The organism is Epilithonimonas hungarica (assembly GCF_900102265.1).
Lineage (GTDB): Bacteria > Bacteroidota > Bacteroidia > Flavobacteriales > Weeksellaceae > Epilithonimonas > Epilithonimonas hungarica.
The window spans coordinates 115,344-173,014 of the sequence record NZ_FNBH01000005.1; the positions used below are offsets into that span (position 1 = coordinate 115,344).

Annotated in this window: 57 protein-coding genes and 1 tRNA gene (2 of these 58 cut by a window edge); 30 read left to right on the plus strand and 28 right to left on the minus strand. The window is 35.0% G+C overall.

Annotation, left to right across the window (positions count from 1 at the left end):
- The 4 genes from BLT30_RS17100 to recG form a co-directional block, all read left to right on the plus strand.
- Nucleotides 1–17: the end of a peptide MFS transporter gene (locus BLT30_RS17100; RefSeq protein WP_089874900.1), read on the plus strand. It extends 1,699 nt beyond the left edge of the window; only the last 17 of its 1,716 coding nucleotides appear in the window; its start codon lies off the left edge, out of view; it ends in the stop codon at nucleotides 15–17.
- 178 nt (nucleotides 18–195) lie between these two features.
- Nucleotides 196–1,707, plus strand: a complete 1,512-nt coding sequence (locus tag BLT30_RS17105; protein ID WP_089874902.1) for a peptide MFS transporter — start codon at nucleotides 196–198, stop codon at nucleotides 1,705–1,707.
- Nucleotides 1,708–1,769: 62 nt separating this feature from the next.
- The gene (locus BLT30_RS17110; RefSeq protein ID WP_089874904.1) at nucleotides 1,770–2,303 is read left to right on the plus strand and encodes a thioredoxin family protein; all 534 of its coding nucleotides are present in this window, start codon (nucleotides 1,770–1,772) and stop codon (nucleotides 2,301–2,303) included.
- A gap of 130 nt (nucleotides 2,304–2,433) precedes the next feature.
- Nucleotides 2,434–4,524 (plus strand): ATP-dependent DNA helicase RecG, encoded by a 2,091-nt coding sequence (gene recG / locus BLT30_RS17115; protein WP_089875110.1) that lies wholly within the window; start codon nucleotides 2,434–2,436, stop codon nucleotides 4,522–4,524.
- Nucleotides 4,525–4,983: 459 nt separating this feature from the next.
- Here the strand turns inward: recG and BLT30_RS17120 are convergent, their stop codons facing one another.
- The 6 genes from BLT30_RS17120 to BLT30_RS17145 all read right to left on the minus strand — a co-directional run bounded on the left by BLT30_RS17120 (nucleotide 4,984) and on the right by BLT30_RS17145 (nucleotide 10,782).
- A complete protein-coding gene (locus tag BLT30_RS17120; protein ID WP_317040543.1) occupies nucleotides 4,984–5,472 on the minus strand; it encodes a GNAT family N-acetyltransferase in 489 nt (162 codons plus the stop codon).
- A gap of 5 nt (nucleotides 5,473–5,477) precedes the next feature.
- The gene (recO, locus tag BLT30_RS17125; RefSeq protein WP_089874908.1) at nucleotides 5,478–6,155 is read right to left on the minus strand and encodes a DNA repair protein RecO; all 678 of its coding nucleotides are present in this window, start codon (nucleotides 6,153–6,155) and stop codon (nucleotides 5,478–5,480) included.
- Between the two features lie 4 nt (nucleotides 6,156–6,159).
- On the minus strand, nucleotides 6,160–8,436 hold the full coding sequence (gene porZ, locus BLT30_RS17130) for a type IX secretion system anionic LPS delivery protein PorZ (RefSeq protein ID WP_089874910.1): 2,277 nt from the start codon (nucleotides 8,434–8,436) through the stop codon (nucleotides 6,160–6,162).
- Nucleotides 8,433–9,389, minus strand: a complete 957-nt coding sequence (locus tag BLT30_RS17135; RefSeq protein ID WP_089874912.1) for a bifunctional metallophosphatase/5'-nucleotidase — start codon at nucleotides 9,387–9,389, stop codon at nucleotides 8,433–8,435. The genes porZ and BLT30_RS17135 overlap by 4 nt, the downstream gene beginning before the upstream one ends.
- Nucleotides 9,389–10,153, minus strand: a complete 765-nt coding sequence (locus BLT30_RS17140) for a 5'-nucleotidase C-terminal domain-containing protein (protein ID WP_089874914.1) — start codon at nucleotides 10,151–10,153, stop codon at nucleotides 9,389–9,391. The genes BLT30_RS17135 and BLT30_RS17140 overlap by 1 nt, the downstream gene beginning before the upstream one ends.
- 86 nt (nucleotides 10,154–10,239) lie before the next feature.
- Complete coding sequence (locus BLT30_RS17145) at nucleotides 10,240–10,782, minus strand: class I SAM-dependent methyltransferase (protein ID WP_245707206.1); 543 nt, start codon at nucleotides 10,780–10,782, stop codon at nucleotides 10,240–10,242.
- 301 nt (nucleotides 10,783–11,083) lie between these two features.
- Between BLT30_RS17145 and dapA the strand changes: the two genes are divergently transcribed.
- Nucleotides 11,084–11,959 carry a 4-hydroxy-tetrahydrodipicolinate synthase gene (gene dapA / locus BLT30_RS17150; protein ID WP_089874918.1) on the plus strand — a complete coding sequence of 292 codons (876 nt, stop codon included), beginning with the start codon at nucleotides 11,084–11,086 and terminating at the stop codon, nucleotides 11,957–11,959.
- A 37-nt stretch (nucleotides 11,960–11,996) separates the two neighbouring features.
- Here the strand turns inward: dapA and BLT30_RS17155 are convergent, their stop codons facing one another.
- Both BLT30_RS17155 and mqo read right to left on the minus strand, forming a co-directional pair.
- The gene (locus tag BLT30_RS17155) at nucleotides 11,997–12,392 is read right to left on the minus strand and encodes a hypothetical protein (RefSeq protein ID WP_089874921.1); all 396 of its coding nucleotides are present in this window, start codon (nucleotides 12,390–12,392) and stop codon (nucleotides 11,997–11,999) included.
- A gap of 19 nt (nucleotides 12,393–12,411) precedes the next feature.
- A complete protein-coding gene (mqo, locus tag BLT30_RS17160; RefSeq protein WP_089874924.1) occupies nucleotides 12,412–13,893 on the minus strand; it encodes a malate dehydrogenase (quinone) in 1,482 nt (493 codons plus the stop codon).
- A gap of 170 nt (nucleotides 13,894–14,063) precedes the next feature.
- Between mqo and BLT30_RS17165 the strand changes: the two genes are divergently transcribed.
- Both BLT30_RS17165 and BLT30_RS17170 read left to right on the plus strand, forming a co-directional pair.
- A complete protein-coding gene (locus tag BLT30_RS17165) occupies nucleotides 14,064–15,752 on the plus strand; it encodes an ABC transporter ATP-binding protein (protein WP_089874926.1) in 1,689 nt (562 codons plus the stop codon).
- Between the two features lie 137 nt (nucleotides 15,753–15,889).
- Nucleotides 15,890–16,225: a DUF3276 family protein gene (locus BLT30_RS17170; RefSeq protein ID WP_027383662.1), complete on the plus strand. Its 336-nt coding sequence runs from the start codon at nucleotides 15,890–15,892 to the stop codon at nucleotides 16,223–16,225.
- 101 nt (nucleotides 16,226–16,326) lie between these two features.
- Here the strand turns inward: BLT30_RS17170 and BLT30_RS17175 are convergent.
- From BLT30_RS17175 to leuS, 9 genes are all read right to left on the minus strand, one after another.
- Nucleotides 16,327–16,403 (minus strand) — tRNA-His (locus BLT30_RS17175).
- Nucleotides 16,404–16,437: 34 nt separating this feature from the next.
- Nucleotides 16,438–17,160 (minus strand): bacillithiol biosynthesis deacetylase BshB1, encoded by a 723-nt coding sequence (gene bshB1, locus BLT30_RS17180; protein WP_089874928.1) that lies wholly within the window; start codon nucleotides 17,158–17,160, stop codon nucleotides 16,438–16,440.
- Nucleotides 17,161–17,245: 85 nt separating this feature from the next.
- Complete coding sequence (locus tag BLT30_RS17185; RefSeq protein ID WP_245707207.1) at nucleotides 17,246–18,880, minus strand: tetratricopeptide repeat protein; 1,635 nt, start codon at nucleotides 18,878–18,880, stop codon at nucleotides 17,246–17,248.
- A 117-nt stretch (nucleotides 18,881–18,997) separates the two neighbouring features.
- The gene (locus tag BLT30_RS17190; RefSeq protein WP_089874931.1) at nucleotides 18,998–19,864 is read right to left on the minus strand and encodes a PstS family phosphate ABC transporter substrate-binding protein; all 867 of its coding nucleotides are present in this window, start codon (nucleotides 19,862–19,864) and stop codon (nucleotides 18,998–19,000) included.
- 255 nt (nucleotides 19,865–20,119) lie between these two features.
- A complete protein-coding gene (locus BLT30_RS17200; protein ID WP_027383668.1) occupies nucleotides 20,120–20,944 on the minus strand; it encodes an energy transducer TonB in 825 nt (274 codons plus the stop codon).
- Between the two features lie 36 nt (nucleotides 20,945–20,980).
- Nucleotides 20,981–21,520, minus strand: a complete 540-nt coding sequence (locus tag BLT30_RS17205; protein WP_027383669.1) for an ExbD/TolR family protein — start codon at nucleotides 21,518–21,520, stop codon at nucleotides 20,981–20,983.
- An 11-nt stretch (nucleotides 21,521–21,531) separates the two neighbouring features.
- Nucleotides 21,532–22,140, minus strand: coding sequence for an ExbD/TolR family protein (locus BLT30_RS17210; protein ID WP_027383670.1), 609 nt, complete (start codon nucleotides 22,138–22,140; stop codon nucleotides 21,532–21,534).
- Between the two features lie 71 nt (nucleotides 22,141–22,211).
- Nucleotides 22,212–23,075, minus strand: a complete 864-nt coding sequence (locus BLT30_RS17215; protein ID WP_027383671.1) for a MotA/TolQ/ExbB proton channel family protein — start codon at nucleotides 23,073–23,075, stop codon at nucleotides 22,212–22,214.
- Nucleotides 23,076–23,361: 286 nt separating this feature from the next.
- On the minus strand, nucleotides 23,362–26,172 hold the full coding sequence (gene leuS / locus BLT30_RS17220; RefSeq protein WP_089874933.1) for a leucine--tRNA ligase: 2,811 nt from the start codon (nucleotides 26,170–26,172) through the stop codon (nucleotides 23,362–23,364).
- A gap of 444 nt (nucleotides 26,173–26,616) precedes the next feature.
- Here leuS and BLT30_RS17225 point away from each other — a divergent pair, with 444 nt between their 5' ends.
- Complete coding sequence (locus tag BLT30_RS17225) at nucleotides 26,617–27,369, plus strand: glycosyltransferase family 2 protein (RefSeq protein WP_089874935.1); 753 nt, start codon at nucleotides 26,617–26,619, stop codon at nucleotides 27,367–27,369.
- A complete protein-coding gene (locus BLT30_RS17230; protein ID WP_089874937.1) occupies nucleotides 27,369–27,995 on the plus strand; it encodes a deoxyuridine 5'-triphosphate nucleotidohydrolase in 627 nt (208 codons plus the stop codon). Before BLT30_RS17225 ends, BLT30_RS17230 begins: the two co-directional genes overlap by 1 nt.
- Before the next feature lie 90 nt (nucleotides 27,996–28,085).
- Here BLT30_RS17230 and BLT30_RS17235 read toward each other — a convergent pair whose 3' ends face one another.
- Nucleotides 28,086–29,342, minus strand: coding sequence for a 3-deoxy-D-manno-octulosonic acid transferase (locus BLT30_RS17235; protein WP_089874939.1), 1,257 nt, complete (start codon nucleotides 29,340–29,342; stop codon nucleotides 28,086–28,088).
- A 3-nt stretch (nucleotides 29,343–29,345) separates the two neighbouring features.
- Complete coding sequence (locus tag BLT30_RS17240; protein WP_089874941.1) at nucleotides 29,346–29,690, minus strand: cupin domain-containing protein; 345 nt, start codon at nucleotides 29,688–29,690, stop codon at nucleotides 29,346–29,348.
- Nucleotides 29,691–30,180: 490 nt separating this feature from the next.
- Between BLT30_RS17240 and rpmH the strand changes: the two genes are divergently transcribed.
- Together rpmH and BLT30_RS17250 are read left to right on the plus strand one after the other, a co-directional pair.
- A complete protein-coding gene (rpmH, locus tag BLT30_RS17245; RefSeq protein ID WP_007843334.1) occupies nucleotides 30,181–30,339 on the plus strand; it encodes a 50S ribosomal protein L34 in 159 nt (52 codons plus the stop codon).
- Nucleotides 30,340–30,476: 137 nt separating this feature from the next.
- On the plus strand, nucleotides 30,477–31,187 hold the full coding sequence (locus BLT30_RS17250; RefSeq protein ID WP_089874943.1) for a cell division ATP-binding protein FtsE: 711 nt from the start codon (nucleotides 30,477–30,479) through the stop codon (nucleotides 31,185–31,187).
- An 81-nt stretch (nucleotides 31,188–31,268) separates the two neighbouring features.
- On the opposite strand, the gene BLT30_RS18245 is transcribed toward BLT30_RS17250, so the two are convergent.
- The 3 genes from BLT30_RS18245 to BLT30_RS17260 are packed head-to-tail and all read right to left on the minus strand — an operon-like array spanning nucleotide 31,269 to nucleotide 34,014.
- The gene (locus BLT30_RS18245) at nucleotides 31,269–31,973 is read right to left on the minus strand and encodes a tRNA1(Val) (adenine(37)-N6)-methyltransferase (RefSeq protein ID WP_175487227.1); all 705 of its coding nucleotides are present in this window, start codon (nucleotides 31,971–31,973) and stop codon (nucleotides 31,269–31,271) included.
- The gene (locus BLT30_RS17255) at nucleotides 31,974–33,428 is read right to left on the minus strand and encodes a sensor histidine kinase (protein WP_175487228.1); all 1,455 of its coding nucleotides are present in this window, start codon (nucleotides 33,426–33,428) and stop codon (nucleotides 31,974–31,976) included.
- Entirely contained in the window at nucleotides 33,418–34,014 is a 597-nt protein-coding gene (locus BLT30_RS17260; RefSeq protein ID WP_089874945.1) for a riboflavin synthase, read from the minus strand. Before BLT30_RS17260 ends, BLT30_RS17255 begins: the two co-directional genes overlap by 11 nt.
- A 218-nt stretch (nucleotides 34,015–34,232) precedes the next feature.
- Between BLT30_RS17260 and pdxA the strand changes: the two genes are divergently transcribed.
- The 14 genes from pdxA (at nucleotide 34,233) to BLT30_RS17330 (ending at nucleotide 48,113) form a co-directional block, all read left to right on the plus strand.
- Nucleotides 34,233–35,321: a 4-hydroxythreonine-4-phosphate dehydrogenase PdxA gene (pdxA, locus tag BLT30_RS17265; RefSeq protein ID WP_089874948.1), complete on the plus strand. Its 1,089-nt coding sequence runs from the start codon at nucleotides 34,233–34,235 to the stop codon at nucleotides 35,319–35,321.
- Between the two features lie 103 nt (nucleotides 35,322–35,424).
- Entirely contained in the window at nucleotides 35,425–35,952 is a 528-nt protein-coding gene (locus BLT30_RS17270) for a YceD family protein (RefSeq protein WP_089874950.1), read from the plus strand.
- Between the two features lie 48 nt (nucleotides 35,953–36,000).
- On the plus strand, nucleotides 36,001–36,204 hold the full coding sequence (gene rpmF / locus BLT30_RS17275; protein WP_027383684.1) for a 50S ribosomal protein L32: 204 nt from the start codon (nucleotides 36,001–36,003) through the stop codon (nucleotides 36,202–36,204).
- Between the two features lie 105 nt (nucleotides 36,205–36,309).
- Complete coding sequence (gene accB, locus BLT30_RS17280) at nucleotides 36,310–36,786, plus strand: acetyl-CoA carboxylase biotin carboxyl carrier protein (protein ID WP_089874952.1); 477 nt, start codon at nucleotides 36,310–36,312, stop codon at nucleotides 36,784–36,786.
- 104 nt (nucleotides 36,787–36,890) lie between these two features.
- The gene (gene accC / locus BLT30_RS17285) at nucleotides 36,891–38,249 is read left to right on the plus strand and encodes an acetyl-CoA carboxylase biotin carboxylase subunit (protein ID WP_089874954.1); all 1,359 of its coding nucleotides are present in this window, start codon (nucleotides 36,891–36,893) and stop codon (nucleotides 38,247–38,249) included.
- A gap of 102 nt (nucleotides 38,250–38,351) precedes the next feature.
- Complete coding sequence (gene rocD / locus BLT30_RS17290; protein WP_089875112.1) at nucleotides 38,352–39,602, plus strand: ornithine--oxo-acid transaminase; 1,251 nt, start codon at nucleotides 38,352–38,354, stop codon at nucleotides 39,600–39,602.
- Nucleotides 39,603–39,633: 31 nt separating this feature from the next.
- Complete coding sequence (locus tag BLT30_RS17295; protein WP_175487229.1) at nucleotides 39,634–40,608, plus strand: glycosyltransferase family 9 protein; 975 nt, start codon at nucleotides 39,634–39,636, stop codon at nucleotides 40,606–40,608.
- A gap of 14 nt (nucleotides 40,609–40,622) precedes the next feature.
- Complete coding sequence (locus BLT30_RS17300) at nucleotides 40,623–41,579, plus strand: WaaS/CpsH family glycosyltransferase (RefSeq protein WP_089874957.1); 957 nt, start codon at nucleotides 40,623–40,625, stop codon at nucleotides 41,577–41,579.
- 87 nt (nucleotides 41,580–41,666) lie between these two features.
- Nucleotides 41,667–42,653, plus strand: coding sequence for a hypothetical protein (locus BLT30_RS17305; RefSeq protein ID WP_089874959.1), 987 nt, complete (start codon nucleotides 41,667–41,669; stop codon nucleotides 42,651–42,653).
- Nucleotides 42,654–42,662: 9 nt separating this feature from the next.
- Nucleotides 42,663–43,946 carry a glycosyltransferase family 4 protein gene (locus BLT30_RS17310; protein ID WP_089874960.1) on the plus strand — a complete coding sequence of 428 codons (1,284 nt, stop codon included), beginning with the start codon at nucleotides 42,663–42,665 and terminating at the stop codon, nucleotides 43,944–43,946.
- Between the two features lie 26 nt (nucleotides 43,947–43,972).
- Nucleotides 43,973–45,220 carry a glycosyltransferase family 4 protein gene (locus tag BLT30_RS17315; protein ID WP_089874962.1) on the plus strand — a complete coding sequence of 416 codons (1,248 nt, stop codon included), beginning with the start codon at nucleotides 43,973–43,975 and terminating at the stop codon, nucleotides 45,218–45,220.
- A complete protein-coding gene (locus BLT30_RS17320) occupies nucleotides 45,217–46,359 on the plus strand; it encodes a glycosyltransferase (RefSeq protein ID WP_089874964.1) in 1,143 nt (380 codons plus the stop codon). Before BLT30_RS17315 ends, BLT30_RS17320 begins: the two co-directional genes overlap by 4 nt.
- Nucleotides 46,352–47,236 carry a glycosyltransferase family 2 protein gene (locus BLT30_RS17325; RefSeq protein ID WP_089874967.1) on the plus strand — a complete coding sequence of 295 codons (885 nt, stop codon included), beginning with the start codon at nucleotides 46,352–46,354 and terminating at the stop codon, nucleotides 47,234–47,236. Before BLT30_RS17320 ends, BLT30_RS17325 begins: the two co-directional genes overlap by 8 nt.
- Nucleotides 47,229–48,113 (plus strand): hypothetical protein, encoded by an 885-nt coding sequence (locus BLT30_RS17330; RefSeq protein WP_089874969.1) that lies wholly within the window; start codon nucleotides 47,229–47,231, stop codon nucleotides 48,111–48,113. Before BLT30_RS17325 ends, BLT30_RS17330 begins: the two co-directional genes overlap by 8 nt.
- A 90-nt stretch (nucleotides 48,114–48,203) precedes the next feature.
- Here BLT30_RS17330 and BLT30_RS17335 read toward each other — a convergent pair whose 3' ends face one another.
- Both BLT30_RS17335 and BLT30_RS17340 read right to left on the minus strand, forming a co-directional pair.
- Nucleotides 48,204–48,959 (minus strand): hypothetical protein, encoded by a 756-nt coding sequence (locus tag BLT30_RS17335; protein WP_089874972.1) that lies wholly within the window; start codon nucleotides 48,957–48,959, stop codon nucleotides 48,204–48,206.
- A gap of 70 nt (nucleotides 48,960–49,029) precedes the next feature.
- Nucleotides 49,030–49,374: a phosphomannose isomerase type II C-terminal cupin domain gene (locus BLT30_RS17340; protein WP_089874974.1), complete on the minus strand. Its 345-nt coding sequence runs from the start codon at nucleotides 49,372–49,374 to the stop codon at nucleotides 49,030–49,032.
- A 136-nt stretch (nucleotides 49,375–49,510) separates the two neighbouring features.
- Here BLT30_RS17340 and gltX point away from each other — a divergent pair, with 136 nt between their 5' ends.
- Both gltX and BLT30_RS17350 read left to right on the plus strand, forming a co-directional pair.
- Complete coding sequence (gene gltX, locus BLT30_RS17345; RefSeq protein ID WP_089874977.1) at nucleotides 49,511–51,019, plus strand: glutamate--tRNA ligase; 1,509 nt, start codon at nucleotides 49,511–49,513, stop codon at nucleotides 51,017–51,019.
- 98 nt (nucleotides 51,020–51,117) lie between these two features.
- On the plus strand, nucleotides 51,118–52,074 hold the full coding sequence (locus BLT30_RS17350) for an acetyl-CoA carboxylase carboxyltransferase subunit alpha (RefSeq protein WP_089874979.1): 957 nt from the start codon (nucleotides 51,118–51,120) through the stop codon (nucleotides 52,072–52,074).
- A gap of 300 nt (nucleotides 52,075–52,374) precedes the next feature.
- Here the strand turns inward: BLT30_RS17350 and rpsB are convergent, their stop codons facing one another.
- The 3 genes from rpsB to rplM form a co-directional block, all read right to left on the minus strand.
- Nucleotides 52,375–53,136 carry a 30S ribosomal protein S2 gene (rpsB, locus tag BLT30_RS17355; RefSeq protein ID WP_089874981.1) on the minus strand — a complete coding sequence of 254 codons (762 nt, stop codon included), beginning with the start codon at nucleotides 53,134–53,136 and terminating at the stop codon, nucleotides 52,375–52,377.
- A 173-nt stretch (nucleotides 53,137–53,309) separates the two neighbouring features.
- The gene (gene rpsI, locus BLT30_RS17360; protein ID WP_089874983.1) at nucleotides 53,310–53,696 is read right to left on the minus strand and encodes a 30S ribosomal protein S9; all 387 of its coding nucleotides are present in this window, start codon (nucleotides 53,694–53,696) and stop codon (nucleotides 53,310–53,312) included.
- Between the two features lie 5 nt (nucleotides 53,697–53,701).
- Complete coding sequence (gene rplM, locus BLT30_RS17365) at nucleotides 53,702–54,157, minus strand: 50S ribosomal protein L13 (RefSeq protein ID WP_027383699.1); 456 nt, start codon at nucleotides 54,155–54,157, stop codon at nucleotides 53,702–53,704.
- Nucleotides 54,158–54,374: 217 nt separating this feature from the next.
- On the opposite strand from rplM, the gene BLT30_RS17370 reads away from it, so the two are divergent.
- Nucleotides 54,375–55,472: a DUF3667 domain-containing protein gene (locus BLT30_RS17370; RefSeq protein ID WP_089874985.1), complete on the plus strand. Its 1,098-nt coding sequence runs from the start codon at nucleotides 54,375–54,377 to the stop codon at nucleotides 55,470–55,472.
- Nucleotides 55,473–55,525: 53 nt separating this feature from the next.
- On the opposite strand, the gene BLT30_RS17375 is transcribed toward BLT30_RS17370, so the two are convergent.
- Nucleotides 55,526–55,858, minus strand: a complete 333-nt coding sequence (locus BLT30_RS17375) for a hypothetical protein (RefSeq protein ID WP_089874987.1) — start codon at nucleotides 55,856–55,858, stop codon at nucleotides 55,526–55,528.
- 130 nt (nucleotides 55,859–55,988) lie between these two features.
- Between BLT30_RS17375 and pncB the strand changes: the two genes are divergently transcribed.
- Both pncB and BLT30_RS17385 read left to right on the plus strand, forming a co-directional pair.
- Nucleotides 55,989–57,164, plus strand: a complete 1,176-nt coding sequence (pncB, locus tag BLT30_RS17380; RefSeq protein ID WP_089874989.1) for a nicotinate phosphoribosyltransferase — start codon at nucleotides 55,989–55,991, stop codon at nucleotides 57,162–57,164.
- 278 nt (nucleotides 57,165–57,442) lie between these two features.
- Nucleotides 57,443–57,671, plus strand: partial view of a BON domain-containing protein gene (locus BLT30_RS17385; protein WP_089874991.1) — the 5' portion only. It continues 251 nt past the right edge of the window; the window shows 229 of its 480 coding nt (coding positions 1–229); its start codon is at nucleotides 57,443–57,445; its stop codon lies off the right edge, out of view.

Below are 57,671 nucleotides of genomic sequence, written 5' to 3' on the forward strand. Positions count from 1 at the left end.
TGCATGGTGTGAAGTAAAAACCGTTCACATTTATTTATAAATTCAAACCACCGGATATTCGGTGGTTTTTTGTTAAATTCGTATGTCAGAATCCAATTGTTGACGTAGTGTGTCAGCAATTGGATTAGAATAATTTTAATCAAAACAAATTTGTGACTCACTGCGTCACGAATTGAATTATTTATCAATTATATTATGAATCTTACACTTGAAGAAATCCAGAGTTTCAAAGGAAAATATCCTAAACAAATTTGGTCTTTATTTTTCTCAGAAATGTGGGAGCGTTTCTGCTTCTATGGGATGCGGGGGATGCTCGTTTTCTTTATGATCTCTCAATTAAAATTTGGCGATGAACAAGCTAATCTCCAATATGGCGCAACACAGGCATTTGTTTACGCATTTACTTTTGTGGGCGGTTTGTTTGCAGATAAGATTCTAGGATTCAGAAGATCTCTTTTTTGGGGCGGAATTTTGATGATCATCGGTAGCCTTATTCTCGCTGCCAATCCTCACGATTATTTCTTTTTGGGAATCTCGTTCACTGTTGTGGGAACAGGATTTTTCAAACCGAATATCTCCACAATGGTTGGAAAATTATACAAACCTAACGATACAAGAACCGATGCTGGATTCTCTTTGTTCTATGCAGGAATCAATTTGGGAGCACTTTTAGGCGGTTATCTTTGTATCGCTATTGGAAAAGGCGAGATGTTTTCTCATCTAATCCCTGAAAGTAAAAGATGGAATGTTGCTTTTGGATTAGCTGCAATTGTAATGGTTGTCAGTTTGATCAATTTCATTTTCACACAAAGAAGTTTGGGGCCAATTGGACTTGCTCCTCAAAAAATTAATAAAGATGGTTCTTTTTCTCCACTAGAAAAATGGAAAGAATATGGCGTTTACATTCTTTCATTGATCTTCATCCCGTTGATCATGATAATGGTCTCCGTTCCACAGTACACTGATTATTTTATGTGGACTGTCGGGCCATTGACACTACTCTACCTTTTTTATGAGATGACGAAGGTTACTGCACCTGAACGTAAAAAACTTTGGGCAGCCTTGATCTTCATTATTTTCTCAATTCTATTCTGGGGAATCTACGAACAAAGCGGTGGTTCACTAAGTATTTTCGCAGCGAATAACCTCAACAAAGACCTTTTCGGATTAGACCCAAATGGCGTTAACAATTCCGGAGGTGCTTTCTTTATTATTTTCCTGGCACCGTTGGTTGGGCTACTTTGGATCTGGTTAAGCAAAAAGAAACTGGAGCCGAATACCATCAACAAATTCGGGTTAGGATTTATATTCCTGGGACTTGGTTATTATATTCTTTTCGGAACCAAATTTTTCGCTAATCTGCAAGGAATCACTTCTCTTAATATTTTCACGATCGCATTACTGGTAATTACTTTTGGTGAGTTATGCTTATCTCCCATCGGGCTTTCCATTATGACAAAACTATCCACAGAAAAACTACAGGGAATGATGATGGGAATGTGGTTCTTAGCCTCTGCTTATGGGCAATATGTTGCAGGACAAATTGGAGCAGGATTAGCAAAAGTAAAATCCGGAGCCACCAATCACGATGCTCTTATCACTTATACCGATGGATATAAACAATTGGGATTATATGCATTGATTGCCGGAGTAATATTAATTTTGATATCACCATTCGTAAAAAAACTGATGCAGGGTGTAAAGTAAAACAGGTAATTGAAACGTCTAAAACCATAAGAATGTAATTAAAAGAATAAAAAAAAACACAAATGAAAAAACTAATACTAATATTTCTTTTAACAACAGGATTCTTTGGAATGGCCCAAGTCCGATGGATAACACTTTCGCAGGCTTTGGAGGCTCAGAAAAAAGAACCGAGAAAAATCCTTATCGATTTTTATGCAGATTGGTGTGCCCCGTGCAGGGAGATGGAGAAGTACACGTTCAATCATCCGGAAATTGCAAAGATCATCAATCAATATTATTATGCTGTCAAGTTTGAGAGCGATGGAAACGAATCCGTAACTTTTGCAGGGCATAAATTCACAAATCCCGACTACAAAAGCAAAAAGGGCAAGAATGGGCTACATCAGTTCTCAAAATATATGAACATCAACATCATCCCGACAATGATCTTTCTGGATGAAAATACCGACCCGATCACAAGCCTGTCTGGTGCTCTCAAAGCGAAAGAAGTGGAACCATATTTCACAATGATCGCCAAAAATGAGTATAAAAACATCAAGACCCGAAAAGAATGGGAAAGCTATCAAAGAAAATTCAAGTCGAAGATAAAAGAGTGATCTTTTAGACTACAAAAGCCACAAAGCATTATTCTAATTCTCTAGATAAAATAAGTTTTTTCATTTTCCCTGTGTGACTTTTGTGGTTATATTTTATTTCCCGAAATTCGTCGTAACAAATTTTCTTTTCTTGACTTTAGAAACTTCCATAGAATTTCTCAAAAACATCGGAACCGAACGCGCAAAACTCATCAGAAACGTGCTGGGAATCTCGACTGTGGAAGACTTATTGACCTTCTACCCAATCCGCTATATTGATAAGAGTAAAATTTACAAAATTGGAAATCTCACGAAAGAACCGGATGCAGATATTCAACTGAGAGGAAAAATAACGGATATTCAGGAATTGGTTTACGAAAAGGGGAAAAAACGGCTTTCAGCCAAATTCCGTGATGATACTGGAACGATGGATCTGGTTTGGTTTCGATATACGAATTGGATGAAAGATGCAATTCCTCTCAACAAGGAGATTTTTATTTTCGGAAAGGTAAGTTTCTTCAACGGCAATTTTTCTATGTCCCATCCTGAGATTGAAGCCGATGAAAAAAAAGCCTTGTATGGAACTTTGTTACCAATTTATCCCGGAAGTGAAAAACTCAGCAAACGGGGAATTAATAACAAGTTCTTTCAAAATGTCATCTTCAGTCTTCTGAAAGATCTACCAAATTTAGTTTCGGAAAATTTACCCAATTATTTGATGAAATCTTTGAAATTGATGGATAGAATTAATGCTTATTATGATATCCATTTTCCAAAAAATTTCAGACAATTCGAAGAAGCTGACAGACGATTGAAATTCGAAGAAGCATTTTTCTTTCAGTTGGGTTATGGACTCAAAAAACTTCATCAGAAAACCAAATCATTCGGAAATCCGTTCCCGATTGTAGGTGATTATTTCAATCAATTCTATGAACATCATCTTCCTTTCGAATTAACCAACGCACAAAAACGCGTTCTGAAAGAAATCCGAACCGACATGAAGCGTTCGACCCAAATGAACCGGCTTTTGCAGGGAGATGTTGGTTCAGGAAAAACGATGGTTGCATTATTAACAATGCTGATTGCGATGGACAACGGTTTCCAATCATGTATGATGGCTCCGACGGAAATCCTGGCGCAGCAGCATTTTAACTCAATTCAGGAATTATTACATAAAACAGGCATTAAGGTGAGACTTTTGACAGGCTCATCCAAAACTTCTGAAAGAAAAATCATACACGAAGAACTGGAAAACGGTGAACTTTCTATTCTGATCGGAACGCACGCCATTTTGGAAGACAAAGTAAAATTCAAGAATCTTGGCTTGGCAATTATCGATGAACAACATAGATTCGGGGTGGCACAGCGGGCAAAACTTTGGGCAAAGAATAATATTCCGCCTCATATTTTGGTAATGACTGCAACACCGATTCCAAGAACGCTTGCGATGAGTTTTTATTCGGATCTGGATGTTTCTGTGATCGATGAATTGCCAATTGGGAGAAAACCAATTATTACCGCTCACAGACGGGAAAAAGACCGATTATCGGTTTATAATTTCTGCCGAGAAGAAATAGAGAAAGGCCGCCAAATCTATTTCGTTTATCCACTTATCGAGGAGTCGGAGACCTTGGATTATAAAAATCTGATGGAAGGTTTGGAAAATGTGATGAATTTCTTCAAAAGTTATAATGTAACAATGGTTCATGGGCGAATGAAACCTGCAGAGAAAGATGTCAATATGCAATTTTTCGCTTCAGGACAAGCACAGATAATGGTTGCAACGACCGTAATAGAAGTTGGTGTCAACGTTCCGAATGCTTCTGTAATGGTCATAGAAAGTTCGGAAAGATTTGGACTGTCTCAGCTTCACCAGTTGCGTGGACGCGTTGGAAGAGGCGCGGAACAAAGTTATTGCATTCTGATGTCTGACGACAAACTGAGCAAGGAGAGCCGAACAAGAATTAAAACAATGGTTCAGACAAATGACGGTTTCAAAATCTCAGAAGTTGATATGGAATTGCGTGGCCCTGGCGACATTCTTGGGACTCAACAAAGCGGTGTTATAGATTTTAAGAAATTAAGCCTTATAGAAGATTCAGCTATTATCAAAGCTTCGAAACTAGCCGTAGAAAAGATTCTGGAACAAGATTCTCTTCTTAATCATCCGGATAATCAAATGATGAAACAATATTATATCAGGCAATATAAAGGGAAGAATAAGTGGTCGCAGATCAGTTAATCATTAGCTATTATTAATAAAAAGCCAACTATAAATAGCTGGCTTTCTAAATTTAAAAAATAGTATATGAAGAAAAATTACTATCAGGTGTGTGTTTGATTTCGTTCTGAAACAAAACTAAAATTATACGTGAAATATAATTTTAATGTATCATTATGCATTTATTAAAATTTGATAAGAATTAATTCAATTAATGATCATTAAAAATTAACATTTAATCTATATATATTAAAAAAACAGAATTATCAAAATATACGAAATAAATTAAATATTTAAAAATCAAACAAATAATCATATTTCTTAAGAAATTACAATTATTAAAGGCAAAATACAGCTCTATTTAACATTTATATTTTTAACAATTTATTCAAAATAAAACTTAAGTTTTATCAAAAAGAAAAACACAAAAAAGCACTTGCAAACAAACAAATGCTTTTTTGTCTTGTTTTTAAATTCTTTCTAAAGTATAAATTCCATCAGATAATCATCCATCACATAACCATTCCCGATATCAAAAGTCCCTTCATTATAAACTTGAAAACCCTGAGATTCGTAGAAACTTTTAGCCTGATTATTTTTGTTAACAGCCAGAGTAATTCTTTTATCACCAATTTTTCTTACTTCATCTTTTATAAAATCTAAAGCTTTTTTTCCCAATCCTTTTCCTTGAGCTTCTTTTAGAAAATAGATCCGATGAAGTTTGGCAGTACCCATTTCCTGATGGAACTCAAAACCGATGAAACCAAGATATTCATCATTTTCCTTGATCAGATAATACTGGAAATTTGAATCTTCTAAATGAATCCTAATTGCATGATCAGAATACATCAGATCCAACATATAATCAATTTGCTCTTGTTTCAAGATATCCGCATAAGCAACATTCCAAGATCTTTTGGCTAAATTTTGAATGGTTGGAATATCTTCTATCTCTGCTTTTATAATCATAATTTTTAAAAAATCTCTTTAATGATCTCTAAAGACCTCGGTTCTCGAAAATCTGTAAAATGGTAGTGAAAATAAACCAGAATAGAATCCAGGAAGTTTTGTTTTCCTATCCTGCTTAGTTTTATATCGTATGGATCCTGGGAAATAATCAATTTTTTCCAAATTGAGGAAATAGCCTTATCGAAAAAGTGGTGCGTTTCTCGTTCTTCAAAATTTCCAGATTCCGGATTTAAGAAATCATTATCCGAAAATAGAGGCTGCAAACCCTGTTGTTTCAAAAGTCTAAAAATGAATATCAGATGAGATTGAAAATTATCCATTTGCAACTGATCCAGGAAAATAGAAATCTCTGAATAAATATTCTGATTCTGATTCTCGTTTCTCAAAACCTGGTTCAAGAGGTCGGAAATAAAGAACAGAATCGAGTTTTTCCGAATGTCTGATGTGAAAAGCTCAGAATGTTTCTGTTCTATTTTGGTAACATTCCGAATATTTTTTTTTTGGTCCGATGTGTAAAGCACCAATTCATTTAATGGAAAAAGAAAGGCTTTCTTCTTATTTTTTGGTGCATAGATTCCTTTTGCGAAAAAACTTTCGAACCCGTTTTTTTTACAAAAACAATGGAGAACAGCATCGTGATCTCCATATTTTGTATAAGACAATAAGAAAACTTCTTGTGTCATTTCATTAGTTTACAACCGCAATTTTAGCCGTTGCAGTATCTGTACCGTCTTCATTGGTCATTAGAACATAATAGATACCGGACGCTACTCTTACGCCTCTTTTATTGTTGAGATTCCATTCGAAATAACCACCATTTGCAACCGCAGAATGTACAAGGTTACCTGCCGCATCTGTAATTCTGATGTTGGTTTTTTGTGCTAATCCTCTTATTCTCACATTACCTTTGTATTGGGCATAAACTACCGGATTAGGATATACCAGAACATTTCCAAAATTAGAGGTCACCTCCGTAACATCGCCTTGATAAACCATTATACCATCTATGGTGGCAAAATATACCTTTCCGGTTTTTTCATCAATTTGGATATCCGTTACACTATCATTGGGCAATGGAGAGTTGGATTTGGTAAAATGATAAATGGTTTTGTCTCCATTGGAGCTCATATAAAAAACACCCCCTCCGTCTACAGAGACCCATTTTTGATTACCAGAATCTACTGTAATTTGTAATATTTCCGCATCTCTAAATAATTCTTCCCCCAAACCATTTTCTTCTATTATGATATTATCTGTTTGCGGATTATCTTCTAATATTGCCGATTTTGGATTTGAAAGAACCCTGAGTCCTATCGCCGTGCCGATCCAAAGATCATCATTTTTATCAATAGCAGTAGACACAACCCCTCCTTCTGGAATATTATTTTGATTAGTAAGCACCTTAAATTTATCATCTGAAGTATTGCTGATCGTATTATTATAATCATACATGATAAGACCCGTAATCCTTGGAATAGGAATATATAAAACCCCATCTTTCACTAATGGTTTTTGTGCTCCATTGGATACATTGAGGTTTTTCATTATTAATTTATCAGTAGCTCTATCCAGATAATAATATCCTGTCCCTAATCCGCCATCTATCATAGTTACCGTACAAATCAGGTTATTTCCGCTATCAAAAACACACCCTATAGGTCGATTTTGATATATATTTGCAGAGGGTATATCATATGACTTTACAAAATTATCATTTGACATTTTATAAATTCCCTTAAAAGAATGATATTGTGGAAAAGTATAATAATTTACAAAAAAAACTTCTGTCGGATCAGAAGGATTAGGAACAACATCTAAGACGTTATAATATATACTGGTATCTTGCTTAAATAAATCTGGATAAATCCAGGAATTACCATCAAAATGATAATATCCTACACGCTTAGGAATCGATGTATCATACTCCGATCTAGCACCTGTAGAAACCCATATCTGATTATTTAATAACGATAACTTATAAGATGTATTATTAAATGGGCCATCTGGTTTCAAACTATTTTTTTGTTCATTATATATACCGGAAATCTGTGTCCCTGTGAACAAGCCATTATTGTAAATCAAAGCTGTATTTATGTTCTCTCCAGCATCAAAAGTTTTTTGTTGGATGCCGTTAGTTCCATATATATATACTTGAGATTTATCGGTAACTATAATTTGGGTGTCGGTAACTCTTACGTCCTGGACATCTACAAACTGTTTATTAATTGTAGAAAAGCTATTACCCGTTCTATATTTTACTTGAAAATAAAATGTATTTGCATCAATCTTTATTTTCTTCGCAAAAGCGATTGTATTTATAGCATCAATTTTAGTAAACTCAGCATTTATATCAGTTTCTATAATATTGGAGGCCAAGTTCCATTCAGAATAAAGTGCAAAAGTTGCATTAATCTCATGAAATTTGATCCCTTTATTAGTAGCAACATATACTATGTTATCTTTAATTACTGCAGAATTTACAGCTTCATAGGTTGTTCCTATTGAGAAAAAAGCCGTATCTCCAAATTCTCTTTTAGATATATTAAAAATAGAAACCCCATACCCGGTAGATATAATTGCTTTGTCACCATTGATAGATATGTGATTAATTCTTTTGTTAATATTGGATGATATAGGAATATCTACAATCAAAAATATACCATTGGGTGTAATAACATCCATAAATCCATTTTCATAACCAATAATACCTGTTTGTGAAGTGGCATTATAATCAAACGCCGATATTTTCACCTCATGTAAACCATTGGCTTTTGATAATTTTTTGATTTCTCCCGTACCTGGATAATAATAGAAAATACCATTCTCAGTTGCTGCAATAAGACGATTTCCATCTTCTCTTATCACTTTCACGTTATTATAAGAGAAAAGATCGCTCCACTTACTAGACTGAGCCTGAGAAATAAGAGTTATAAAAACTAATATAATTAATAAAATTTTCTTCATGTTAAACTTATTATGTTTTCATCTATTAACTGATTATTCCACGAAATATTTTTCACATTCTTATTTTTGTCGAAATAAAAATCCAATCTTCCCAATAAAATCCCAGCCCAACCTACTTGATTCACAATCACATTTTTACCATTTTTATTTTGAAAACTAAGCGGTTCTGGTAAAAAAGTGTGTGTGTGTCCCCCTAAAATCAAATCTATTCCAGAAGTCTTTGCTGCCAAATGTTTGTCTGAGATCTTCTTTGGGTCATCTTTATAATCAAAACCTATGTGTGAAAGACAGATGATCAGATCACATTTTTTCTCGCTTCTTAAAAAATCAGAATAATGTTGTGCTATCTCTATGGGATCATGATAAACTGTTTCTCCATAATTTTTTTTCCCAACAAGACCATTAAGTTCTATTCCGACCGCAAAAATCCCGACTTTGATCCCATTTTTGTTGAATATTTTATAGGATTCTGTCTTCCCATCTAAAATCGTATTTTTAAAATCATAATTTGAGCAGATGAATGGAAATTTCGCATTAGGTAATACTTTCAAAAATCCCTCCAGTCCATTATCGAAATCATGATTCCCCATTGTAGATGCATCATATTGCATCATGCTCATTAATTTAAATTCCAATTCGCCTCCGAAAAAATTGAAATAAGGTGTTCCCTGGAAAATATCCCCCGAATCCAAAAGCAAGACATTTTTTTCCTCACTCCTTATTTTTTTGATCAGGGATGCTCTTCTCGCAAATCCGCCCTGATTGGGATTGCTTTTAAACGAATCGGCAAAAGGTTCAATCCTGCTGTGCTGATCATTGGTATGCAAAATTGTCAGCTTGTGTGCAGATTCTTTTTTCAATATGTCAAATTGTTCCGCTAACAAAAGATTAGGTGTTAATGTCAAAGCGAGACTCCCACCTCCTATACACTTTAGAAATTCTTTTCTTTTCATTATTCCTGCACTTTTTTATTTCTGAAGATCAGTCTTACATCATCAGGCACAGAAACTTCTGGGTTCTGTTTAAATTTTTCCAGAAATAGGTCACGCATCTTGATACCTGTAGGAATCATTTCGCCTTTGCTGAAGAAAAACATATTATCTCCTCCCAAAGCTAAATAATCCGATGTTGCAATATAATACGTTTTGTTTTCATCAATTGTTTTGCCGTTGATAAGCTTTTTCGATATCATATCTCCTCCGTCTGTTTCTATTATCATATGAGAAACCGGGTTATTTTGCTGCGTTTTTAAATAATATTGGAACATACCATCAATAACCTTTCCGGACATTTTTACAATTACAATTTCATTATTGAAGGGCATCACTTCATAAATATTTTTCAGGGTAATGTCTCCTTTCGGAATTATATTTCTAATTCCGCCAATGTTGATTACAGCAGCATCAATAGGAGGTATATTGTTATTTTTTGCCCATGCATCCGCACCTTCAAAAGTATAATCCGCCAAAAGGTTTCCGAGATTGCTATTATCTCCGGATTTATTAAGCTCTACATTGGTATGGGAGATTTTGGTGTTCATCTTACCTTCCAGCTCGTGTTTATAAGGTTGGATAACGGCATCCATCGCCTTGTCGTCTTGTAATTGACTGGTAATGTAAATGTTTTTTTCGGTATGGATGTCTGCAATATTGAGCGGCGTTTTACATCCGATCAAAAGCAATCCAATGATTCCGAATACAAGGAATTTATTCTTCATTTTTTATTTAGAAAATAGGAATACAAATCTAATGATTTTAAGGCTTGTAAACCAACTAATTAATTATTGGTCAATGAAATGGGTTGTTAATTTTTCTTCAAAAGTAAAATGGTATCTTTTTTCGAGGAACCTAAATCGTTATCTTGATCAAAAGTTTTGATGGTTACGATAAAACCTGCCTTTTCCAACCTTTCTGCCAAACCTTTTACAGAATAAAGCCTAACGTGGTCTGCCTGTCCGAAATACTTCAATCTATCCTCATCTGTCTTTGCTTCAGGAACTTCATATATATCACCTTCCTTGAAGGGCGTTTGCACGAATACCTTTCCATCGTTTTTCAGAACTCTGTACAGTTCGGCCATTGCCTTTGCATCATCCTCTATGTGCTCCAAAATATGATAGCAGAAAATATAATCGAAAAAGCCCTCTTCCACAGGAATGTTGGTAATATCATACTGATATTCTGCTATGAAATCCGTAGAAAGATCGGTTGGGAAATATTGGATGTTCCTGGATTTTTTAAGTCTTCTATACAATGACCTGGAAGGGGAAAAATCCAATAATTTAATAATATCATTACCAGAGTATTCTTTTTTGAATTCTGCAAAAAGGCGTCTGTCTCTGGGCATACTTCCACAGCTTGGACATAATTTTTCCCCGCGTTGATTCAGTAGAAATTTCCGGAATGATTTATCACAAATCGGACAGTGATAAGAATTACCAATATAGTAGAGATAAATTATTTTTCTTAAAAAGGTTTCATTCTTTATTAAAAAATCTTTAGGTAATATTCTTTTTATTGTATTATACGGCATTCTCTAATTTTCTGAAATAAGTGTATTAGGCTTGGAAGACTAAATAATGACAAATATAATATTTGTGAATTTATTAAAATAAATTAAATTTGATAAATTTAATTTTAAAATAAAAATGAGTCAGCTAAAAGGCGTAGGTGTAGCTTTGGTAACACCTTTCAACGAAGATCTCTCTGTGGATTTTGATTCTCTTACCAAATTAATCGATTACAATATAGACAACGGAACCAATTTCCTCGTTGTTCTGGGAACTACGGCGGAAGCTGCAACACTTTCCAAGGAAGAAAAGGAAAAGGTGATCGCACACATCACTAAAATCAACAACAACAGACTACCATTGGTTTTAGGGATTGGAGGAAATAACACTTCCGAGGTCGTACAACAGATCAAAGAAACTGATTTGTCAGATTTTGATGCGGTACTATCCGTTTCACCTTATTATAACAAACCCAATCAGGAAGGACTTTACCAGCACTATAAAGCTTTGGCTGAAACTGGCGAAAAAATCATCATTTATAATGTTCCGGGAAGAACCGGACAAAACGTGGAAGCTTCTACAACCCTAAGATTGGCAAACGAATATCCAAATCTTTTTATGGTAAAGGAAGCCGCTCCCAACATCCTTCAATACTTTGACATCTTGAGACAAAAACCCGAGAATTTTTCCTTGATGTCTGGTGATGATGAATATACTTTGCCGGTAACTCTGGCTGGTGGGGACGGTGTAATTTCTGTGATTGGTCAAGCTTATCCAAAAGAATTTTCAACAATGGTAAAGCTGGCTCTGAAAAGAGAAGTTGATGAAGCTTATAAGATCCACAATTCTTTGGTAGAGATCACCAGACTGATTTTTGCAGAAGGCAATCCTTGTGGTGTAAAAACTATTCTTGCAGAAAAAGGAATCATCAAGAACTACCTAAGGCTTCCTTTGGTTCCAGCTTCGGAAGGTCTTCAGGAAAAGATAAGACAAGAGATGCAAAAACTTTCTTAAAGATAAAAAAGGTTCAGAAATTCTGAACCTTTTTTATTTACATATCTAATTTGATCTTATAAACGTCTGAGGAATTTCTAACAATTCCTTCTTGGAAAAATTCATCATTTTGTGGAATAAGTTCTATAAAATCAAATACCTTACAACTTTTTGGCAATCCTGAGAAAACTAATGTAAACCAATATTCTTTTCCAAAAGGCACATCGGTCCACTCTGGAAAAAGGCTGATGTTTTCAAAATGAACAAGTTTGGAAACATGCTCAGATTGCCTGTCAACCAGATAAGTGGAAGACCAGATCCTGATCTTCTCTTCAAGAAAAAACCCTGATTTGTAACAGCAATGTAGAATCACCTGTTTTTCTTCTACAATTTCAGACTTGATCTTCTCAAGAAGCTCTTCTGCAATATATGGTTTTACAATTGTTTCACTCATTTTTTATTGAGTTCAAAAATTAATATTCCAATTCTAATTTTTCTTTAGAATACGCTCTGATCTGCTGGATCAATTCCGGATGTTCGGCTAGTTTTTTGCCATAACTTGGAACCATCTCCACAAGTTTGTCTTTCCAGTCCGTTTTAAGTTTATCCGCAAAGCAATTTTCCAAAACCATGATCATTGCAAATGCAGATGTACTAGCACCAGGAGATGCTCCCAAAAGCGATGCGATATTTTTATCCTTGTTCACAACAACTTCTGTCCCAAACTCCAATCTCCCGCCTTCAAAACGGTCTTTTTTGATAATTTGTACTCTTTGTCCGGCTTGTTTCAGTTCCCAATCTTTTTCCTGGGCATCGGTAACAAAATCTCTTAGATGCGACATCCTTTGAGATTTGTTCATCGTCACTTGTTGGATCAGATATCTCGTCAAAGGCATATTGTGCCACCAAACCCCGAATAATGATCGGATATTTTTAAAATTAATACTTTCCGGCAAGTCCAAATAACTTCCTTCTCTTAGGAACTTGGTCGAGAATCCTGCAAAAGGACCAAATAGAAGAGCTTTTTTACCATCGATCATCCTAAGATCAAGATGAGGAACAGACATTGGAGGGGCACCAACTGTAGCCTGGGTATAAACTTTCGCATTATGTTTTTCCACCAATTCCGGATTTGTGCTTACCAGCCATTGTCCACTTATTGGAAAACCACCGTAACCCTTACTTTCCTCGATACCGGAACTATCCAATAATGGCAAAGCATACCCGCCAGCCCCAATGAACACAAAATCTGCATTCACAGTCTGCTTATGAAGGTTTTTCCTGTCATTCACTTTTAGGTTCCAACTTCCATGTCCGTCCGCATCGATATCTTTTACTTCGTGATAGGTAAAAACTTCTACAGATTCTGTTTTGTCCAGATGTTCTATCAGCTTTACAGTCAACTTTCCAAAATCAACATCAGTTCCCAAGTCCATTTTGGTAGCAGCCAGCTGATCTGTTGCCATTCTTTTCTGCATCATCAATGGGATCCACTCGGTAAGCTTTTTATGATCGTCAGAATATTCCATCCCTTGGAACAACGGAGATTTCTGTAAAGCTTCATGTCTTTTTTTAAGAAACTTCACGTCTTTTTCTCCGAATACGAAACTCATGTGCGGACAAGAATTGATGAATTCTTTCGGATTATCAATAATGCCTTTGTTTATAAGATAGGACCAGAATTGTTTGGAAACCTCGAATTGTTCAGCTATATATTCTGCTTTTTTGATATCGATCTTCCCTTCTTTCTCAGGTGTGTAATTCAGTTCGCAGAATGCTGAATGTCCTGTTCCAGCATTGTTCCATGCAGACGAACTTTCTTTGGCCACTTTTTCCAGTCTTTCGAAGATTGCGATTTCCAGATTCGGATCGAACTCGTGTAACATTGTTGCCAAAGTTGCACTCATAATTCCACCGCCTACCAACGCAACATCGTATTTAGGTTTCGGATTCATTTAATTAAATTTTTCGAGTACAAAAATACTGATAAATGTCAACTTGCCCCTTCTATCAATTCAGAAAGTTCTTACCATTTGTTAAGAAATCTCAATTCTATTTTTAAAACCTTTTCTGAAATTTTAAATCATTAATTTTGCATCGGCTTTGGAAAAACAAAGTTTGAAAAATGAAAGCTTTAAAAACACTGAATCCATACTTCTGGAAACATCGCGTCTTACTTTTTTGGGGATTTTTATTCATTATTCTGAGTAACTTTTTTGCGATATACAAAATCCAATACATCGGACAGACTATCAATATAATTGAGAAAAATTATTCTACGCTTAAGCTATCTTCTGACCTTAATATCATTGATAATGTCAAAAATAATTGGACATATTTCAAGGTAATCTTCATCAATTCCGGAATCCTGATCGGTTGCTCTCTCCTATCAGGCTTTTTCACTTTTATGATGAGACAAACCATCATTGTGGCATCCAGAAGAATAGAATATGAACTGAAGAATAAGATCTATACCCATTATCAGGAATTATCTGTTACTGACTACAAAAAGACTACAATAGGTGACCTCATGAATCGTCTTAGCGAAGATGTTGTCGCTATCAGGATGTATCTGGGACCCGGAGTTATGTACGTCGTCAACCTGATTATTTTACTGATCATCACCAGTGTTTATATGTTCATGACAGATCTGCAGATGACACTTTGGACGCTGATTCCTCTTCCGATTCTTTCTTACGGCATTTATAAAGTAAGTGATATCATCAACAAGAAATCGAAGGTAATGCAGAAAAGCCAATCCGGAATCTCGACTTTTGTACAGGATAGTTTTTCGGGGATCCGTGTTGTAAAGTTCTTTAGTAAAGAAAGATATATTGAGAAAAATTACGGCATAAAGGTTAAAGATTATCAAGACAAAGCACTTGATCTGGCAAGAACAGAAGCTTACTTTTTTACGATCATCATTTTCGTTATTGGACTTTTGAACGTGGCTATTCTTTATATCGGAGGTCAAAAATATATTGCCGGGGAAATGAGTGTGGGAACGATTGCAGACTTCTTTATGTACATCAATATGCTAATTTTCCCTTTCTCAATGTTGGGCTGGGTAACATCTGTCAATCAAAGAGCGGAAGCAAGTATGCAACGTGTAAATGAATTCTTGGATCTGAGGTCAGAAATAGTAAATACAAATCATGAAGTTTATCCAATAAATGGTGAAATAGAATTTCGAAACGTAAGTTATACTTATCCAAATACAGGCATCAAAGCTATCGACAATCTAAGTTTTAAAATTGATGCTGGAAAATCGCTTGCGATAATGGGGAAAACAGGAAGTGGAAAATCAACGATCGCACAGCTTCTTTGTCGTTTGATCGACCCTGATGAAGGAGAGATCCTTATTGATGGAAAAGATTTAAAAACGCATAATCTGAAGCTTTACCGAGACAAAATTGGCTACACTCCACAAGAAAGTTATCTATTTTCGGATACAATTGAAAATAATATTGGATTTGCTATTGACAAGCCAAACCAAAGCTTGGTGGTAGAAATGGCGAAAAAAGCAGATGTCCATAAAAACATCGAGGAGTTCAAAGAACAATACCAAACGATGGTAGGCGAACGTGGCGTAATGCTTTCTGGTGGGCAGAAACAGAGAATTTGCATTGCCCGGGCAATGATAAAGCAGCCCAATATTTTAATTTTTGATGACTGCCTTTCCGCACTTGATACGGAAACAGAAGAAAATATCTTACAGAATATCGACAACGATATCAAAACTACAACTTCCATCATAATAACCCACAGAGAATCAAGTGCAAAACGTGCGGATGAAATCCTATATCTAAATTAATTTCAGCATAAAACCATTTAAAATTTATCAAAATTTTAAGAAAAAACCGTATTTAACACTTTTTTTTAACAAAAAATTTTGAATTCCCGAGAATTCTGTTATATTTGTTAATACAGATTTCTAAAAAATATTTAACGATGAGTGAATTTAAAGAACGACATGAGAATGAGATTTTCACTAAAGTGTTGAAAGCAGGCAGAAGAACGTATTTCTTTGATGTGCGAGAGACAAAAGCAGGTGACTATTATTTAACCATTACAGAAAGTAAGAAGAATTTCGGGGAAAATGGTGAAGCAACTTTTGAAAAACATAAGATCTATCTTTACAAAGAAGATTTCAAAAGTTTCCAAGAATTATTCAATGAATCTACAGATTTTATCATCCAGCAAAAAGGCGAAGATGTTATCTCTGAAAGACATGACAAAGACTTCAAATCTAAATCCTTTACAATAGACTCTGACGATGAAGTTTAAAAAACTAAAAATCACATCATAAGATGTGATTTTTTTGTTTATATCTGAATGTCATGTTCTAAAAATAAAGAAGCATTTCATAATCGAAATGCTTCTTCTTGTGGGGTGAATGAGGGGTCTCGAACCCCCGACCTCCGGAACCACAATCCGGCGCTCTAACCAACTGAGCTACAATCACCGTTTTTGCGTGTGCAAATATAGCATTTTATCATTTAATTGCAAACTATTCCCTCAAAATTTTTGATTGCAATTAATTTTTCTGTTGTAAAACCTTCCGCGTACTCTACTCCGGAAAGTCTTCCCAGATCTTGAGCCCTGTAAGTCAAGCTCTCTAAGAAATCTTTCGTTGCAATTGGCGTAATAGGTTCATTGGACTCAGGGTTATAAAATTGTGTTTTATAGGCCAGACAAGCTTCTATTTTTTTATTTAAAAATCCTGTAATATCAATTACGAAATCCGGTTCAATATTTTTCCATTGGATATAATGAAAAATATGTTTCGGGCGCCATACTTCTTGCAATTCATTATTATCAAATGTTTCAATTTTCTTTAAACCAGATAAAAAACAAGCATCAGATATTAGTTTTGCAGCTTTTGCATGATCAGGATGACGATCGTCTATTGCGTTGGCTAATACAATTTCGGGCTTATATTTTCTTATTTTCTCAACTATCTTCAATTGATATTCTTCTGAATTATTAAGAAATCCATCTTTCAGTTTTAAATTCTCCCGCACGCTTATCCCTAAGATCTTTGCAGCATCTGTTGCCTCAACAGCTCTGGTCTCTGCAGTCCCTCTTGTTCCCAACTCGCCTTCGGTCAAGTCAATAACACCGATTTTCTTTCCTTCAGAAATGAATTTTATAATAGTTCCTCCACATCCTAATTCCACATCATCCGGATGTGCTCCTATTGCGAGAATATCACATTTCATACTCAAAATATTTTGTGCAAATTTACTAAAAACAAAACTTCCCAACTTTCGAGGCTGGGAAGTTTTTTATAACTAATAAATTAAATTATTTATTCAAAGCTTTTTGAAGGTTGATCGCATCCTGGTATGTTGGTTCATATTCCAGAGATTTTGCAATATCTTGTTTTGCCTTCTCAGGATCAGTATCCTTTTCCATAAATGCAATAAAGAAATAGGCATAACCTAAACTTGGTTTGCTAGCTTCGATCTCTGCCGGTTTTACAAGAGAAATGAATTTCTCATAAGAAGCTTTTGCCATATCATTATTTTTGGCTTGCTGATAAGCATAACCTTGGCTATAATATGCCGGTGCCCAATCCGGTAAAGCAGAAATCATTTTGCCCCAAGTGAGGATAGCTCCATTCCAGTTTTGAACATTCTGATATTCTGTTGCCAATTTGTAAAGAGAATCTGTATCACTAGGATTTTCTACGATCTTCTTTTTAAGCGCTTCTATTTCTGGAGAAGTCGGACCTTGGTCAACAGAAGCAGAATTGATTCCTCCCTTTACTTTTGCAAGTTCCTCATCCCATTTAAGTGTTTCATCTTTTGCAGCTTTTGCAATAGCAATTTTTTGTTGAGCAAGTGCATCCAACTGCGCTTTTTTAGCAGCATCTTTTTCATCTTTGCCCATACCTGCTGCAATTAAACCTTGTAAACCTTCATCAGATGGCTGGATTCTACTTTTTTCAGCCTTTGACAAAAACGTTTCAATATTTTGTTGAGCCCCGGTATAATCTCCATCTCCGTACTGGATGTAAGCTCTCAATCTATATTTGATAGGGTCATCAACTTTATCAAAAACCGAATCTAATGTCGTTTTTGCATTAGCAAGATCTTCGTTTGTGAAGTAAAGTTTTGCAATCTCCAATTTTGTATATGGGTCATCATCCGCATATTTTGTATAGTTGATCAAGTTTTGTGTAGCCTCAGCATTTTTTTGATATTTGATATTGAAACCGGCTAAAGCCTTATAAGCTGGTGCATAAGTTGGATCAACAGCAATTGCTTTATCAATGTTCTCTTTTGCTTGTTGCCATCTTTGAGCAGCCATCCAAAGTGTTCCCATTCTTGTATAAACAGATGCTTTGCTTTTTGCGACCGCAACAGCTTTATCATATGCGGACATTGCATTACCAGGATCTTTTTTCAATCTATAAGCATCACCCAAAGAATAATAGTAGTTTGCAGGAACGCCATTTTTTTGCGCTTTTTCTACAGCTTTGTTAAGGAAAGTGATTGCCAGGTCTGGCGAACTGTTTTTTTCGAAAAGAGTGAGGGCCTCCCCAGCTCTGAAAAGAACTTCAGCATCCTTTTCCTTAGAATCTTTTACAATTTGTTGGATTTCGGCAATTGCTGACTTATCTCCTTTACCTAATTTAATGGATGCCAATCCGATCTTGTTCAAATAACTTTTAGGATCGGCGGCAAGACCTTTATTAAAACTATCTTGAGCTTCGTTGAAGTTAGGATCAAATTGAGTCAGATAAGTGTTTCCCAAATAGAAATAGTTGCTTGCATCTTTTGGGTCTTTGTTGATTAGGTCTGTGAAATTTTGTTTAGCCTTGGCATATTTTTGACTATCTACATAATTAATTCCATCTTGTACAGACTGCCCAAAGGATAAATTTGCAAAGAATCCAATTGCAGCTGTTAAAACGATTTTTTTTGATACATTCATTATATTCTCGGTTTTCATTATTTCTAAAAATATTAATCAGTGGTTTGATTCGCAATATTCAGACCATTATTTTATAATACAAAGTTTTTTCTGTTAAAAAAATATTAAAAAAAACAATTATCGCATTTGAACCTCCCTTTTAAAGATGTTGTATGGCTGGAGACCTTCTTTTTCCACAACGATCTGCCCCAATTGTTGGCAGGAAAATCTAATAAAACCGTTTCCAAGACCATAATAAGCTTCATTTGTAAGAAAATACAAAACTCTTGTAAATGGATAGGTCATGTTTTTCAAATTATCATTAGAGATATCGTAAGCTTTATTATCCTTGATAACTTTAAGGACCTTCAGCTCATTTCTAAGCTTTTCCGCTTCTTTACCATAAGGGCGACTAATTGTATTGTAGCTTATGACGCCTATCTTATCTGGATAATTTTTAAGCTGCTCCGCAACATTTTCATTTCCATTGATAATGGAAAATTTCAAGTTAGCTGGGTTTTTCCGAAATTTCTGAGCGATGAAATTAAGATTACTGGAATTGGTCCCATCAAAAATCAAACGTTTTTTATCAGATTGAAGTTCATTGGAGATCTCATCCATAGAAATAGATTCCAAAGGTGAATCTTTTGGAACAACAAAAAGTACAGCATCAGCAGCAAATTTTGCTGGTTTCCAAGGCAAGTCAATCTTTTGATCATAAGCCTCTTTTTCTTTTTGTGATAGTTCTCTGGACATAACAACAACTCTTGCCTTTTTATCTAAAAGATCCAGCAGCCCCAGATCTTCTTTTTTGATAACAAGATTGATCTTTGTTTTTGGATTAAGCGCAGTATACCTTTCCACCAAGGCTTCTGCAACACTTTTGAAAGATTCATCCGCTTCTACCGTGATCTCCCCCTTATTAGGATTGTCAATTTCCTTATCCTTTGAACACGAATAGATCATAGCAAAACTTGCTATGATCATGAAGAATACTTTTTTCATTCTAATTATCATTTTTGAGCGCAATTATAGCTCTTACGAATCTGAATATTCCATAAGCTACCAGTAAAATACCTAGTGGATAAGCTATATTAGACTCTATGATACTTAAGTATCTATAAACTATAATAAAAATCCCGAACGCTATGTAGAGAAACCCTACAATTAAAGAAAGCCATTTAAACATAACACAAATCTAATAAAAAAAGAGAAGTTATAAAAACTTCTCTTTTATATAATCCATTACAAATTAAATCCTTATTGGAAATTCATTGTAACTGGGAATCTAAATCTAGATCTTACAGGCTGTCCATTAACTTTACCTGGAGTCCATTTAGTTTTAATTCCTTTAACAGTAGCTTCTGCTTCTCTGTTGAAATCTGAATTAGGACCAGTCGCTTTTACTTGGGTAAGAGAACCGTCTTTTTCTACAACGAAAGTAATTTCTGTTTTAAGGGTTCCTTCTCCTTCCAAACTTCCTGAATCAAAATTATTACTGAACTTACTTCTGAAAGCATTGGTTCCTCCAGGGAATTCTGCATTCTGATCCACAGACTCATAAACCTCATTAGTTACAGGTTTAACTTCTGCAACCACACCTTTCCCTGTTGATGGTGGCGGTGGCGGTGGCGTGTAAGATGGAGTTTTAACCCCTTCTTGATTCTGAAGCCCCGTAGTAGTTTCCAATTGTTTTGTAATTGGTGGTGGTGGTGTTTCAATCTTAGGAGCTTTTTTAGGCTCAGGAACAACATTCTGAATCACTTCCTGTTTTTCCTCTTCTTTTGGAGGAGGAGGTGGTGGTGGTTCTTCTTCCTTCGGTTGCTCGATAATTGGTTGTTCATCCAATATATCTACCAGTTTTGCATCTACCTCAACTTTATCTCTAGCATTCATCTGTTGAATCTTAAGATAAATAAGAGGCGAAATTGCAAGAAGAAGAAAAAAAGCCGTTCCTATAAAGAAAGATCTTGTAAGCAACTTAGGATACGCCGTTCTAAGATCGTACGCACCATACTCTTTATTTCTATTTTCAAATACTATCTCGTCAAGACTGAGATCGTATTTCAAATTATCGTCTGCCATTTTTGATATTTTAAATATGATATTGTAGTATAGAGATTACTCTCCAACTTTCTTTTTGTAAATAGCTAACTCCCAAGGCTTGATATCGGTAACACCGTATCTTTCATTTTTGGTAATAGCCATTTCATCGAGAATATCTACAAAATTCTTATATACCGCATCGTCTGTTGGTTTGATAATGACTGTAAACAAATCCTTATCAGCTGCACCAGCTTTTGCCTGCTCGATCACTTTTCTAATTCCCTCTCTATCGAATGTAGTTTCCATAAGAGTCGCATCATTAAGACCTGCTTGGTCTTGCTGATGATAGAATACTTTATTGTCTTTTCCTATGATCACAGAAATTGAATTACTTAATTTAATCTCTGTATCTGGTTGTTTTTGATCTTTTTTCGGTTTTGCCGGAAGACCAAGATCCATTACATTGGGTTTACTAAATGTTGTTGTAAACATGAAGAACATCAACATAAGGAAATTCAAATCAACCATCGGTGTCATATCTACTCGGGGATTATGCTTCTTCGAACGGACCTTGCCGCCTTTCCCGCTATCCTCTTTTACTTGTACTTCTGCCATTTCTGTATGATTTAATTTCCAGGTTTACCTTCTTGTGATGTTATCAACCAAAATTTAAGAAAATCAATATCTCTCAAACCTTCAAATAAGCTTTTTACTTTCGGATATTTTGTACTTACGTCACCTTTTATCGCTAACTTGTAGTTAGGATTAACGGCAAGACTTTGTTGTACCCAATCAATCAATTGCTTATTTGTACTATCCATAGGGATTCCTTCTTTTGCTTTGTAAGTTTTTTGTTGGTCTTCAGGCAGATTCAAATAACTTTTAAGCTGACTCATTGGTACGCCAATCGCTTCTACTTTTGCAAATGCAGCTTTTTCCGGGTTAGTAAAAGTCATTCTGTACTTTTGTCCCATTTTATCTAAAAGTTGTATTTTTTCCGATCCATTATCTACTGGTTGAAAATAAAATACACCATCCGGAGTAACACTTACGGTCATAAGACTTGCATCAGGAAGTAACTTCTCTGATATAGAAGAAGGCGGTTTTATCTGTGCCACATCGGGCTTTTTGAACTGGGTAGTCATAATGAAGAATGTAAGAAGTAAGAATGTTACATCACACATTGCTGTCATATCCAGAGCTACACCATGTCTTTTTGGTTTAATTCTCGCCATTATTTTTGTCTATTTAACTTTTTGATGAAATTTAAAATGTAAAAATACATTTTAATAAAATGCCTAATTTCTTAGTGAAATTCAGCAAAAGATTGTTGGATGCTCATGGAAATCTCATCAATCTTGTAAGTCAAACCGTCAATTTTAGCTGTAAAATAGTTATAAAGAATAATTGCAACAGCAGAAGTACCAATACCTAAGGCTGTATTCATCAATGCTTCTGAGATACCGATTGATAAAGCAGCAGCATCAGGAGTTCCTCCTGCATCACCTAACGCCTGGAATGAACGGATCATACCGATTACCGTTCCCAATAGTGCCACCAAAGTTGCAACAGTACCAAGAGTTGATAAGATATTCATGTTTTTCTCTAACATTGGCATCTCCAAAGTTGTAGCCTCTTCGATAGCTTTGTTAAGACCTGCCATTTTTTGTTCTTTGTCTAAAGTAGTATCATGAGCCAAAGCTTTGTATGTTGTAAGACCTTCTTTTACAACATTCCCGATAGAACCTTGTTGTTTGTCACACTCTTCTAAAGCCTCGTCAACTTTGTTATTGTTAAGCAAGCTTCTGATCTTTACAACAAAATTATCAACATTTCCATTTCCCGAAGCCTTGTTCAATACGATAGCTCTCTCGATTGAAAAAACGATAACGATGATCATAAAAGTGATCAAAACAGGAACAAGTATTCCTCCCATATAGATAACACCCAATCCATGAGGATGAAGTTCTTTACTTTCGATGTCAGCAAATGCTACTGAAGGAGCGCCTGCAATACGAGCATCTTCTTGAAAGTTTGAAGGATTACCTAATACAAATAAAAAGATCGCAATACCTACAGCCAATAAAATTGGGATGATTATAGCAGGATTAAGACCTCCCTTTTTTCTAGCAACTACTTGCTCGTCTGTTTTTGAAACATTCATTTCCATATTAAAACTAAATTATAATTGTTAAATTTTATCGTGTAAAATAAAGTCAATTTTTTGAAAAATGCAAAATTATTTTCTGTTTGACTTGTAATTTTTTTATCTATTAAATCAGCTTATTTTAATTATTAATTAAATCGAAGCAGTGTTTTTATGAATTCATTATCTCTTTTGGAAACATTAATGGAAGATATACAAATTTGTCATACATAAATTATGATTTTAATTTCTATAATTTCCAATGGCGAGAATAATAATTTTTCTTAATCTTTCACAAGGCTTTCTTAAATCAGCTAACAATATTAATGATTTTCTTCGGTACGAATATGAAATTTTTAACTGATTTATCTCCTAAAAACTTCTTCACGTCATCATTCTCCATCATTAGTTTTTCGACTTCTTCCTTACCAAGTTCAGCAGCTAATTTGATTTTGAATTTCATCTTTCCATTGAAGCTTACCGGATAATCTATCTCATCCTCAACAAGATAGCTTTCATCAAGAGTTGGGAACGGTTCAAATTCAATAGAAGCATTATTTCCGAGCAAATTCCATACCTCTTCACAAATATGTGGTGCATATGGTGAGATAATAACAGCCAAAGGTTGCAAAATATTGCGTTTATTACATTTTAATTTCTGCAATTCGTTCACAGCAATCATAAATGATGATACAGAAGTGTTGAAAGAAAAATTCTCAATATCGAAATTCACCTTCTTTATTAAGGTGTGAAGGATTTTATATTCCTCTTTCGTCGGCTCTTCATCAGAAACTTCAAAACTATCATTGTTGAAATACAAGTTCCAGAATTTCTTCAGGAAACCATAAACACCGCTTAATCCTTGTGTGTTCCAAGGTTTGGATTGTTCTAAAGGACCAAGGAACATTTCGTACAACCTTAAACCGTCTGCTCCGTATTCATTACATATATCATCTGGATTGACAACATTGTAAGTTCTTTTAGACATTTTATCAACTTCCCTTTCGGTTATTAACTTTCCATCTTCAAGAATAAACTCAGCATCATTAAATTCTGGACGCCAAACTCTAAGTTTTTCAACATCAATTTCATCTGTTGTTCCAATCAACATAGAAATATCAACAGGAATTCTTTGAGTTTGATATTCGTTTGCAAGATTTTTAGAAACAATTTTATTTGTTCCATCAATTCTATGAATTAACGCACTCATCCCCAAAATCATCCCTTGATTAATCAACTTTTGGAAAGGCTCATTTTGCTCAATATAACCTCTGTCTTTCAAGAACATATTCCAAAAACGGGAATACAACAAATGACCAGTTGCGTGCTCGCTTCCTCCTATGTATAAATCAACTTGTCCCCAATAATCGGTCAGTTCTTTTTTAGCAAAAACCTCATCGTCGTTCGGGTCCATATATCTCAGGAAATACCACGAACTTCCTGCCCAACCTGGCATCGTCGATAATTCCAAAGGGAAAACTGTTTTGTCATCAATCAAATCCGTGTCAACCACTTTTTGATTCGCCTCGTCCCACGCAAATGTTTTCGCATTTCCTAATGGTGGGTCACCGTCTTCTGTCGGTAGATATTTTTCAACCTCAGGAAGTTCTAAAGGCAAAGCGGAATTTGGCAAAGTGTAAGGCATTCCGTCCTTATAATAGATAGGAACCGGCTCGCCCCAATATCTTTGTCTGGAGAAAATCGCATCACGCTGTCTGTAATTCGTCGTTCCGTGACCAATTCCTCGGTTTTCGATTTCAACAATTATTTTGGATTTCGCATCCTTATAATTAAAGCCGTTCAGGAAATCAGAATTCACACAAACTGAATCTTTGGAATCGTAAGCTTCTTCCTGAACATCCACATCAGATTCTACAACCTTGATAATTTCCAATCCGAATTTCTTTGCAAATCTATGGTCACGCTCGTCGTGTGCAGGAACGGCCATCACAGCTCCGGTTCCGTAACCCATCAACACATAATCCGAAATATAAACCGGAATTTTCTTCCCAGTAAACGGATTGATGGCATAACTTCCCGTGAAAGCACCACTCACGTTTTTCACGTCAGCCATCCTATCACGTTCTGTTTTTTTGGAAGTTTCTTCTATATAATGATCAACCTCAGTTTTTTGTTCTGGAGTTGTTAAATTCTGAACCAAAGGATTTTCCGGCGCCAAAACCATAAAGGTCGCTCCGAAAATCGTGTCAGGTCTTGTCGTAAAAACTTCAATCGTTTCTCCATTTTCAGTTGCGAATCTCACCTGCGCTCCCTGAGATTTTCCAATCCAATATTCCTGAGCATCCTTCAACGGTTGTGGCCAATTCAAAGTTTTAAGGCCTTGCAACAATCTTTCCGAGTATGCAGAAATCCTCATACTCCACTGCATCATTTTCTTTTGAAAAACAGGATAACCGCCTCTTTCGGATTTCCCGTCTTTTATTTCGTCGTTTGCTAAAACAGTTCCGAGAGCCGGACACCAATTCACGGTAGTTTCCGCACGGAAGGCCAGACGATAATTCAATAATATCTCTTCTTTCTTAATATCAGAATAATTTTTCCATTCTTCTGAAGTGAAATTTAATTCTTCATTTTGATTGGCATTCAAACCTTCCGTTCCTTTTTCTTCAAAATGTTTGATTAAGGTTTCGATAGATTCCGCCTTGTCCGTATCTTTATTGTACCAGGAATGAAACAACTGGATGAAAATCCATTGCGTCCATTTGTAATAAGAAGCGTCCGAAGTTCTCACTTCCCGGCTCCAGTCAAATGAAAAACCAATTTTTCTTAATTGCTCCTCGTATCTCGTTATATTTTGTTCAGTCGTAATTGCAGGATGCGTTCCGGTTTGTATTGCATATTGCTCAGCAGGAAGTCCAAAACTGTCATAACCAATCGGATGCAAAACGTTAAAACCCTGATGTCTCTTGAATCTCGCATAGATATCCGATGCGATGTATCCCAGCGGATGCCCCACGTGAAGTCCAGCTCCGGAAGGATACGGGAACATATCGAGGACGTAGAATTTCGGTTTATCGGTTGAGTCGGAAGTCTTGTAAGTTTGGTTGTCTTCCCAGTATTTCTGCCACTTTTTTTCTATCTGCTGATGGTCGTAAAACATTCTATAAATTAAGAATTAATAATGAATAATTTTTTAAGATTCACAAAGTTAAGATTTTGAAATAAATAGACAATTTTAAATTTTCGGATTCACTTTTTCAACATTTATAATTATTTGGGCACCTTTATCCGTCCTCCGTTCTCGCTTTTTTATTTTCCCAATCCTCTCCCAACGCAAAAAATAAAAAGAGCTCCACTCAGGCCGGGGCGCAGATTCCCACTTCGAATCAGCATTTGTCATAACCACACGTTTGTCATTCCGTAGGAATCTAAACAAAGCTGTCGAGATTCCTACGGAATGACAAATAGTATGAAATCATTAAATAACAGTCAGTATTACATTTGTCACACTGAGCGGAGTCAAAGTGTTCTCGCAATCAAAAAGTCTTTTATCTTTCATCTATTATCTTAAAGTCTATATCTTTATCTTTGTAAAAAATCGCAAGTGCCGGAAATCTCAATCATCACACCGAGTTACAATTCTTCAAAATATCTTGATGAAACCATCAGTTCTGTCCTCAATCAAACTTTCCAAGATTGGGAATGGCTGATTACTGATGATTGTTCCACAGACAATTCCGTAGAAATTCTTGAAAAACAAAACGACCCAAGAATCAAAGTTTTCAAAGCTGAAAAAAATGGAGGTGCCGGACACGCAAGAAATATTTCGTTGGAGAATGCAACCGGAAGATTCATAACTTTTCTGGACGCCGACGATTTTTGGGAACCGAATTTCCTCGAAGAAATGGTCAGCTTTATGAAATCTGAAAATGCAGAACTGGCCTACTCTACTTATTCCCGCTGCGATGAAAATCTGAATCCGGTTTTAGGCGATTTCGAAGCGGATACGATTGTCAATTTCAACAACCTTTTGAAAACCTGCAGATTGTCTTTGTTAGCATCAATGTACGATTCCAAAAGAGTTGGGAAATTTTATTTTCCGGAAGGTACAAAACGAGAAGACCACGTAATGTGGCTGGAACTTTTGAAGAAAATACCACAGGGAAAACCCTTAAAAAAGACTTTATCAAAATATCGAATGCTTCCCAACAGCGTTTCCCGAAATAAAACGAATATTATGAAGGACCAATATTTGGTTTATAAAGATTATATGAAATTTTCGACTCTGAAATCGTTGTATTACACGGCAAATTGGGCATTTAACGGTTTTATTAAATATTCAAAAATCTTCAATTAATGGAATATTCAAAAGAATTCAAACAGGCTTTGAGCGAATTTTCTCCATCAGAAAAAGACAAATTGATTTTCCGATTGTTGAAGAAAGATAAATTGCTTTCCAAAAAACTCTATTTTGAATTGATTGACCTTGAAACGGTTGATGACAAACGAGATGCAATGGAAGAAATCATCCGTGAGAAAGTTACATTGGCTTCAAAATACATTGCAAATCAAAAATATTTCCTCGTTCTTATCAGAAAAATAAGTGCAGAAATCACAGAACACGTGAAAATCACAACGGATAAATTTGGCGATGTTTCCTTGAATTTATTTTTAATTAATGAAATCCTGGAACACAACGAAAAACTTGGAACACAAAGATTTGACAATGTTTACAAACTTTATATTTATCTCATTAATAAAATCTTCAAAGCATTGATTTTAACGAAAAAACTGGACGAAGATTACTGGATGGAAATCGATAAATTCCTTGAAAACCTCAATGAAAAAATAGATGGAAATATTTATTTCCAGAAACTTTGCATCAATAATGGATTGGATTTCAACTGGCTGAAATCTGAGAACATTCCAGAACATTTTGAGTTGATTGTGAAAGGAATTAAGAGTGAAGGATTTTCGAGGTAATCTTTTAACCACAAAAGACACCAAGCTTTCCACAAAACACACAATCAAGCATTTAGCGGGCCTTGTGCAAAAACTTTGTGAACCTTGTGTTTAAGACATGATTTTCCTCAAAATAATCTCTGTAGAGTTTGGCTGAGAAGCTACAAAATCACCGGCGTTTTTCGCCATTTCTTTCAAGTAAGAAACTTCGCCTTCTTCTGTGGTCAAATCTTTTTTCATCATTTCCTCGATGAAAACTGAAGCAGCCACAAAATCATCAAAACTTTTTCCGCCTTTTGCTTCAATCAGCGCATCTGCTTCCGGATTTTTCTTGTACTGGTTGCCAAAGATCACAGGAACGCCATAGACCGCTGCCTCCAAGATATTGTGTAATCCTGTCGAATGAAAACCGCCACCAACAACTGCCAGATCCGCATAAGAATACAATTTGGAAAGTTTACCGATGCTATCTATGATTAGAGTTTGAGAGTTTGAGAGTTCAGGGATGTGAGAATTTGTAAGAGAACTGTATAATATAGCGTTCGGAAATAATCTTTGCAAATGTGGGACCCGATGCAGATCGTGAGGTGCAATTACAATTTTGGTTTCGGGGAGTTTTTTTACAAGAACCTGTGCAATATCCTCTTCCGCCTGCCAGCTGCTTCCCAATATGATCAGTTTTTGATCAGCCTTGAATTCTTCTATAAATTCCAAATGATTATCTCTTTCGAGAAATTGTTTCACTCTGTCAAATCTTGTGTCTCCTGAAACTGTAGAATTGGCCAACCCGATTTTTTTTGCCAAAGCTAAAGACTTGATTGTCTGATGAAAAAACCAATCAATGTTTTTCTGCAGTTGTTTTGCAAACCACTTCCCATAATTTTCAAAAAATACCTGATGTTCATAAAACAGAGCCGAAATCACATAGATTTTTGTTTTGCGATTTTTTAACTCTTCTAAAAGATTATACCAATAATCATATTTCACAGTGAAGAAAATCTCAGTTTCAAAAGTGGAAACAAACTCTTTCACGTCTTTTTTCCTATCAAAGGGCAAGTAACAAATCGCGTCCGCAATCTGTTTTCTTTTCTTTACGTTTTCATAACCCGAAGGTGAGAAAAAAGTCACCAAAGTTTTATGTTCTGGGAACTGTTCCTTCAATTTTTCGAGAACAGGCAAACCTTGTTCGTATTCGCCTAAACTTGCTGCGTGCATCCAAAGTACCTTTTTCCCTTTAATTTTTTCACGAACGATCTTCAAAGATTCTTTTCTTCCTCGCACTCCTTTTTTTGCTTTTGAATCGAAGAGTGAGAGGACTTTCATCCCGAAACTCATTAAATGAATAGAAAGATTATATAGAGATCTCATCTTTTATTTTTCTACTGCAAATCTATCATTATTTGTTGAAGGATTTGATATGACGAGAAATTCCAAATCGATATCCGACCTGTTTTCTATCAAATGATTTTTATTAGGAGTGATATGAAATCCTGAATGTTCTGCGACTTCAAAAGTTGCTCCATCTACTGTAAAAGTTGCTTTTCCTTTCAAAATAAAGAAAAATTGTTGCGCATTTTTATGAAAATGCAATTGCTCTTTTGAACGAGGCGGCATCGTTTCCAGTTTAATAGAAAGATTCTCTGAGTTCAGCAAAATCCAGCTGTCACAATTTTCACCCCAAAAATAATGTTCAGAGTTTTGTTTTGATTTTATCATCTTTGACTTTTCTATTACAAATATAATTGAGACTTTTAGAAAACAGAACTTTTCAATTCAAATCAGACACTTCGATGGAGTTTATGTTGAGCGAAGTCGAAATGCTCTGTGTGACAGCTCTAATACTAAGCATAATATTTCAACATTGTTAGTCTGAGCGGAGTCGAAGACTTTTGTTTAATGTTTTCATATCTTTCCTAATAACAAATGCTATTATGATGCTGAATCCGCAGCCCGACTTGAGCGGAAATCCTTTTTTGCGCGTAATCCAGTTCTATGATTGTGAAAACTTCTGCAAAAAAGATTGACTTCGTCGAACCACTTCGTTAGGTTTGGGAGCGGAAGGCGGAAATAGCTGCCCAAATTATTAGAATAAATGGAAAGTGAAAAATTAACACAAAAAAGTTTTTAAATATTTGCCACTCAAAATAAAATCTCTATATTTGCAGTCTGAAAATAAAAAGATAATTACGAACTAAATATATTAGTGATGAGTAAAAGAACATTCCAACCATCTGAAAGAAAAAGAAGAAACAAACACGGTTTCCGTGAAAGAATGTCTACACCGAACGGAAGAAGAGTGTTGGCAGCTAGAAGAGCGAAAGGCAGAAAGAGTTTAACTGTTAGTGCATCTCGCGCTAAGAGATAATTTTCTTTAATTATCATATACAAAAAATGCTTGAATGATTTTCAAGCATTTTTTGTTGTTAAAATTTGCCAAAAGTAAAAGCGGAAAAATAAGTTTTTGCTATTTTTGAACTTCACAAACTTTCAATTTCCGAAATTATGCCGCATAGAAATGACCCAGGTATCGATATTATAGATTTGAGCAGCGCCAAAATTGTTCAGAAAAACTTTACTGTTCTTAATAATGTAGACCTTCATATCAAGAAAGGAAAATTCTGTTATCTGATCGGGAAAACAGGCTCGGGAAAAAGTTCACTTTTGAAAGTTCTTTACGGACAACTTCCTTTACAGGGCGGAAGCGGACAAGTTGCAGGCTTTGATCTGAAAAAACTGAAGCAATCTGATGTTCCTAACCTGAGAAGAAAATTAGGAATCGTTTTCCAGGATTTCCAATTGTTATCTGATAGAAATATTGAGAAGAATCTTCTTTTCGTTCTGCAGGCAACAGGCTGGAAAGACAAACATAAAATGGAAACGAGAATCGATGAAGTTTTGTCAAGCGTTGGAATGAAAACCAAAAAGCACAAAATGCCGCATCAACTTTCCGGAGGAGAACAACAACGTGCTGCAATTGCAAGAGCGCTTCTGAATCACCCTGAATTGATCCTTGCCGATGAGCCAACGGGAAATCTCGACCCGGAAACGTCTAACGATATTATGACGCTTTTGAAAAACCTTGCGGAGGAAAACCATTGCGCTGTTGTAATGGCGACACACGATTATCATATGATCCAGAATTATCCTGGCGAAGCTATCAGATGTGAAAATGGCGAAGTTTCTGTTTTGGATACTGCGGAACTTTTTGAGTGAAAATCAGAAGTTAGAGATTAGAATTTATATGTTAGATTTCAAATTCTAATGTTTTTAAAATATAGGACCTCTCTGAAAATTTCAGAGAGGTTTTTTGTTGAATAAATGGAAATCTTTTGTAAGCTCCAGATATTCATCCGAATAAACTCTTGGAGACTTTTCTATGACGAAGTTTTCTACTTTTATCTCTGACTTTTTTAAAGAATATTCCAAAACTACTCTTTTTGGCTCAGCGGTTTTGATTCCTTTGATGATAACTTTTCTTTGAAGGAATAAATTATTCTCTGAACAAATTTGGGCGAATTCTTTTTCAGAATCAATTGGAATAATAACAGAAAACAAACCTTTATCATAAAGTAATTGCGAAGCTTTTCGAATTAGATCAAAGAAATCCAATTCCAATCTTTGCCTTGCCAAAATATCTTTCCCAGAACTATTAATTTCAAAATAAGGCGGATTTGAAATGATCAAATCAAACTTTTCATCAGTCCAAAAATCTTTAAAATCCTTAAGCTGGCTTTTAATTCTATCTGAAAAAATTGAGTTAGAGAAATTATATTGTGAAATGTTGACTGCTTCCGAATTAATATCAATTGCTAAAATATTGACGTTTCGATTTCTTTGTGCCAACATCAAAGAAATAATCCCTGTTCCAGTTCCAACCTCAAGGATTTGTTTTGCATTAGCAACGGTCGACAAAGCTCCCAACAGAACTGCATCTGTTCCTACTCGGAAAACATCAGAACTTTGATCGATATCAAATTGTTGAAATCGGAAAGGCTTCATTTATAAATTAGACGGCATTGAGATGGTGAAAGTTGCGCCTTTATCAACTTCTGAAACCACAGTTATCGTTCCGTTGTAATCTTCCACCATTCGTTTTACCATTGTTAATCCGATTCCCATTCCACTATTTTTTGAAGTGAAATTCGGGTCAAATATTTTATTGATTTTATCATCAGAAATCCCCACTCCATTATCCTGAACAGTTATTCGGATTCGTTTTTCAATTTTTTCCAAATCAACATTGATAACAGATCTCCTGTCATCAGCTTTTGCCTGACTTGCATTCGTCACAAGATTGGTAATGATTCTCGCCATATAATCTTTATCGATCTTCATCATTATATTATCGTGATTGGCGTGTACAAAGATATTTTCATCACTGAAAATCGTCAGCACATTTTTGATTTCTTTATTCAGGGAGATTTCTTCATCGTTCTTCTTGGGTAATTGCGCAAATTCGGAAAAAGCACTCGCTACTCTACTGATGACATCGATCTGACCAATCACAACCTCGCTAAGGTTTTTAACTTTCGCAGTGATATTTGGGTCATTCGGGTCAAATTTTCTTTCAAAATTCTGCATCATCAGCTTCATTGGTGTGAGCGGATTTTTAACTTCGTGCGCCACTTGTTTTGCCATCTCCTGCCAAGCCGATTGTTTCTCGATATAGCTTAGGCGTTCCCTTTGGTCTGCTATCTCGGAAATCATTTTATTATAAGCTTTCACCAAGGCATTGAGCTCATCATTCTTATAATATTTGATAGGCTGAAGATTTTTATCAAATAAGTTGATTCGGCTGATCATTGATGTAAAACGTGTAATCGCTTTCGTCAAATTATTCGAAATGATCCAGCTTAACCAAATACTGAACAAAACGATCAAAAGATTAATCCCAATGATGTAGGCAAAATAATGTTTGAAAACCATCATATAGGCACTCTCATTGTGATAATACGGAAAATAAACATAAGCGATATTTTCCAGCATATTGTTTTTCAGAACCATATAGGAAGAAACAATGGTAGCCTCTAATTTTTCATCATAAGACTTGTCATCGTATTGCTTCCCGTTTTTCTTGATTGCCGTTATAACATCCGCAGGCATTTTTTTCTGAGCAACAAGATTCGGCTCTTTATTAGAAAGGAGATAATTTCCGTTCAGGTCATAGATGATAATATCGTGTTTGTTGATATCTGCAATCTCGTAGATTTTGTTTTCGAGAACCGTGGGAATATCTTTGGTCTCGACCTGGACATGACTGAGTGCATAATCCAAAGAAGACATCAGCGCTTCGGATTTGTTCTGCATATCCGTTTTGCTCTGCTTCTTGGCATTGTCGCGCAAAATCACAAATGACAAAACTGCCGAAGTAAGAATACTAAGGAAGCAAATCGCCAAAAACCCAACAAAAACCCTGTTTCTTAACCGGTAACCTTTATAATCACTAAATGACATTTTGTTTTTTCAAAAGTTTCGCAACATACTTGCCGATAATATCGAATTCCAGATTCACGACATCACCTTTTTTCAGATGCTTCATATTCGTAAACTCCCAAGTGTAGGGAATTATTGCCACAGAAAACTGATTTTTTCCACTTTCTGCAACAGTCAGGCTCGTTCCGTTTACCGTAATCGAGCCCTGCGGAACTGTCGTATATTCTACAGACTCTTCGTAATTAATTGTAATAAAATAACTTCCGTTCTGGTCTTCTATACTTTCCACAGTTCCTGTTTTATCCACGTGTCCTTGAACAACGTGACCATCCAATCTACCTTCGAATTTCAAACAGCGTTCCAAATTCACTTCCGTTCCAACATCCCAGAATCCAAGATTGGTTTTTTCCAGCGTTTCATTGATGGCAGTTACCTTATAAGTATCATTATTAATTTCAACAACAGTAAGGCAACAACCGTTGTGGGCAAGGCTTTGGTCGATTTTCAATTCGTGGGTGAAAGGACAACTTAGTACAAAATCGATATTACTTTCGTTTTTGTCAATTTTCTCAACTTTTCCGGTCGCTTCTATTATTCCTGTGAACATTTGTTTTGTGATTTAATATTTTTTTAGGAGCCTAATCCCGCTTTCCACCATATCTTTTTCTTTTTTAGCAAAAAAAGAAAAAAGATGCCGTTTCAATCGGGGCTATTTACTTTGCATTTTAAAATCATTTATAATAATATTAAGCAAAGAATGGTTAAAAAACTAACCTAAAAAAACGTAATTTTGTAAAATTCATTTTAAACGTCAAAGATAAGCAAATGAGCTCCAAACACCATAAGATCAGAGTAGGAATTTCCATCGGCGATTTCAACGGAATCGGCCCAGAAATTATCCTAAAGTCTCTGAAAGACAAAAGCATCACAGATTTTTTCACGCCAATTATATTTGGCTCAGGAAAACTGTTTACTTATCAGAAGAACATTTTCAAGCTGCAGACCAATTTCAATTACATCAATTCTGCAAAAGAAGCTCAGGGCGGGAAAATCAATATGGTAAATCTTACCAAGGAGAATAGCAATGTAGAATTCGGTGTTCCTACGGAAGAATCCACAAAAATGGCGATTGACTCTTTGGAAAAAGCCACACAGGCACTTTTAGATAACGAAATCGATGTTATCGTAACCGCGCCTATTAATAAGGATGAAATGATGAAATATGGTTTTGCTCATGCAGGGCACACTGGTTATTTCGAAGAAAAAGCCGGGAAAAAAGCGATAATGTTTATGGTAACCAACAATTTGAAAGTGGCCGTTTCCACACATCATATTCCTGTTGCAGAGATCGCACAGAACATTTCCAAAGAGAAATTGAAAAAGCAGATCACTCAGCTGTCCAAAACTTTAAAAGAGGATTTCTGCGTGGAAAAACCGAAAATTGCAGTTTTGGGACTCAATCCACACGCTGGAGACGGTGGTGTAATCGGCAAAGAAGAAATAGAGATCATAGAACCTGCGATAAAAGAACTTTTCAACAATGGAACTTTGGCCTTTGGACCATATCCGGCGGACAGTTTTTTCCAGCCAGAAAAATATAAAGCTTTCGATGCAGTTTTGGCAATGTACCACGATCAGGGATTGGCGCCATTCAAGACAATTGCCTATGAAGAAGGCGTGAACTATTCCGCAGGTTTACCTTTTATCAGGACATCTCCGGACCACGGTGTTGCTTATGATATTGCAGGAAAAAACCAGGCAGACGAAAGATCTTTTTCAGAAGCAATTTTTACAGCAATTCACATTTTTAAAAACAGAGAAGAATATCACGACCTGATGAGCAATCGTCTTCGTCCGAAAGCTACCCATGTAAATAATGGTATAGACGAGGACCTTCCTATGGAAAATAATTAGACAAAAAAACCAAGCTTTTATGAAGTAATTTTTTGTAGTTCAAGTATTTCCAAAAAAGATTTTGTTATTTAAAAAAAATAAATTATTTTTGCAAACCGTTTTTATGGACAGAATTAGAAACTATGACGTTGCCTTTATAGGCTTAAAACCGGGAAAACACGATTTCAAATTTGAGATCGGTCAAGAGTTCTTTGATTTATTTGAGACTGAGCAGGAATTTTTCAATCCAAAAATCATTGCTGATGTTCTTTTGGACAAGCATACTACTTTTTTGGAATTCTACATTAATGTTTCAGGGACCGTTCAATTGATTTGCGACATTAGCAATGATGAATTTTCTGAAAACATTGAAAATGATTTGAAGATTCTTGTAAAATTTGGAGAAGAATATGATGACAGCAACGAAGATGTCATTACAATCAACAAAAAAGACGGTGAATTCAATCTCGCTAATCTTATATATGAAGCAGTAGTTTTATCTATTCCGATGAAAAAACTGGCGCCATCCATAAGAGACAATGATGAATACCAAAAGATATTAGACCAATACAGTCCAAAAATAGTCGAAGAAAAAGAAGAAAGCACAGACCCGAGATGGGAAGCTTTGAAGAAATTAAAAGACAACAATTAAGAAATAACAACAATATAATTCGGTAAGAATTTTTAAAAAGTACTAACAATGGCACATCCTAAAAGAAGACAGTCGTCTACAAGAAGAGATAAAAGAAGAACACACTACAAAGCTGTAGTTCCTCAATTGGCAAAAGACGCAACGTCTGGAGAAATGCACTTATACCACAGAGCGCACTGGCATGAAGGAAAACTTTATTACAGAGGCAAGGTCGTATTAGAGAAAACAGTAGAAACTACAGAAGAAAACTAAGATCTATCTTTGATAATCTTATACTTAGCATAAAAAACCACTCGGATTTTATCAATTTGGGTGGTTTTTTATTATATTTGGCGTTCAAAACAATTTAAAAATTTTATGGATATAAAAGACATTCAGAATCTTGTAAGATTTGTTGCAAAGGCAGGTGTTTCCGAGGTGAAATATAAAAATAAAGACTTCGAGATCTATATCAAAACTCCGCTTGGAGGCGAAGCTGTAAGTTACGTAACTCCGCAAGTTGCTTACCAAACCCCGGTTTCTGCACCTGTTGCAAATCCAGGTTCTGCACCTGTTGTAAATTCTGATGCAGCTAGTTCTGCAGATGAAAGCAAATATATTACTATCAAATCTCCAATGATCGGGACATTCTACAGAAAACCATCCCCAGACAAAGACGTTTTCGTAAACGTAGGAGATTCTGTAACAGAAGGAAAAGTGGTTTGTGTAATAGAAGCAATGAAACTTTTCAACCAGATCGAGTCAGAAATTAGCGGAAAAATTGTAAAAATATTGGTAGAGGATTCTTCTCCTGTAGAATATGACCAACCGTTATTTTTAGTAGACCCATCATAATTTAGTTAGAAGTTAGAAGTTAGAAATTAGAAGTTAGACCACTAACTTTTAAGTTTCGTACTCATAATCTAATTAACTAATCATCTAATTAACTAATTAAAATTATGTTCAAAAAAATATTGATCGCAAACCGTGGTGAGATCGCAATGCGAATCTTGCGTACGGCAAAAGAAATGGGGATAAAAACTGTTGCAGTGTATTCTACAGCAGACAAAGACAGTCTTCATGTTCGTTTTGCAGACGAGGCAGTTTGCATCGGTCCTGCAATGAGCAAAGACTCATATCTAAAAATCCCTAACATCATTGCAGCTGCAGAGATCACTAATGCAGACGCAATCCATCCTGGTTACGGGTTTCTTTCAGAGAATGCAAATTTCTCAAGGATCTGTGCAAAAAATGGAATCAAATTTATTGGTGCAACTCCTGAGCAGATTGAAAAAATGGGCGATAAGGCTACGGCCAAAGCGACCATGAAAGAAGCCGGAATTCCTTGTGTCCCAGGCTCTGAAGGTTTGATCGATTCTTATGAGGATGCCAAGAAGACCGCAAAAGAAATCGGCTATCCTGTGATGATCAAAGCTACCGCCGGTGGTGGTGGAAAAGGGATGAGGGCCGTTTGGAAAGAAGAAGACCTAAAAGGGCATTGGGATTCTGCAATTCAGGAAGCAGTTGCTGCTTTCGGAAATGGCGGAATGTACATGGAAAAACTAATCGAAGAGCCTAGACATATTGAGATCCAGATTGCTGGAGATCAATTTGGGAAAGCTTGCCACCTTTCCGAAAGAGATTGCTCTATCCAAAGAAGAAATCAGAAATTGATTGAAGAAACGCCATCTCCTTTCATGACGGACGAACTTCGTGAAAAGATGGGTGCTGCTGCTGTAAAAGCTGCGGAATATATCGGATACGAAGGTGTTGGAACTATCGAGTTCTTGGTAGATAAACACAGAAATTTCTATTTCATGGAAATGAATACCCGAATCCAAGTAGAACATCCAATCACTGAACAAGTCGTTGATTACGATTTAATTCGTGAGCAGATCCTTCTGGCAGCAGGTACGCCAATCAGTGGAAAAAATTACTATCCAAAAATGCACGCCATTGAGTGTAGAATTAATGCTGAAGATCCTTACGCAGATTTCAGACCCTCTCCCGGAAAAATTAAAGAACTTAACATCCCTGGCGGGCACGGCGTAAGAGTTGACACTCACGTTTATTCTGGATACACGATTCCTTCCAATTATGATTCGATGATCGCAAAATTAATCGTAACGGCTCAAACAAGAGACGAAGCAATTGCCAAAATGAAGCGTGCTTTGGAAGAATTCTATATCGAAGGTGTGAAAACCACGATTCCTTTCCACAGACAACTATTGGAAAATGAGGATTTCCTTGCTGGAAATTACACGACCAAGTTCATGGAAGATTTTGTTATGGATAGAAATTTTGATAATCATATCTAGAAAGATCATTAATAAATATATAAAATGCCTGACTTTGAAAGTTAGGCATTTTTATTAGCTATGATTGATATCAAATTTATTATTTTTGTAAAAAATAAAAGTATGTCGACAGCAATTCAGGAAAAGGATTCTCAATATTTCATCGAACTCGAGAATCAGTATGGTGCTCATAATTATCATCCGCTACCCGTAGTTTTGGAAAAAGGCGAAGGTGTTTTCGTTTGGGATGTTGAAGGTGAGAAATATTACGATTTCCTTTCCGCATATTCTGCTGTCAATCAAGGACATTCTCATCCAAAAATTGTGGCGGCATTGGTAAATCAGGCCAAGAAACTAGCGCTGACATCAAGAGCGTTTTATAATTCAAATCTTGGAGAATACGAGAGAAAAATCACAACTCTTTTTGGGTTTGATAAAGTACTTCCAATGAATTCCGGCGCTGAAGCTGTAGAAACGGCTGTAAAATTAGCACGAAAATGGAGTTATGAAGTAAAAGGTATTGCAGAAAATGCTGCAAAAATAGTAGTCTGTGAAAATAACTTCCACGGAAGAACGACAACTATTGTTTCCTTTTCAAATGATCCAGACGCCAACCAAAACTATGGACCTTTTACACCCGGATTTATAAAAATACCTTACAATGATTTAGCTGCTTTAGAAGAAATTTTTAAAAATGAAGCTAAGAATATTGCGGCATTTCTAACAGAACCAATCCAAGGAGAAGCTGGCGTTTATGTTCCAGACGAAGGATTTTTGAAAGGCGCTTCGGAGCTTTGTAAAAAATATAATGTTCTTTTCATAGCTGATGAAGTTCAGACGGGAATCGCAAGAACCGGAAAACTGATAGCTTGTCATCACGAAGATGTTCAGCCTGATATTTTGATTCTTGGAAAAGCACTTTCAGGTGGTATGTATCCTGTTTCTGCAGTCTTGGCAAATGACGGAATCATGAATGTCATCAAACCTGGACAACATGGTTCTACGTTTGGAGGAAACCCGATTGCCTGTGCTGTTGCTGTTGCAGCTTTGGATGTTGTAGAAGAGGAAAAACTTTCGGAAAGAGCTGAAGAACTTGGACAACTTTTCCGTTCGGAAATTGAAAAATTGATTCAGAAAACAAGTTTAATTACTAAAGTAAGAGGAAAAGGCCTTTTGAATGCAATTCTTATCAATGATACGCCAGATAGCAAAACTGCCTGGAATCTTTGTGTAAAGCTAAAAGAGAATGGTTTACTAGCGAAACCTACTCATGGAAATATTATTAGATTAGCACCACCACTGGTCATTACTGAGGAACAACTTTTGGATTGTGTGAAAATTATCGAAAAAACATTTTTGGAGTTCGGTAATTAGAATGAAGATATTGGTCATACAGAAAAAATTTATGGGTGACGTTCTCGTTACAAGTACAATTTTACCATTATTGAAAAATAAATTTCCAGATTCTGAGATAAGTTTTCTGTTAGAAGAAAAACACGCTCAGATTTTGGTTGGGAATCCGTACATCGATCATTTTATTTTTTTTAAAGACAGTTTTCATAAAACCTTATCAGAGGTAAAAAATCAGAAATTCGATATCGTTATTGACCTTTACTCCAAAATAGAAACTGGAATCCTGACTTTACTTTCCGGAGCAAAAACACGGATTGGATTTTTCAAAAATTACACTCAGTTTTTGTATAATTTCCCGGTAAAAAGGGCAACAAATTTAAAATCAAAAAACACAACATTTGGGATTGAGCATCGATTACAAATGTTAGAACCTTTGGGTATCGATTTTCAAGAAACATTCCCGAAAATTTATCTTTCAGAAGAAGAAATAGAAAACGCACATAGAATCCTTTCAGAAAATGGTTTGTCTGTTGATGATAATCTGATCATGCTGAGTACATTCGGTAGTTCAGAAGAAAAAACCTATCCGATCGAATATATGGCGGAGGTTATTAAGTATATTTTTCAATGCAAACCAAATTCGAAACTGCTTTGCAATTATATGCCTTTTCAAGAGGATCTATTTGAAGAATTATACAATCAACTTCCAGAAGATGTAAAAAAATTGGTCATAAAAAATTTTCGCACCAAAAGCTTAAGGGAATTTGCTGCAGTAGCTAGTCTTTGCAAATGTTTGATTGGAAATGAAGGAGGTGCAACTAATGTGAGTAAATCTTTGAAAATCCCTACATTTACTATATTTTCACCACAAATTCAATTAGAAGATTGGGCTTGGACAAGTAATCCAAAAATGGACAGATTTTTGCATGTAAAGGATTTTATCCCAAATTCGGAAAGCTATTCGGATTTCAAACCAAACTATTTTGAGAAAGAATTGAAAGAATTTTTGGACAAAACTATATCATAAGAATAGAAGGCAGAATGCACGAAGACAAAAAAAATATACTTCTTATTACCTTTGACAACTGGGGTTACAATCAATACATCGCAGATGCGTTGGAGAAAAAATCATATCGGGTAAAGCACGTCAACTTTCATAGTTTTGAGTATACTTACCCAGATTTTACTCATAAGGCTTTTAATTTTATTACAAAAAATCTAGGTATCGTAAATCTTAAGCACATTCATTATAATGATATTATTACGGATGAAATTAAGAATATCAATAATATAGATACTGTTATCTACATCAAAGCTGATTTTTTATCCAAACAAACTATTGAAACAGTCAATCAAAAGGCTAAAAAGTCTGTTCTCCTCATTAACGATTCTATCAACAGATATCCGAATACGAAAAATATTCTTGGCTTATTTGATAAAGTTTTTTCTTTTGAAAGGAAAGACTGCGACAAATATGATCTGATCTTCAAACCAAATTTTATTTATAAAACGATTGATAGAATACCAAAACATTTTAAATACAAAGTTTTCAACATAAGCTCTTATGACAAGAGATTTCCGGTAATCAAGAAAATTGCAGAGGCTTTGTATGATCTTAACATCAAGAGCAAGATCGTTATTTTCTCTTCCAAAGAGAACAATGATCCCTATTTGGAGTTTTCAAAATGTACATTATCGATTTCTGAGATCAATGCTTTGATGGAGGAATCGGAAATAATCCTTGATGTCAATAGAAATCAGCAAGAAGGCTTAAGTTTCCGTGTTTTTGAGAGTCTGGGGCTAAAGAAAAAATTGATCACGACCAACACCGACATTGTGACCTATGATTTTTATAATCCGGAAAATATATTTGTAATCGAGGATGTAGACAATATAAAGATCCCGCAATCTTTTCTGCAATCACCTTATAAGGTTATCCCTCAAGAGATTTTGGATAAATATCTGGTAGAAAACTGGGTGGATGAATTGATAAATTAAACTGTTGTGATTTTCAAAATTATATGCTATTATAGCTGATAAATTTGGCAAGGTTTTGTTATCAAATTTTCATCAACTCTTTCCTTAATGATCTCGTATAAAAAAACATCAAAAATTGTCATCTTCTGTCCTCCGAAAAAAGTAACAGGCGGACCGGAAGCCTTGCATCAATTATCTAATAAATTGATCGAGTTGGGTGTTGGAGACGTTTTTATGCGATATATCCCTAAACGGACAAACGCCAAAGCAAAAAACTACAACATATATAAAACCAAAGAGATCTCCTTTATTGAAGATAATCCTGACAATATTCTGATCATTCCGGAATCTATGACTTTTCTGGTTAAGAGATTTCCCAAAAGTCAAAAGATCATATGGTGGTTAAGTGTAGATTTTTACAAAATTTTGATGGACCATAGAATTAGAAAACAAAGTTTTTTGACAAAGCTTTTCTATAAACAGGATGACAAAGAGTATCATTTTGAATCGTTTCCAAATGTTTTTCATTGGGCACAATCGTTTAGGTCCAGTTTGTATTTGAAAAGTCATAAAGTTCCAGAGAATCAGATAGATTTTGTTTGTGATTACATCAATCCAAGCTTTCTGAAAAACTCTGATCAGATCCAAAAAGACCTTTCCAATAAAAATATTTTATACAATCCTAAAAAAGGGAAGGAAGAGATTGCGGAATTAATCAAAAATTCTCCGGAGCTCACTTGGATTCCTATCCAAAACATGAATGCTGAAGAGATAAAAAACCTGATGGCAAAATCTCTGTTATATGTAGATTTTGGAGAAAATCCGGGAAGAGATAAAATGCTAAGAGAATCGGTTTCACAAGACTGCTGCATCATTTCTGGAAAAAATGGTTCATCTGCATATTATGAAGACCTGATGATTCCCGATGAGTATAAATTTGATTTCAGTAATGATAATATTCCTAAGATCTTAAATAAAATAAAAGACGTTCTTGAGAATTATCCTGAACATATTTCTTATTTTAAAACTTATAAGGACAAAGTTCTGAATGAAGAAATTGATTTTGAAAAAAAATTAAAAGAAATTTTTATATGAAAATTTGCTATGAGTGAAGAAAAGCAAAAATTTGGAGTAAATATGTCTGGACTTTTCAACGCCGAAATTGGTTTTGGAGAAGCTATCCGTAATAATCTTAAAGCATTAGAAAAAGTAGGAGTTCCTGCAAAACCTATCAACTTCAATATGCAACTCGGTCATAGATTAAACGATAATTCTGTGAACTTTGATGACAATATAAATGATTATCCTGTCAATATCGTTCATGTTAACATGGATACGATATGGAGTTTTTTAAAAGAAAAATCTTCTGAATTTTTTGAAAACAAATATAATATTGGATATTGGGCTTGGGAAATGGAAGAATTCCCAGATGAATATGTAGAATATTTCAAATATTATGATGAGATTTGGACCTGCTCAAAGTATTGTCTTGATTCTATGTCTTTAAAATCCGACATCCCCGTTATTAACATTCCTCATGCAATCGATATTGATAAAAAGGATATAAATGAAAACTTCGAGACCGACCTTACTGGTGAATCTTATCATTTTCTTTTCATTTTTGATTACAACAGTCTCATTGAGCGTAAAAATACGTTAGCAGTTATAGATGCTTATGAAAAAGCTTTTGGCAAGGATAATGGAAAGGTAAAACTTGTTCTCAAAACTTCTATTCCAGGAAGTCATCTTTCAAAAGCAAGAAGCCAAGTAAAAACAAGAATTGGCAACAATAAAAGCATTATTTATAAAGAAGAAATGCTGAGAAGAAATGATTTGTTGGCCTTAATGAACAAAGCCAATTGTTACATTTCCCTACATCGTTCGGAAGGTTTCGGTCTCACAATGGCCGAAGCAATGGCACTCGGTAAGCCGGTCATTGCAACAGGTTATTCTGGCAATCTAGATTTCATGAATATCAATAATTCATTTTTGGTGAAATATAAAATGATAAAACATGAGTATGATTTGAGCGTTTTACCAAAAAACAATTATTGGTCTGATCCCGATACGGATCATGCAGCAGAATTGATGAAATTTGTATTTGAAAACCAGAGCTATGCCTCTGAAATAGGAAAGAAAGCAAAAGAAGATATTCAAAATTATTTTTCATTGGACGCAATAGGCAAAAAAATGAAAAAAAGGTTGGAAATTATTGAAAATACAATTTTGAAAGAAAGAGATAATCAAGAAGTAAAAAACAATCTGATCAAATTATTGAGTGAAAACAAGATTTTACAGAAAAGAGTGACATATCTTGAAAAAGGTTTTTATAATAAGGCTAGAAAAAAAATAAATGAAATTCTAAAAAAAATAAAAGGCAGGAATTAATTCCCCTTGGTTTACCTATTTTAATCATGAAAGAAAAAATTGCAATAGTTGTTCAAAGATATGGTTTGGAAATAAACGGAGGGGCTGAGCTTCATGCGCGATTGCTTGCTGAAAAATTATCTCCTCTTTATAATACTGAAGTCATTACAACTTGTGCAATAGAATATGAATTTTGGGATAATTATTATCCTGAAGGAACGGAACTCATCAATGATATTAAAGTAAGAAGATTCAAAACATTAAAAAAAGATTTAAAAAGATTTAATCAGCTTAGCAAAATTGTTCAAAATATTTATAGATACAGTACGAAAAATTTAAATTTTTTAAATTTTCCTTACTTACTCTACAAACGAATAAAATACAATAAAAAAGCAATCGATTTTAATGAATGGCTGGAAGCACAAGGCCCTTACTCAAGTGATTTAATTGATTTTATAAAAGAAAAAAAAGAAGATTATAATGCATTTATCTTCTTTACTTATCTTTATCACCCTACCAATATTGGAATTAAAGAAATAGCTGAAAAAAGCATTCTAATTCCTACAGCTCATGATGAACCCCAATTCTATCTTGATGGTTATGCTCAATTGTTTTCCAGTCCAAAATTTATTTTTTATAATACCCAAACAGAAAAAGATCTGGTGGAAAAAGTCTATCCCCAGACAAAAAAAATAGAATCCGAAATCGCTGGAATTGGATTTGATGATTATGATACAACAACAAGCAAATTACCTGAATACCTTTCTCCCAAAAAATATTTTATTTACATAGGAAGAATTGTAGAAGATAAGGGTTGTGTTATGATGATCGAGTATTTTAAAAATTTCAAAAAGGCAAACTCAAAATATCTAGATATAAAATTAGTATTGGTCGGCAAAAATTCTCTTGATAAAAAAACAATTCTTGGGGATGATATAATCCTAACAGGATTTGTAGACCACACTTTAAAAAACACATTGCTTGCAAATGCCTCCGCCCTTATAATGCCCTCATTTTACGAGAGTCTCTCTTTGATAACATTGGAATCTATGTTATTGGAAGTTCCTGTAATTGTAAACAAAGCATGTGAAGTCTTATATTCTCATATCAAAAAAAGCGAAACAGGAAAAAGCTTCACTAATAGTTTTGAATTTTCCCAAGCTCTTATTTACTATATTGAACACAAACAAAATGATTTAATTTTAGAGGGTAACAAAGCCAAAAACTATGTGTTAGAAAATTACTCATGGAATGCTATCATAAACAAATACAATTCAGCCATTAAATCTTTATGACAAAAAAAATTCTATTTTTTTTCCCGGAAAATCCATTTTCTAGCCGAGCTGGAAATGTAACTAGAGCAAAGACAACACTTTCTATTTTAAAAAAATTAGGAAATCATATTGATCTGGTAGGTGTAAGTGAAATCTACAGTGAACAAAATGACACCACAGAAGTCAATTCGGATATTGTAGATAATTTGTTTTTAATTAGGCAAAGACCACCAAAAAAAAAGACTTCTTTGGATTATTGGGAACATAAAATTTTACAAAATTTTACAAAACCTAATCCGTATAATTTTGCATTGACAAATTTTGCAAAGAAAGAATTCGTGGAAATTTTTAACAAGGGCAAATATCATATTATTATCATCAATTATGAATTTTGGACAGGATTAATCGACGATGTATCAATGAAAAACACTAAAAAAATTATTGATACACATGATTGGATCACACTAAATGAATTTTATAAAAACAAATCATTAGATATTGGCAAACGTTTTAATGAAGAAATAAATAATCTCTCAAAGTTTGATAAAATAATAACAATATCAGAGGACGAACATATTGTTTTTAAAAGATTTTTAGGAAAAAAAGTAATAAATATACCTCCTTCTTTTCCTGCCCATTTTGAAACTAATCTTAAGAAAAAATACGATTTAATTTTTGTCGGTTCAGAAAATATTTTCAATATAAAATCGATGCAATGGTTCTTTGAAAATGTTTATCCTTTCTTACCAAAAAATATTAACATTGTAATTATCGGAAGAATCTGCAGGCGCATTGAAAAAAAGACCAATGTGGAATTAATAGAGTTTGTAGAAAGCTTAGAGGAATATTATGGACAGTCTAAAATCGCTATCTGCCCAATGTTGGAAGGTACTGGCATTAAAATCAAAGTGATAGAAGCTCTTTCTTACGGGCTTCCTATAGTAGGAACCGAACGATCGATTGACGGCTTCTCATCAAAGTTATCAAATGGATGTTTAGTGGCGGATGACCCCGAAAAATTCAGAGACAACATAGTTTCTTTATTGGAAAATAAACCCTACTATGATGAGATAAAAAAAGATGCGGAAAGATATTTTAATAATAATTTTGATGAACAAAATGCAGAAAAAAAATGGAAAAAAACTTTAAGCGATGAATGACCTGGCGATTATCATACTGAACTATAATTCTTTTGACGACACCAACAGAGAAATCAATTCTTTATTAAATGAGAATTTCCCGGAAAAAGCGATCTATGTCGTAGACAATAATTCTAAAGACAAAGAGCTGATAAAAGAACTAGGGTGTCAAAAAAATGTGAATATCATTCTCAGTGATCATAACGGTGGCTATGCCTATGGTAACAACTTGGCAATAAAAAAAGCAATTGAAGATGGAAAGAATTATTTCCTATTATTGAATCCTGATATTGAAATATCAGTAGACAACATTAAAAGATTATATGACAACTTAAGGGAATTTACCAATATTGGCATAATAGGACCTAGGATCTGCTATAGAAATGACCGTAATAAAATATTTTCAGATGGTGGCTTATTGTTCCCTGAACAAGGTTTTATGGGCGGACATACTAATTCTGAAGAAGATAAGAGAAATGTAATAACACAACATTTTAATTACAATATAAATTATATTGACGGGAGTGCCCTTATGTTCAGAAAAGAAATAATAGATGAAATAGGATCGATGAATGAAGATTTTTTCATGTATTATGAAGAATCTGAGTGGTGTATGCGCCTTCTCAAGAACACAAAATGGAAAATAGCAGTCAACACAAAATGTGAAGCTTATAATATTGCAAGCAATAAAGGCAGCTTTTATGAATATTATATGACCAGAAATCGCATTTGGATTTGTCGATTATATAACGGAAATATAAATTATGTCACCAAAGAAAGATGGAGACTTACAAGAAAAGCTTTGAAAAAATTAAAACTTTCTTTAGCAAAAGCTTACATAAAAGGAATATTTGATGGGCTATATACCAAATTGGAATTAAAAATAAAACATGAGTAACAAAAAAAGCGTTATTAAGGTCGGGTATCTTCTATCTTATGACTATTCCTATATCTTCACATCTCTTGAGCACATTTATGAGTATGCAGATCATATCGTAATAAGCTATGATGCTAATCATAAAACTTGGGCTGGTAATGAGATCCATATTCCAGAAAATGTTTTCATTGATATAAAAAAACTCGACACCGAGAATAAAATTGTATTGTATAAAGATGCTTTTTATATAGATGGAATGCAGCCAATGGACCTGGAAACCAGACAGAGAAATATGATGGCGGAGAAAATGGGGGCGGGTGGCTGGCATATTCAAATGGATGGAGATGAATATGCTTATGATTTCAGAATGTTAACTCAATTTTTACGAAAAAATAAATATTTACTAAGAAAACCTGCTAAGACACCCATAAATTTCCAAGTAAATTTTGTTACCCTATTTAAGCAGAATAATGAAGGCTATTTTGTCATAGTTCCATTTGAAGAGAAATGTATGCTCATTACAAACACTCCTAAGTATGCATATGCCCGAAATACCAATATTGGCAGAATTCTTCCCTTGGATTATTATCTAATTCATCAATCTTGGGCAAGAAATGAAGATGAAATTTCAGAAAAAATAAATAATTGGGGACATAAAAATGATTTTGACACTTCAGAATTCTTTGATAAATGGAAAGAGATTGATTCTGACAATTATAAAAATTTCGCAGATTTCCATCCTTTATATAAGACTTTATGGAAAGAGCTGTCTTTTTTTCCTTCCAAAAACATCAATGATTTTATATCTTCTTTTTCTAAAAAACACATACAGAAGAAACAATATTTGAAGTTATCCTTAACAAAAAAAATAAAACTTTATATAAGAAGTTTGTTCTAATGTTTCAGGATATTTTATACAGAAAAGGTAGTATTTAATTAATACTGCTGCAATAATCATTATCAAGATTATTTGAGAGCCCGAGTCGCATTATTTATTTTTATCCCAAAGAGCAATGCCTCTAGCATCATAAATGACCAGATTACCGTCATTCTGTATGGATATTTTTTGTGCATTTGTACCTTCGGTATTGGTGTAAAATACTGGGCGGTCCGCATTATTATACACTACCAGATTTCCATCATTTTGAAACTCTGCCCTGTTTCCATAACCATCCGTTTTACTGGACCATAGTGGCGTTTGGCTAAATTTGCTGTATAAAACAAGGTTTCCGTCATTCTGGAAGGTTATATAATACTTCATATTTGTAGAATAAAGTTTTTTGTTTTTTTCAAAAACATATCCTTTATATATGGTTCCATTTCTATAATTACCATTGTTGCTGGAACCACTCCCATTTTCCGTAGAAGTTTGCGAAGCCCAGAGCGCCGTACCATTACGGTTATAGATAACAAGATTTCCATCAGTCTGCATATCCATTCTTATTGCGTTCTTATTATTAGTATTAGAGCTAAAGACCGCATTTGCAGAAGAATCATAGACCACAAAATTCCCATCCATTTGAAACACTGCTTTCTTCCCTTTTCCATCAGTCCTAGAGCTCCATTGTGCAATATTATTTCTATTCAGTATCACCAAATTTCCGTCATTCTGAAACACAACCTTATATTTTCTATCTGAAGAACTGTATATCTGCCCCATTACTAGATTTGTTCCAAGACCAAAACTTTGTGCAATAAATTGGGTGCTTATTATAATAAGTAAGAAAACAAATGTTTTTTTCATAGTATTTTGATTTGTTATCAAATCTATCAATAATAATTATCCAAACAAAATAAAAAAGTTGATAACAAAATCAACTCCTATCATACTCATCCTCCAGTCTCACAATATCATCTTCACCAAAGTAAGTTCCTGTCTGCACTTCTATGAAAACAACAGGTTTGTCTGTAAGGTTCATGATTCTATGTTTTGCTCCAAGGGGAATAAAGATGCTTTGTCCGTAAGCCAAAGGGATTTCCTCACCATCCAAAACTATGGTTGCATTGCCTTCGATAATTGTCCACTGTTCCTGTCTTTTGTAATGGAATTGGTAGGATAATTTCTGTCCGGGATTGACTTCTATTCGTTTCAATTTATAATGTGGCTCATCTGCTAGCACAAAATATTTTCCCCAAGGTCTTTCGCCTATTTCTAACATAGTTTTTATTTTAATACACAAAAATACCATTTCGAAAAAGATTAACCAAATTCAAAAGACAAAACGGGAAGAATTTCTTAATTTTGCCCCACAATTTTTTGGTCATGAACATGGCTTGTAAAATAAATATCTATTTATGAAAAAAGTAAGAGTGCGTTTTGCACCAAGTCCAACAGGAGCTTTACATTTAGGAGGTGTGAGAACCGCTTTGTATGATTATCTTTTTGCGAAAAATCAGGGAGGAGAATTTGTCCTTAGAATAGAGGATACCGATACTGCAAGGTATGTAGAAGGTGCAGAAGATTATATTATGAATTCCTTGGAATGGTGTGGAATTATCCCTGATGAAAGTCCAAGAATTGGCGGTCCTTATGCTCCTTACAGGCAATCTGAAAGGAGAGATATTTATGATAGGTACAAAGAGCAGATTTTGAAAACCGACTATGCTTATCTGGCTTTTGATACGCCAGAAGAATTGGACGCCATCAGAAAAGACTTCGAAGCTAAAGGTGATGTTTTCTCTTACAATTATCAGACAAGACAACAATTAAAGAATAGTATTTCTCTTTCCCAGGAAGAAGTCCAGAAATTACTGGATGCAAATATTCCATATGTTGTTCGTTTCAAAATGCCGGTTGACAGAACTTTGAATCTTCAGGATATTATCAGGGGAAATTTTTCTGTAAATACAAACACTTTGGATGACAAGGTTTTGATTAAAAATGACGGAATGCCAACTTACCATTTCGCGAATGTAGTTGATGATTTCGAAATGAAGATCTCACACGTCATCCGAGGCGAAGAATGGTTACCATCCATGCCTTTGCATGTTTTGCTTTACGAAGCGATGAATTGGGAAGCCCCTGAGTTTGCACATCTTTCATTGATTCTAAAACCTGAGGGTAAAGGAAAATTAAGCAAAAGAGACGGCGCAAAATTTGGTTTTCCGGTTTTCCCGATGGATTTCAAAGATCCGGAAAGTGGTGAGATCTGGAAAGGCTATAAAGAATCCGGATATTTTCCTGAAGCTTTCATCAATATGACAGCACTACTTGGTTGGACACCTGCAAATGACAGAGAAATAATTTCTATGGACGAGATGATCGCTGAATTTGACCTTCATAAGGTTCATAAAGCAGGCGCAAGATTCGATCCTCAGAAAGCAAAATGGTTTAACCAAGAATATCTTAAAATTAAATCGAATGAAGAAGTTTTAGAATTGTTAAAAGAAGTCGATGAAGTAAGATCTTTGAATCTTTCTGATGACAAATTAATGAAAATAGTTTCATTAATGAAAGAAAGAGCAACTTTCGTTATTGATATTTATAACGATGGTAAATTCTTCTTCGAAGCACCAACAACCTACGATGAAAAAGCATTGAAAAAAGCTTGGAACGATACAACCTCTGCAGTTCTAAAAGATTTATCTGTTAAACTGGAGACATCAGAATTTGATTCAGAAACCTTGAAAGAAGCGATTCATCATTTTGCAGAAGAGCATTCTTTGGGAATGGGAAAAGTGATGATGCCACTTCGTCTTGCTCTAGTAGGAGAACTTAAAGGTCCTGATGTTCCAGATATTATGAACATCATTGGAAAAGAAGAGACGTTGGCTAGAATTGAAAAAGCTATCAATTCAAATTAATTAATTTGTCAGTCTGAGGCTCTCGAAGACTTTTTATTAATATTAGAATCCATTTAAAAAAAATAGATTATTTTTGAACGGTTTAATCCAAACAAAATATGGAGTATTTAGAATTTGAACAACCTGTAAAAGAATTGATCGAGCAATACGAAAAATGTGTACAATTAGGCACAGAAAGCGGTATCGATGTTGATGAATCCTGCAAAAAGATCAAGACTAAAATAGAGGAAACTAAGAAAAAAATATACGGAAATCTTACACCCTGGCAAAAAGTTCAACTTTCCAGACATCCGGACAGACCTTACACGTTTGATTATATCAATGGTCTGGCTGATCCGGGAAGTTTTGTAGAACTTCACGGAGACAGAAATTTTGGTGATGACCCTGCAATGGTGGGTGGAATTGCCAGCATCAGTGGAAATACGGTAATGATCATCGGAACCCAGAAAGGCAGAACAACCAAGGAACGCCAGCACAGACGTTTCGGAATGTCCAATCCAGAAGGTTATAGAAAAGCTCTTAGACTTATGAAATTGGCTGAGAAATTCAATATTCCTGTAGTGACATTGGTTGATACACCTGGAGCTTATCCTGGTCTTGAAGCAGAAGAGCGTGGACAAGGTGAAGCGATCGCCAGAAATATCTACGAAATGTGCCAATTGAAAACTCCGATCATTACTGTGATTATTGGTGAAGGTGCAAGTGGTGGCGCTTTGGGAATTGGTGTTGGAAACAAGGTCTATATGATGGAAAACACTTGGTATTCTGTAATCTCTCCGGAAAACTGTTCTGCAATCCTTTGGAGAAGCTGGGAATATAAAGAAACTGCAGCGACCACAATGAAACTGACAGCTGATGATATGCTGAAACAAAAATTGATTGACGCGATCATTCCCGAGCCGCTTGGAGGTGCTCATTATGATCTTGCAGCAACTTTTGAAAATGTAAAAAAAGTATTGTTAAAAGATATCAAAACACTTTCTAAAGAACCTGTTGAAAAATTGGTAAGCGACCGTCAGGAGAAGTTCATTGCGATGGGAGAATTCAAAGGGTAATTATACTTTTGATTTTATAAAATACAACCCTTTCAGAGTTTGAAACTTTGGAAGGGTTTTTTATTTGTAAAAATTTAACTAAATGAAAAATCTTGAATTAATGAATAAAAGTTCAATCTTGCGAAGCGCAGCCCGACTTGAGCGGAAATCCTTTTTTGCATGGTCGCCGAGTTCTTTTTAGACTGAAATCGTCTGCAAAAAAGATTGGGAGCGGAAGGCGGATAAAGCTGCCCAGATCTTTATAAATAAAAAAGCGATTCAAATAATTGAACCGCCTTTATTTTGTAGAAGATCTATTGATTATTCTGCATCGAAATCAGCATCTGCGTCTGCAGAAACTTTTTCGCCTTCTTCTTTAGATTTTTCTTTGTCTGCTTTTCTTTGAGATAAACCTTCTTTGATAGATTCTGAAACTACGCTCAACAACATATCAATAGATTTAGAAGCATCATCATTTCCTGGGATCACAAAATCCACTTTTCTAGGATCTGAGTTAGTATCAACGATACCGAAAACCGGGATACCCAATTTTTTAGCTTCTGTTACTGCGATGTGCTCTCTCATAATATCAACTACGAAGATAGCTGAAGGAAGACGAACCATGTCTGCGATAGACCCCAAGTTTTTCTCAAGATTAGCTCTTTGACGATCAACTTGCAATCTCTCTTTTTTAGATAAAGTTTCGAAAGTACCATCTTTCTTCATTTTATCGATAGAGTTCATTTTCTTAACCGCTTTTCTGATAGTTACAAAGTTTGTAAGCATACCACCTGGCCATCTTTCTGTAATATAAGGCATGTTAAGTTCAGCAGCGTGTTTTGCCACTACTTCTTTCGCTTGCTTCTTAGTAGCTACGAAAAGGACTTTTTTACCTGCAGAAGTCAATTTTTCCAAAGCCGTACAAGCTTCGTCCAATTTAACAGCTGTTTTATGTAAATCTACGATGTGAATACCGTTTTTCTCCATGAAAATGTATGGAGCCATATTTGGATTCCACTTTCTGGTCATGTGACCGAAGTGTACACCAGCCTCTAAAAGGTCTTTTACATTTGCTTTTGCCATGTTTTCTTGTTTTTGTTAGTTTACGTTCCGCTTTTCTGCAATCAACTTTACTTTAGATGGGAGTAAAGTTTGGATGCTAAACATAACGGGCAATATTTTTTGGTTAGATAATAGACTTCAGAAATAAGACAATCGATAAAATATCTGACGTCCGATCTGATGTCCGAAAAAAATTAACGTTTTGAGAATTGGAATCTCTTTCTCGCTTTTTTCTGACCTGGTTTCTTTCTTTCTACCATTCTTGCATCTCTAGTCAACAATCCGTGTGGCTTAAGAGCCAATCTGAATTCTTCGTTGATCTCGCATAGCGCTCTAGAAACACCAAGTCTGATAGCTTCTGCCTGACCAGTGATCCCTCCTCCAAAAACATTAACAGTTAAGTCATATTGACCTAAAGTTTCTGTTAACAAAAATGGCTGATTCACTTTATAAACCAAAACATCCGTACAGAAATAAGTTTTAGCATCTTTACCGTTTATAGTGATGTTACCAGTTCCTGGCTTCACATAAACTCTTGCAACAGAAGTTTTTCTTCTTCCGATTTTGTGTACTATAGACATATCAATTATTTAAATTCGTTAACATTGATTACTTTTGGCTGTTGAGCTTCGTGTTTGTGCTCTGTTCCTTCATATAAATAAAGGTTCTTGAATAAAGCCGAACCTAATCTGTTTTTAGGAAGCATCCCTTTCACAGATCTTTCTAATACTTTAAGAGCATCTTTTTTTCTAAGCTCATCAGCAGTCATAGACTTCTGACCTCCTGGATATCCAGTGTGCCAAATGTAAGTTTTGTCTGCCCACTTGTTTCCGGAAAGTGTAACTTTCCCAGCGTTCAAAACGATCACGTTGTCTCCACAATCTACGTGTGGCGTGTAATTCGTTTTGTGCTTACCTCTCAAAATCTTTGCAACGGTAGAAGCTAGTCTTCCCAACGGTTGCTCAGCAGCGTCTACAACAACCCATTCTTTATTTGCTGTAGCCTTGTTTGCCGATACTGTTTTGTAACTTAATGTATTCACAATTTATCGTTTACGATTAAACATAATTTTCCCTCAAAGGGTGTGCAAAGGTATGAATTTTTTCTCGGATGAAAAATTTTCCCCGGAAAAATATTTTAATTTTCTGCAAATTAGCAAGTTAACGAATCATTAATTGACTGAAAACTTTCTGAAATTTGTCAAAATAAGCTTTATTTATAATTCGAGTTTTTTATATTTTTGAGGAAAATTCTATAAAATGAGCCACGGAAAACTTAGAGAAGAGAAAGACTGCCTTAATTGCGGACATATTGTTGAAGAACATTACTGCCCGCATTGTGGACAACAAAACATAGAAACAAGACAGCCCTTTCATTATCTCTTCACCCATTTTATAGAAGACTTTACCCATTATGACGGGCAATTTTGGGGGACTCTTAAAAATCTGCTGTTCAAACCCGGGAAACTGACGACTACTTATCTCGAAGGTAAAAGGCAAAAATTTGTTCCGCCTGTTAAGCTTTACATTTTCATCAGTTTCATAACTTTTTTCCTTTTTGCTGTTTTCCCTCCATTCTCTATTGATTTTGAAGGTAAAAAAAACGCTGAAAAAGAAAAGACAATCTCACTGAACAGACTTGCAGAAACTTCGGAAAAGCTTGACAGCATCAGAACGGAAGAAAAAATGAAAGGAACAGATTCTGTGACAATTAGTAAGGTGAATGCTTTGCTGAAAGATTCTGCAAGATTAAGCGATATCGAAGACAGCTTTGATATGAGCAAGAAATTGGATGATGATTTTAAGTTTAATGGTTATACAAATCAAAAATCATTTGATTCTGCAAAAGCAAAAAATCCAGCGTTTTATGATTTCATCAATGTTCCTGTTGCCCATAAATTTTTTGAGCTCAAAGAAAAAGGTGTAAGCAAGGGAGAAATCCTCAAAAACCTTATTGAGATTTCATTCCATAATCTTCCAAAAGCACTTTTTATCTACTTGCCAATGTTTGCATTTTTTCTTTGGATATTCCATAACAAGAAAAAATGGTGGTATTTTGACCATGGGATCTTCACACTTCATTATTTCAGCTTCTTGTTACTGACGTTTTTATTATTTTCCTTTTTATATAAATTGACAACTGTTACACATACTTCAATCAGTATAATCATTTATTTATTGATGAATGTCTTGTTTTTCTACAGTATCATTTATTTTTTTATCGCACATTATAAGGTCTATCATACACACGGTGTCATCAGTTTTATTATCGGAAGTATTCTATTTATGTTTAATTTCTTTGCTTTTATATTTTTGGTTATAGGTCTAGGTGTAGTCAGTTTCCTGATGATTCATTAAAAATAAAAAGCCGGACTTCTATCGAGTCCGGCTTTTAAATTATATTTCTAAAATTAATACCTCAACGATTTACTTTCCCGGAAGCTTGCAATCATATAATAGGCAACAAAAACCGTAGAGAATTTGATAATAGATGGAACGGCAGTTTCAAAATCGAAACATAGCAATCCAACAGCAACCAAGAAAACAATTCCAATCAAGGAAATCCCCATTTTCTTTGGTAAAGACCATTCCGGATGGTCAACGAAATAGGCCAATCCCCAACCAATTCCAAAAGCAGAAGCTACATAAAGCTCCACCCAAAAGTCTGCCTGCTCCCCTGTAAAACGTCTTAAGAAAAAACTAATTAAAGTTCCGATTACAAAATACATCAGCGTTTTTACCATTTCAAAAAATTTTGACAAAAGTAAGAATTGTAATTTGTACAATGTGAAAGTAATGTATTAATGATCAAAATCAATCAAGTTCAAAACTCTCCTCAACAAAATTCCTTAGATTTGTGTAAATGATATTTTTATGCGCGAAGTTCGGCTGAATTCTATTCTGGATAATGACTTTTATAAAATCACAATGCAAAATGCAGTCGTGAAATTATTTACCAACGAAATTGTAAAATACGAATTCATCAACCGTGGCAAACATCAGTTTCCAGAAGGTTTTGCTGAAGAACTCAGAAAGTCTGTCAACGCAATGGCAGAACTGAAACTGACCAAGGATGAAAAAAAATATCTGAAAGTTACTTGTCCTTATCTCGCCCTTCCCTATCTCGATTTTTTGGAAGGTTTTCATTACGACCCGTCTGAAGTAAGGATCGAGCAAAACGGAAATGAACTAAAAGTTTCTGTCGAAGGTCTTTGGTACAGAACGATTCTTTGGGAAGTTCCTTTATTGGCGCTCATCAGCGAACTTCATTATGAAATGAATCATCTGGAAAGACAAACCAACGAAGAAGTCATCAATAAGACGGTCGAAAAAGCCGTACATCTTACAGAACTTGGTGTTCCGTTTGCAGAGTTTGGAACTCGACGAAGACATTCGTACAAAGTTCATAGATTGGTAATGGATGCTTTGATTCAAGACAAGAAATCAACTTTCACCGGAACTTCGAATGTCCATTTGGCAATGCTTTACAACGTAAAACCAATTGGAACTCACGCGCATGAATGGTTTATGTTTCACGCGGCGGAATTTGGTTTCAAGATGGCGAATTCTATCGCATTGGAAAATTGGGTGGATGTTTACCGTGGCGATTTGGGTGTTGCACTTTCCGACACTTATACGACGGAAGTTTTCTTCCAGCAATTTGATAAGAAATTTGCAAAGTTGTTTGACGGCGTTCGTCACGACAGCGGTGACCCATTGGAATTTGCAGACAAAACCATTGCGCATTATCAGAAACAAGGCATCAATCCATTATTCAAATACATTATTTTCTCAGACGGTTTGAATCTCGAAAAAGTAGAAGAAATTACCAATTACTGCAGAGGAAGAATCGGAATTTCTTTCGGAATCGGAACCAATCTGACGAATGATGTCGGACTGAAACCAATGAATATCGTCATGAAGCTCATCAGCGTAAAAGGTATCAATAATGAATGGATTCCGACAGTTAAGTTATCTGATGAAAAAGGCAAATACACCGGCGACCCGAAAATGATCGAGCTGGCGAAGGAGTTTTTGAGGATAAAATAATTTTTTGTTCAATTTTGTCTCTTAAATTTAATCATAAAAGAATATCCTTTTTACAGTAATCAAAATTAAAAAAACATTATTGCTAAGTATGTTTTTGTCGATTTAAAATACTGGGTATCAATTTTGTTAATTTTAATTAAAATTATTTTCAGTATCAAAAAATAATTTAATTTTACCATTAGTGAAAGTTTAAAAATAGCTATCAGGATTTGAATGAATTTTCCTTTTGGCATCAATTTTAATACTTATAAAAAACACAATATAAATTATTTTATACTATGAGAAAAACAATTAAAATCGCTGCTCTTGCCCTGATGGTATCAATGACAGCCGTTTCTTGTAAAAAGAAAGTCTCTGATGCCGATTTGACATCACAGGCAACAACTGCAATCACTGCTTATCCTGGAACTTCTGTGGAAGTGAAGGAAGGACAGGCACACTTAAGCGGAGTTTTCGCAACCGAAGCTGATAAACAGGCTGCTATCGAAGCTTTGAAAAAAGTAGAAG

Coding starts and splice junctions, on each gene's coding strand:
- BLT30_RS17105 (WP_089874902.1), top strand. CDS start 196: ATGAATCTTACACTTGAAGAAATCCAGAGTTTCAAAGGAAAATATCCT.
- BLT30_RS17110 (WP_089874904.1), top strand. CDS start 1,770: ATGAAAAAACTAATACTAATATTTCTTTTAACAACAGGATTCTTTGGA.
- BLT30_RS17120 (WP_317040543.1), bottom strand. CDS start 5,472: ATGATTATAAAAGCAGAGATAGAAGATATTCCAACCATTCAAAATTTA.
- recO (WP_089874908.1), bottom strand. CDS start 6,155: ATGACACAAGAAGTTTTCTTATTGTCTTATACAAAATATGGAGATCAC.
- porZ (WP_089874910.1), bottom strand. CDS start 8,436: ATGAAGAAAATTTTATTAATTATATTAGTTTTTATAACTCTTATTTCT.
- BLT30_RS17135 (WP_089874912.1), bottom strand. CDS start 9,389: ATGAAAAGAAAAGAATTTCTAAAGTGTATAGGAGGTGGGAGTCTCGCT.
- BLT30_RS17140 (WP_089874914.1), bottom strand. CDS start 10,153: ATGAAGAATAAATTCCTTGTATTCGGAATCATTGGATTGCTTTTGATC.
- BLT30_RS17145 (WP_245707206.1), bottom strand. CDS start 10,782: ATGCCCAGAGACAGACGCCTTTTTGCAGAATTCAAAAAAGAATACTCT.
- dapA (WP_089874918.1), top strand. CDS start 11,084: ATGAGTCAGCTAAAAGGCGTAGGTGTAGCTTTGGTAACACCTTTCAAC.
- BLT30_RS17155 (WP_089874921.1), bottom strand. CDS start 12,392: ATGAGTGAAACAATTGTAAAACCATATATTGCAGAAGAGCTTCTTGAG.
- mqo (WP_089874924.1), bottom strand. CDS start 13,893: ATGAATCCGAAACCTAAATACGATGTTGCGTTGGTAGGCGGTGGAATT.
- BLT30_RS17165 (WP_089874926.1), top strand. CDS start 14,064: ATGAAAGCTTTAAAAACACTGAATCCATACTTCTGGAAACATCGCGTC.
- BLT30_RS17170 (WP_027383662.1), top strand. CDS start 15,890: ATGAGTGAATTTAAAGAACGACATGAGAATGAGATTTTCACTAAAGTG.
- bshB1 (WP_089874928.1), bottom strand. CDS start 17,160: ATGAAATGTGATATTCTCGCAATAGGAGCACATCCGGATGATGTGGAA.
- BLT30_RS17185 (WP_245707207.1), bottom strand. CDS start 18,880: ATGAATGTATCAAAAAAAATCGTTTTAACAGCTGCAATTGGATTCTTT.
- BLT30_RS17190 (WP_089874931.1), bottom strand. CDS start 19,864: ATGAAAAAAGTATTCTTCATGATCATAGCAAGTTTTGCTATGATCTAT.
- BLT30_RS17200 (WP_027383668.1), bottom strand. CDS start 20,944: ATGGCAGACGATAATTTGAAATACGATCTCAGTCTTGACGAGATAGTA.
- BLT30_RS17205 (WP_027383669.1), bottom strand. CDS start 21,520: ATGGCAGAAGTACAAGTAAAAGAGGATAGCGGGAAAGGCGGCAAGGTC.
- BLT30_RS17210 (WP_027383670.1), bottom strand. CDS start 22,140: ATGGCGAGAATTAAACCAAAAAGACATGGTGTAGCTCTGGATATGACA.
- BLT30_RS17215 (WP_027383671.1), bottom strand. CDS start 23,075: ATGGAAATGAATGTTTCAAAAACAGACGAGCAAGTAGTTGCTAGAAAA.
- leuS (WP_089874933.1), bottom strand. CDS start 26,172: ATGTTTTACGACCATCAGCAGATAGAAAAAAAGTGGCAGAAATACTGG.
- BLT30_RS17230 (WP_089874937.1), top strand. CDS start 27,369: ATGGAATATTCAAAAGAATTCAAACAGGCTTTGAGCGAATTTTCTCCA.
- BLT30_RS17235 (WP_089874939.1), bottom strand. CDS start 29,342: ATGAGATCTCTATATAATCTTTCTATTCATTTAATGAGTTTCGGGATG.
- BLT30_RS17240 (WP_089874941.1), bottom strand. CDS start 29,690: ATGATAAAATCAAAACAAAACTCTGAACATTATTTTTGGGGTGAAAAT.
- rpmH (WP_007843334.1), top strand. CDS start 30,181: ATGAGTAAAAGAACATTCCAACCATCTGAAAGAAAAAGAAGAAACAAA.
- BLT30_RS17250 (WP_089874943.1), top strand. CDS start 30,477: ATGCCGCATAGAAATGACCCAGGTATCGATATTATAGATTTGAGCAGC.
- BLT30_RS18245 (WP_175487227.1), bottom strand. CDS start 31,973: ATGAAGCCTTTCCGATTTCAACAATTTGATATCGATCAAAGTTCTGAT.
- BLT30_RS17255 (WP_175487228.1), bottom strand. CDS start 33,428: ATGTCATTTAGTGATTATAAAGGTTACCGGTTAAGAAACAGGGTTTTT.
- BLT30_RS17260 (WP_089874945.1), bottom strand. CDS start 34,014: ATGTTCACAGGAATAATAGAAGCGACCGGAAAAGTTGAGAAAATTGAC.
- pdxA (WP_089874948.1), top strand. CDS start 34,233: ATGAGCTCCAAACACCATAAGATCAGAGTAGGAATTTCCATCGGCGAT.
- BLT30_RS17270 (WP_089874950.1), top strand. CDS start 35,425: ATGGACAGAATTAGAAACTATGACGTTGCCTTTATAGGCTTAAAACCG.
- rpmF (WP_027383684.1), top strand. CDS start 36,001: ATGGCACATCCTAAAAGAAGACAGTCGTCTACAAGAAGAGATAAAAGA.
- accB (WP_089874952.1), top strand. CDS start 36,310: ATGGATATAAAAGACATTCAGAATCTTGTAAGATTTGTTGCAAAGGCA.
- accC (WP_089874954.1), top strand. CDS start 36,891: ATGTTCAAAAAAATATTGATCGCAAACCGTGGTGAGATCGCAATGCGA.
- rocD (WP_089875112.1), top strand. CDS start 38,352: ATGTCGACAGCAATTCAGGAAAAGGATTCTCAATATTTCATCGAACTC.
- BLT30_RS17295 (WP_175487229.1), top strand. CDS start 39,634: ATGGGTGACGTTCTCGTTACAAGTACAATTTTACCATTATTGAAAAAT.
- BLT30_RS17300 (WP_089874957.1), top strand. CDS start 40,623: ATGCACGAAGACAAAAAAAATATACTTCTTATTACCTTTGACAACTGG.
- BLT30_RS17305 (WP_089874959.1), top strand. CDS start 41,667: ATGATCTCGTATAAAAAAACATCAAAAATTGTCATCTTCTGTCCTCCG.
- BLT30_RS17310 (WP_089874960.1), top strand. CDS start 42,663: ATGAGTGAAGAAAAGCAAAAATTTGGAGTAAATATGTCTGGACTTTTC.
- BLT30_RS17315 (WP_089874962.1), top strand. CDS start 43,973: ATGAAAGAAAAAATTGCAATAGTTGTTCAAAGATATGGTTTGGAAATA.
- BLT30_RS17320 (WP_089874964.1), top strand. CDS start 45,217: ATGACAAAAAAAATTCTATTTTTTTTCCCGGAAAATCCATTTTCTAGC.
- BLT30_RS17325 (WP_089874967.1), top strand. CDS start 46,352: ATGAATGACCTGGCGATTATCATACTGAACTATAATTCTTTTGACGAC.
- BLT30_RS17330 (WP_089874969.1), top strand. CDS start 47,229: ATGAGTAACAAAAAAAGCGTTATTAAGGTCGGGTATCTTCTATCTTAT.
- BLT30_RS17335 (WP_089874972.1), bottom strand. CDS start 48,959: ATGAAAAAAACATTTGTTTTCTTACTTATTATAATAAGCACCCAATTT.
- BLT30_RS17340 (WP_089874974.1), bottom strand. CDS start 49,374: ATGTTAGAAATAGGCGAAAGACCTTGGGGAAAATATTTTGTGCTAGCA.
- gltX (WP_089874977.1), top strand. CDS start 49,511: ATGAAAAAAGTAAGAGTGCGTTTTGCACCAAGTCCAACAGGAGCTTTA.
- BLT30_RS17350 (WP_089874979.1), top strand. CDS start 51,118: ATGGAGTATTTAGAATTTGAACAACCTGTAAAAGAATTGATCGAGCAA.
- rpsB (WP_089874981.1), bottom strand. CDS start 53,136: ATGGCAAAAGCAAATGTAAAAGACCTTTTAGAGGCTGGTGTACACTTC.
- rpsI (WP_089874983.1), bottom strand. CDS start 53,696: ATGTCTATAGTACACAAAATCGGAAGAAGAAAAACTTCTGTTGCAAGA.
- BLT30_RS17370 (WP_089874985.1), top strand. CDS start 54,375: ATGAGCCACGGAAAACTTAGAGAAGAGAAAGACTGCCTTAATTGCGGA.
- BLT30_RS17375 (WP_089874987.1), bottom strand. CDS start 55,858: ATGGTAAAAACGCTGATGTATTTTGTAATCGGAACTTTAATTAGTTTT.
- pncB (WP_089874989.1), top strand. CDS start 55,989: ATGCGCGAAGTTCGGCTGAATTCTATTCTGGATAATGACTTTTATAAA.